We start from the raw sequence: 56,533 nt of genomic DNA on the forward strand, positions 1-56,533 counted from the left end.
CAGCTAATGCCCTTCTTTTCTTTCTGTAAATAGGAAAGATACATGGCCGTGCCTGCCATGGTCATGAAGGCCGGTTGTATCAAGTCCCAGAAGCGGAGGCCATTCCAGGGGTGGTGGAAAAACTGGATCATGACATAACTTCCAAAAAAACTCTCTGGGCTTAGTTCGTGGATGGAGTCCCACACCCGACAAGCCTCGCCTGCCAACAAAATCATGATCAGACCTCTCATGACATCAAGAGATACGAGTCGCTGGTTCGAAAGTGCTGGGGTAGTCATTGGCCTACTTTAACCTGTCCAGGATGTGATTGACAGCTTTTGGTGTCTCGCTGATGGCCTGCCCTACACTGTCGGCAAGCGATTGTTCGAGAGCTTGCTTTGCAGGAAGCGCATCCATTCCAAACTCTTCAAGCACGTTGGCTGCATACACCCGGGTAATCGCTCTGGGAGATTGCAGTTCGGAGACGCAGATATCAAGCGCTTCTTTCTTAATTCCCGATTTGTAAAGGGCTTCAGCGACAGCCAGCCGCACACTTGCCGAGGGATCTTTAGCCATTTTAAGCAGAACGGCTTTTGTTTCGGGTGATTTGTCCTCTAGTATCATGGTGCCGGTAACTGCCCAATACCTTACGGCTGCGTTGGGGTCATCAAGTCTCTTGATCAACTCCGGCAGTGCAGAAGGATCACGCATACTCGCCAGGTCGGCAGTTTCAATCACGTAATCCATCCGGAAGTCTTTGCCTCTCACATAGTCGAATACAGGCTGCACTTCCGATATTTCAGCTGTCATTGGCTCTGGCAGGAAGTTGGCATCCCTGATCTCTTTTACCCACCTAAGGTTCTCATTTCGAAGCTCCAGCAAGGTATTAGCGTATGCTGCGTCGGTCGCCAGGTTGTTGATATTGTCCGGGTCTTTCGCAACATCGTAGAGCTCTTCGGCAGGCCTTGGCAGCCAAAACCTTGATTGCACGTCATTCAACTCACCATTTTTAAAAGCCTTTTCCCAGGAAGGCATAGAGCGAGCCAGCCATAGGTAGTAAAGGTGCTGGCCATTGGGCTTGTGAGGCATGTAGTTCCTGATGTACCTGAACTGTTTGTCTCTTACACCTCTTACCAGATCAATTCTCTCATCCATTCGTCCCCGGTAGGCATGGGCATATTGCTTCGGCTCGGCCTGCTGGCTACCTAAAAACGGTTTGCCCTGCATATAGTCAGGCACTGTTACGCCTGCCAGACTTAGTACGGTTGGGCCGAAGTCGGCAAAGTTAACCAAACGATCACTTTTAGAGCCCGCTGCTGATGGTGCCAGGTGCTTGTACTTCTCCGGGAAGTTGATAATCAAAGGGATGTGAAGCCCTGATTCGTACATAAACCTCTTGCTTCTGCCCAGCACTCCGCCATGGTCGGAATAGTAAAAGACAATGGTATTTTCTGCCTCTCCGCTTTTTTTCAAATCGGCCAAAATACCAGCCACTTGAGAATCCATTTGCTGCACCCGGTCGTAGTACTGTGCCCAGTCGTGCTCCATGTCTTTGGTGCGGGGATGGTATGCAGGCATGGGTACTTTGGTCGGATCGTGTTTCAGGTCTCCCCAGGGAATTGAATCGTGAATCTGACTTTCATGAGTAATGAAAATATTCTGAACATGGAAGAACGGTTGACCAGGCTGCCGGTTCAGGTAAGTCGCTTTGTTGCTGGATTCGTCCCAACATTCAGGTTGATCAACCGTATTGTAATCTTTCTTGGAGTTGTTGGTAGTGTAGTAGCCAGCATCCCTGAGGTAATTGGGAAAGAAACGCATGTAGTCCGGGATGGGGTAGGGGCTGCGCATGGGCAGGGTGCCCAGCGAGGCGCTGTACATGCCTGTGATGAGTGTAGATCGGGAAGGGGCACACACTGGTGTGGTAGCAAAGGCGTTGGTGTAGAGAACACTGAGGGCGGCCAGGGAATCGAGAGTGGGGGTAGTAGCGAAATCGTCGCCATAAGCACCAAGAAAGGGGCTGTTGTCTTCGCTGACTATCCATAGTATGTTGGGTGGAGTTAGTTCTTCTTTTTGCTCGCAGGACCAAAAAAGACTAGTCAACAGGAGTGTGGCAATAAGGCTGCCTGGTTTTGCTTTATCAGCTAACATAGAGGTGCAGGTATGGTTACAACCCAAAAGATAGCAAAAAGAAATTACAGGGTTGTCCGAAGATTTAGCAGCGGCAAACAGGGATGGTGGCACGGGATCGCACCGGTAAAACAGAAAAAGCCGGGCAAACATGCCACGGCCTTTATCCCTACCAAACTTAAATTATTCCCTTGCGCCTGAATCTGGCTTAATTTCCTCTACCTCTTCTCGGTGCAGAAGCAGGAGCCGCAGCACCGCCTCCGTTGCTGTCACCACCGTCACCGCCATCTTTCAGGTCGTCATTTTGAATGGACTTTCTTCTGCGCTGAGGGCCATCCGTGCTTATCTTACCAATTCGATAGCTGAAGTTCAAAGAAAAGCTAAGGTTGTTTCTGATATCAATGCTGTTTTGTACGATAACAGGGGTAATGGTTTCACTCTTAACCTTCAGCTTTGGGTTGAGGAAGTTCTGAACCCCCAGACCAATGCTTCCACGCCTTTCGTTAAAGTCTTTCTTGATGCCAAGGTTGTACATGCCAAACCCACCTCTGTAGCCCTGCAGCTCGGTCCTTCTCAGGCGGAAAAAGCTGAACATTTGTAGGCCATATCCATTGCCCAGGTCATAGTTTCCAAAAAACCTACCACTGATAACAATGCCGGTATTGCTGGCATTGTAAATGGGATCAGGGTTGTTGTTTGAAAGCACAGCATAGTACACATCTGAACCACCATTGAGCATTAGCTTCCCAAAGTTGATGTTAGCCGAAAGGTTAATGCCGTAGGCATCTTCCTGGCCAATATTTTGGTAGGTGGTTCTGATTGTGTCGCCTCTTACATCACGCACGCTGCTGATGGCGCCAGTGGTATTGCGGACGAAAAGGGCTGTTTGTATAGAAGACCTTTTGAAGTAGGAGCTGTAGCCCAGCTCATAGTTGTTAGTGTATTCAGGGTCTAGTTCTGGGTTTCCAACTGAAATATTCAATGGATTAGAAGCTTGTATGTTAGGGTTCAGAAACCTGATGGATGGGCGTTGTATTCTTCTGTTATAACCCAGTTTTATCATGTTGCCGTTTTCCAGTTTCTTCGATAGGTTAACGCTTGGTACAATTACACCGTAGGATGGGATGTCAATATCGCTTTCTGTTTTTGTAAAAGCGTCAATCGTCGTATACTCGTATCTGGCACCTGCTTTTACGCTGTAGTCTTTTGGAAGGGAGGCAGTGTAGGATAAATATCCTGAAGTAATTCCCTGTCTGTAATCAAGATTGTTGTTGAGCGTCGTGCCTGTCAGCTGCACATAGCTACCATTGGCACCATCAGCCGTGAGGTAGGTAAACTCACTAATGGCGGTTCTCATAATTTGCTTGGCACCATATTCCACTAGCTGCTTATCACCGATGGGGCTGGTGTAGTCAATTTGTAAAGTAGTTTCTTCATCGTAGCTGTCGTTCAGGTTCTTCAACCTGTTCAATAACGTTTCGTCATCTACGTCGTAGTTGTAGTTGCTGAAATCATTGGTTCTATTGTTTTTGCTCCACATACCCATGATGGTCAACTCTTTCTGGGGCTTATCAAACACATGGGTGTAGGCCAGACTTACGTCAATGTTATTGGATAAATCTTTTGTTTCGACGTCCATTAATGTTTCGCTCACCAGAACATCATCTCGAAATGACCGACGTGTTAGATCATCCTGGGTACCCTTGCCATTTCTGGCTCCTAGCTGTACTGATCCAGTCAGGTAGTTTTTCTCGTTGAAGTCATAGTCAAGTCCAAAGGTGTAACGTCCAAATAGCCTGTTGGAAGTGGTACTTGCTTCTTGAGTGGTAAAGGTTTCTACCCCATTACTGATTGTAGTTTGCCTGTTTTCAAAGCTACCTGTGGTATTGTACTCAGACCTGCCGAAGCCGCCCAGCGACAGTCCCAGTTTCTTGGTTTGTAGGGCGCCATTTAGCCCAAGGTTCGATCCCCGGAGGCCTACACCTGTATTGACGTTCAGTGTAGCGCCCTGCAGGTTATTCTTCTTGGTGATAATGTTAATAATCCCTGATGTTCCTTCGGCGTCATATTTGGCCGATGGCGAGGTGATTACCTCTACAGACTTTATTTCGTCTGCAGGAATTTGCTTCAGGGCATCCGCAATATTGGCTGCCATGATCGCCGAAGGCTTGTTATTGATCAGCACCCTGATATTTTCGTTACCTCTTAAACTCACGTTTCCATCCATGTCAACCGAAAGCATCGGTACACGTCTAAGCACATCTGTAGCATTGCCGCCTCTGGTGGTAGCATCAAGCTCGGCATTGTAAATGGTTCTGTCTACTTTCTCTTCCACCATATCACGCTGACTGACAACTGACACTTCCTGAAGAACCTCAGTGGCAGACCCCAGCTTGATAACGCCAAGGTTTACTTTGTCTTTTTTATCTTCGACAGTAATCCCTTCGATCACTTGTCTTTCATAACCAATGAAAGAAATAGCCACGTTGTATGTGCCCGCCTCAACTTTTGAAATTTTGAATTGGCCTTTGTTGTCGCAAACGGCGCCGTCGATGGGCTTGTCTGTTGCAGGGTCGATAAGAGAAACCGTGGCAAACTCTACTGGCTGATTTGTTTCGGCGTCCAGTACAACTCCCTCAATTTCGCCGTTTCCGGCATCAGTGGTGGCTGTAGGCACGCTTCTGTAGCTGGCTTCGCCAGGAGCTTGCATCGGGGTGTTGCTTATCGCTGCCGACTGGGCTACGGCAAGTCCTACGCTGCCAATTGTAAACATGATGGTAAGAAGCTTTTTCATGCTAAGGATCCTATTTGACTTTATGTTGTATGTTAGTTTCATTACTTCACTGATTTTTTGTTCAGGTATGCCTGAAATGTTTCTTTGTATGCGTCTGCAATCGTGATGCCCACCTGTCCAATGACCACCTTGTTTCTTTCTATCAGGTCAATGCGGTCTAGTCTCACAATAAAAGACCGGTGTATTCTCATGAATTGTTGAGATGGAAGCTGCTCTTCTAATGATTTCAAGCTCATCAATGTCATGACGGGCCTTGTTTGATCCTGAAGGAATATTTTTGCGTAGTCCTTCAGCCCTTCGATGTAAAGCACCTTCTGCAAGTCGATTTTTACCAGTTTATATTCTGATTTGACAAAAAGGGCATTGGGATCGGTTTCCGAGCTACCGCCTGAAGTCACCGATATCCATTCTCTGGCCTTATTTGCTGATTTCAGAAACTCCTCGTAGTTAAATGGCTTAAGCAAGTAGTCTATTGCGTCGACTTTGAAGCCTTCCAGAGCGTATTCTTCGAACGCTGTTGTGAAAACGACCTTGGGGCCATTTTTCAAAGATCTCGAAAGTTCCATGCCAGTAAGCCCAGGCATTTGAATATCGAGAAACAGTAAATCTATTTTTTCAGCGGCTATTTTTTCCAAGGCCTCATACGCACTACTGCATTTTCCAGCCAGCTCGAGAAAAGGCGTTTTTTCCACGTAGCCCTCAATAAGGTTGAGTGCTAATGGCTCATCGTCGACAATCAGGCAGCGAATCTTTTTCATAGCTTAATTTTTAGCTCTGTTTTATAAATGTCATCCGCTATGTCATGGCTAATGCTGTATTTTCCAGCATACATCAAATCCAGCCTTTTTTCAAGATTGACCAACCCTATGCCAGAACCACTTTTGTCGTCCATAGTTTTTGGTAGGTTAGGGTTTGCTACTGTAAATGTCACTTCGCCATTTGCCATTACCAGCTCAAATTCAATGGTTCCCTTTGCCGATCCGCTGGCTCCGTGTTTGAAAGCGTTTTCCACGAGTGGAAGGAAAAGAAGTGGGGTGATTGTAATTCCCTCCTGCACTTTCCCAAAACTCTTTTTCACTTTGATGTTGGCTGGAAGCCTTATCTCCATCAGGTCGATAAACTTTTCCAGAAACTCCACTTCTTTTGCTAGTGATACTTTACCTTCCTTCGCTTCGTAAAGCATGTATCTCATCAGTTTTGCCAGGCTGTGGATAGTTTCCTTTGCCTTTTCTGGAGCGCTGTCTACCAGTGAGTAGATGTTGTTAAGCGAGTTGAAGAAAAAATGAGGCTGCAACTGGTATTGCAGGTAGGTGAGTTCGGAATGTAATTGTGCATTTTCGGAGTTTCTCCTTAAGTTTTCAGATTCAATCCACCGCTGTGTCATCCTCACTGCCAGGCTCAGTCCAATGGTAATAATGGCCGTGATTGACTCCCAGTAAACTGAAAATATTTTGAAGCTTGACGAGTGGGGCTTGTCGTGGCTTTCAAAAAAGATTTCTCTGATTTGACTGTGCAGAAAAATGCAGACTGCCACCAGCAGAATATTAGAAACAATAAAACGAAGCCCTTTTCTATCGAAAATGAATTTTTCAATAAAGATGAAGTAATTCACATAGAAAATGATGACGGAAAATCCCATTGGCGCCCAGGTTCTGCGTGCCACAATGCTAATGTCGAGTGTGTCGCCATAAAAAACGAAGACGGGAAAGAAAAACAGAATGAACCAAACTCCAAAATGGAGGAGTATTCTTAAGTTCTTTCCGTTGGTTTCTATAATTGCCATGCGATGAATTTTACACTGAAGACAGTGTCAACAGCCTATTAAACATACAAAGATGGCTTAGAGTTAACCCTCAGCAGTCACTAATGGACGTAAGGAGAGAATTTGAGGAAGAATGGCTGATTTTTGAGGATGGTTTTTAAGCAATTTCCCTAAAAAACAAAAGTGAAGCCCGTTTCCAGACTTCACTTATCAGATTTTTCAGGACGGGAAATGTGGGAATGTTAGTACACTCTGCCTATCATCTCATGTTCTACAATGGCTCTTTTTAGTTCCAGGAAGTCGACTTCACCCTGGTGCTCGTACACCACCTTGCCTCCCGGCTCTACCAGTGCTGTGTAAGGCAATGCGCCGTCCCAGCCGTCACCAAACGCCTCAACCATAGCATAGTTGTCGCCGCCCGTAAATATATAGTTGGGTACTCCCGATTCCTTTTTATCAAGAAACTCGAGCACTTTATCTCTCTTTTCCAGCTTATCAGCCGAGATGGATACAAATTCGAAATCACGGGCACCGTACATACGTTGGATGGCGATAAACTCGGGATACTCCAGCATGCATGGGCCGCACCAGGTAGCCCACACATTGATAAGTCTTAGTTTTTTCGAGTCGTCGTTTTTTAGCAAAGTTTTGATGCCTGCCAAATCGATGTCTTCAACCTTCACCTCTCTGCTGTTCCAGTCTTTGTCTACCCGGTCTCTCATGTCTGTTTTCCATCCCCACTTTGTGGAGCAGCCAAAGACTTTTGTTACCGGCTCAGCTATAGGTTTTCCTTCAAGGGTGGCGTCTATTGCAGCTCTCAAATCCTCTGAGTTGGTTGTGCCGGGTTTTTCCACTTTGTCAAGACGACCATTGTAGGTCAATGCTCTGTTGCTGTCGAAAACAAAAGCGTGAGGAGTAGCGACCGGGCCATATTGCAGAGAGGCTTCTTCAGTGTCGCCGTCGTACAGGTAAGGAAAATTGTAGTCCATATAGTCGGCTCTGAGTTGCATGGCCGTATAGTCGTCGTTCAGGTCGGTGTACCCTAGTTCTTCGTAGAGTAGTCCCATAGGGCTGTTGGGTGAAATGGCTATCAGCTTCACACTTTTGCCTTTGTAATCGTTCACAACAGCTTTGATGCGGTCTTCGTAGGCCTGGGCAGTAGGGCAGTGGTTGCATGTGAAAATGATCACAAGCACACTGGCATCGCTGAAGTCGTCAAGGGTGTAGAACTTTCCATCAACACCTGGTAGGTTGAAGTCTGGTGCTTTTGCTCCTATTTCAAGCGTAGTCACTTCTCTTTTGGCAATGAACTGCGGATTGGCAACAAAAGCGGGCTTCATTTCACCGGATGTTTCCGTTTCACTGGCTTCGGCACTTTGGCTTTCATTTTTATTGCTTTGGCACGCAGAGAATATTGTGGCAAATACAATAATGGCAGCAAATGAATTCTTTAGAATTTTCATAGTTTCAATAGTAACAATATTAGCACGGTTTCGTGTCTGTCGGTTTTTCGAACTTATCAATAACTTTCGCCAAAGGCAATGAAATGTATTGTTAGGAAGAGAAATTCATTGGGGAATGGGCGAAATACCCCCTAAACAGAAAGAGTGGACGTTTGTCCACTCTTCATTTTGATTATGTGCTAGTCTTCTGATTTATTAGCTCTCTTCTTTTTTGAACACGTCGTTGAACTCCTTTTTTACATTGTTGACAACTGTGGTTGCATCTTCTTTGATGCCATTCCAATTGTCTTTGGTAGCCTCTTTCACGTCTTCCAGTTTGGACTGAAGCTGCTCCTTTTGATCATTGAGTTTTTCTTTGAGCGTTTCGCTTTCCTCGTCCATTTTGTCCTTCAAACCTTCGAGCTTCTCATCCAACTCGTCAATCTGATTTTCAATTTTGGCGGTAAGCTTCGCCTTTTCAACTTTGATCTTATCAGTCGCATTTTCTACAGCTTCTGTTGCATTCTCTTTCATGTCCTCAGCCTCTTTTTTTGAGTCCTGGGTACAACTAAATAACAACATCGACAGCATAGCTGACATCAATACACCTCTTAGAATTTTCATAGTTTTTAATTTAAAATTTATAACTGGTTACAACTAGTTATAGCGTTTTTAAAACTATTTTGTTTCATTCGTAAGTGTAAGTGTCTGATTTTAAGAGGTTAACAAATGGCTGGTTTATAGCTTTTTCCAGCGTTCCACTGTGTTCGGTACGGGATCAATTGTTTGCAAATATTCGTAAATGGCTCCCAAGTCCTGCTCGGTCATGCCAGCGTACATGGTCCATGGCATCACAGTTTGGAATTCACCTTTTGCCATGTCCACATCAGGTAGTACGTAGGTGGAGTCGGTGTAAAGCTTGAACCGTTGGATAAAGGCTGCTTTTGTCCATTTGCCGATGCCCGTTTCGTGTGGGGTAATGTTCATGGACGATACCATATAGCCGTTGCCCATGTTGAATTCAAATCCGCCTGCAAACAGCTCGCCCACCACTTGCCCGTTTTCCTGCTTGGTGTGGCATTCGGCACAGCCTGCGGCATTTGCCACATAGGCGCCGTACTCGACTACATTTTTCGGGTCTGGTATTTTCTTCGGACTGGCCGCTGCTGGCATAGTATTGATGATGAAATTGACGGGAAAATCGGCGGCGGAAGACTCGGGATCAAATGCTAAGGGAGTGAGTGATCGGACATAAGCGATAATAGACTTAATATCCTCAGTGTCCATTTTGCCATAGTACTTGTAGGGCATTACGGGGAAGAAGGCTGTTCCCTGTTTGCTAACGCCTGTTGTAATGGCTCTGTAAATTTCTCCGTCCGTCCAGCTTTCCAGGTGATAAGGCGTGATATTTTTCGAAACAAACCGACCCGGGAAGCCAAAGCTCTGATCAAAAAGTTCACCGCCTCTGCCTTCAGTACCAGGTATAGGAGGTCCGGCAAACTTGCTCCAGTCACGTGTGGAGTGGCAATCGATGCAAACGCTTACGTGGTTAGCGAGGTAGCGGCCTCGTTCAATTTGCTGTTCGGTACCTTCAACTGATATCTCGGGGGCAGGCCCCACGTCAGGAAGTGCAAATTTCAGGTAGGACAAGCCTGACGCAATTATCAGGATTAACACACTGATGACGATAATCGTCACCTTTAGAATCTTATTCATATTAGATAGAGTTGGTTAGCTTACAAAAATGTCCAAGGCTGGAAAAAGCTTAAAAAAAACTGTCACCAAAATACAATATCAGAAATTAAAAACGAAAGGATTTCGAGCCGATTGCTAGCCGAGGAACATCTCCTGCATGGCTTTCCAAAGCTTTCCTTTTAGCGCAATGGCTTGTTCGAGGGCAGCCAGGCTGTCGGAGGCCAGGTACTGCTGTCCATCCCTTTTGATGACTAAGTATTTTGAGGTGGAGACTGGTAACTCCACGCCGAACGAGAGTACCTTGCTGAAGGAAACTGTTTGTGCTGGATTGGCTTTGTAATCCGATTCGCTGATGAGCACAGCACTGCTCAGGTCTATGCTAACTGCCCCTGTGATTTTGGTCAGTAGCTCTTTCTGCGACGCTTCGAGTGCCTGAAAGGGTTGTTTGAGAATGATTAGCGTGTTTTGTTTGGGGGCGGCTGGTTCAGCCATTGGGGGTTTTGTGGCCTCCGGTTTTGTAGCTTCAACAGGGGCCGGCTTTTCTGCTGGTGCCTGAGCACTTTGCTTTTCACCAATCAGGTAAAGCTCTTCAGTAAACAAAGCTTTCAACGAAGCCGGATGGAGATCAGCGCCCATAGTGATTTAGCTCAGGTCTTCGGGTTTTAACTTAAAAATAGACTTCAACTCTACGGCATCCTCAGGCTTCATCCTTTTTGCCAACACCAGCCTCAGCTGACGGCGGCGAAGTGCACCTTCGTAGAGCTCTTTTTCAAATTCTGTTTCAGGAGTTAGTTCCGGCACATCAATTGGTCGGCCGGTTTGGTCTACTGCCACAAAAGTAAAAAAGGCGGTGTTGCTGTCTATTTTTTTATTGCCTGGAATGTCTTCGGCTGTCACCTGAATATATACTTCCATGGAGGAACTGAATGCACGTGTCACCCGGGCCTTGAGTGTTACAACATTTCCCAGCCGTATGGGCTTCCCAAAAGAAACGTTGTCAACGGAGGCTGTTACCACGATGCGGTTTGAATGCTTCTGTGCAGCAATGGCGCTTACGATGTCCATCCAGTGCATCAGCCGACCTCCCATGAGGTTGTTGAGCGTGTTGGTGTCGTTGGGCAACACCAGCTCTGTCATGACTACTTCCGATTCCTTTGCACTTTTTGCTTTTTTTGCCATCTTCTTATTTTTTGCCCCAGCCATGCTCGCCCAGTAATGGCACAAAGCTAAAATTATCGAAAGTTTCTTTCACCAGTTTGTTGCCTTCTTTTTTGGTTATTCGGATCATTTTTTGGCTTTTGTCATCACCCACCGGTATCACCAGCCTGCCTCCTGGCTTTAGCTGCTCAACAAGTGCGGTGGGAATTGTGGGCGCTCCGGCAGTGACTAAAATAGCGTCGAATGGAGCAAAGTTAGGCATACCCTTCGATCCGTCTCCCTGAAAAAAATGGGCCTTGTACCCCATGGACGGTAGAAATTTACGGGTTCTTTCATAAAGCACTTTGTTGTACTCAATGGTGTAGACTTCAGCGCCAAGCTCCAATAAAATACAACACTGATAGCCAGATCCGGTGCCGATTTCCAGAATTTTACTCCCCGGTCCTGCGCCTGTTAGCTGTGTTTGAAACGCCACAGTGTAGGGCTGAGAAATGGTTTGATCTTCCCCAATGGGAAAGGCCTTGTCCTGATAGGCGTGTTCTACAAAGGCATTGTCGAAGAAAAAGTGACGAGGTACTTTGCCAATGGCATCGAGCACCATTTTGCTCTTGATCCCTTTTTCAATTAACGTATTTACAAGTCCTCTTCTTAGCCCTTTATGCCTGTAGCTGTCTTCCATTCTGACGGCAATTTAATTGAATTGACACTACTGGTCACAGAAGGAGATGGGTTTTGTTCATTACTTTTGAAAGATATTGGAAAAGGCTACCGTGGGGAGGTTCTGCCAATTAAATTCGCTGGATAATTACTAGAAAAGATGTTTACAGGGATTGTTGAAACTACGGGGAAAGTAGAGAAGATAGAAAAGTCAGGAACCAACTATACTTTCACAATCGAAAGTGAGATTAGCGCCGAGCTAAAGATAGATCAGAGTGTGTCTCATAATGGTGTTTGCCTGACGGTAGTTGGCGTAGACGGTGGAGCGCATCAGGTCACTGCCATCCACGAAACCTTGGAGAAGACCTCGCTGGGGTTGCTGGGCGAAGGCGATCTTGTTAACCTTGAAAGATGCATGCTGGCCAACGGTCGGTTCGATGGCCATATCGTACAAGGGCATGTTGATCAGGTTGGCGTTTGTATAAGCAGAACGGAAGAAGACGGCAGTTGGCTGTTCGACTTTAAGTATGATGACGCATTGGGCAATGTCACTGTCGAAAAAGGCTCCATTTGTGTCAATGGTGTAAGCCTGACTTGTTTTAACTCAAGAAAAGGGGAGTTTAGGGTGGCCATTATTCCCTATACTTTTGAGCATACAAATTTCAAAAATATCAGCAAGGGTACTAATGTTAATCTTGAATTTGATATTTTGGGGAAATATATTCAGAGAATAATAAAAGGATACTAATCGACCTGAACCTTCAACCTTAAGAATTTACTATGGAAGTTAAATGTATGGTAGTGGATGATGACCCGCTGGCAAGGAAGCTGGTTAAGCACTATATTGAAAAAACGGAGTTTCTAACGTTGAGCTATGAGCTTGCTAATCCCATTGAGGCCAAGAACATATTAGTAAAGGAGGATGCTGACGTCGATCTGCTGTTTCTGGATATCCAAATGCCAGAAATGTCGGGGCTTGAGTTAATGGAGTCGTTGGATAAATCTTATCAGATTGTATTCATCACTTCCGAAGAGCAATATGCAGTGCAGGCATTTGAAAATAGCGTGGTCGACTACCTGGTAAAGCCTTTCGAGTATCCACGGTTTTTGAAGGCTGCTACCAAAGGCAAAGAGAATATTGAGACACTTCGTAGGTTTGTAGAAAAACAAACCCATGTTTTTGTGAAGTGCGACGGAAGGCTTGTGAGGATTCAGCTAAGTGACCTGCTATTTGTGGAGGCGCTGGCTGATTACGTGATCTTCAACACCAAAAAAGGTAAGTACATTGTTCATTACACAATGAAAGGGATAGAAAAGCGACTCCCTACCACTTCCTTTGCCAGGGTGCACAGGTCGTACATTATTAATATCGACAATGTTGACCACCTCGAGGAATCGAATATCATGATTGGTGATAAGAGTGTGCCAGTAGGAGCTTCTTACAAAGAGAAATTTATCAAGAAGCTAAACATGCTTTAGTCTGCCTGTTTTTCTTCCAACCAGATAAATGGTATAGGCTGCGGCAATACCCACAAGGGCTCCCACAAGTAAATCGCCGGGATAGTGTACACCAACATAAATCCGGCTATAGGTTACTAAGGCAGCCCAGGCGAACCACACAAAGTGCCAGTAGGATTTGCCTTTGTGCAACAAACTGATGAATGCGGCCAACGCAAAAGTGTTGGCTGCATGTGAGGAGGCAAAACCAAATTTGCCGCCGCATCCGCCGACAAGGTGTACCAGCGAGGAAATGCCTGGGTCATGACATGGTCTCAGCCTTTCAAAAAATGGCTTCATTAAACCAGACGTGAGTTGATCTGCAATTGCAATGGTAAGTACGATGGCAAGTATTGACCAGATCGCTTCCTTTTTTTGCTTGTAGATAAGCCAGATAATGAGAACGAGGTAAAGCGGAATCCAGGTATTCCTTCCTGTTATCAGCAGCATGGGGCCGTCGAGCCAAATGGCGTGGTGTGCATTGAGCCACAGAAAAAATTGTTGATCTAATTCAACCAACCAGTTCATACGCTCAACCAGTTAATTCCTTTCTTGAGAAAGGACAGTGTGTCGTGTTCGGGAGTGCCTGCTTCAGGCTGGTGGTTGTACTCCCAGCCAGCCAAGGGGGGAAGACTCATCAGAATCGATTCAATGCGTCCATCTGTTTCCAATCCAAATTTTGTGCCCCGATCCAGCACCAGATTGAACTCCACATAGCGGCCTCTTCGCAGCATCTGCCAGTTTTTCTGCTGCTCGCCAAAAGGCAGGTCATGGTTCTTTTTCATCAGGTGCGTGTAGGTAGGTGCAAAAGTGTTGCCTACGTCCTGTACAAACTTCCAACGGTCGTCCATTGAAATTTCACCTTCCGCTTTCAGGTGGTCGAAGAATATTCCCCCAACGCCACGGGTTTCCTGACGATGCTGTACGTAGAAATAGTTGTCAGCCCATTCCTTGAATTTTGGGTAGTAGGCCGGATTGTGCTTGTCGCAAGTGTCTTTGAGTGCCTGGTGGAAATAGACGGCGTCGTCGGGATTTACGTAGTGTGGTGTAAGATCAATGCCGCCGCCAAACCAGCATACGCCATTGCTCATTTCAAAGTACCGCACGTTCATGTGAATGATAGGCACGAAGGGATTGGAGGGGTGGAGTACGATGGAAACGCCGGTAGCGTAGAAATCTGCCTTGTCGAGGCCAAAGGATTGAAGGACTTTTTCCGGTGTTGGGCCCCACACGGCAGAAAAGTTGACTCCTCCTTTTTCAATTACTTTTCCATTTCTTATTACACGTGAGCGGCCACCGCCGCCGCCGGGCCTGTCCCAGGCATCCTCTTCAAAGGAACCAATGCCGTCGGCCGCTTCCAATGACACACAGATATTGTCCTGTAAGCTCTTAAACCAATTTGTAATTTCTTCTTTTCCAGGCATAGCTTCAACGATGTCAATTCAAGAGCAAATATAGAAGAACCAGAAAACTAGAAAGGGTACCCGATTCCAATATTCAGAATAGTTTGTTCTTTTTCGCCAAAGGGAAAGTTGGTCAGCAGCTTATCGAAGACCCACCTTTGCCCGGGAGGCCTTGCAGGATCATGTATCTTGGCTCCTGCATCAAGTCTGAGGATGAGGAACGAAAAATCGAACCTCAGGCCAAAACCCGAGCCAACTGCGATTTCTTTAGCAAATGTGTCAACTTTGAACTGGCTTCCGGGCCTGGTGGCGTCATCTCTGAGCGTCCATACATTACCGGCATCGATAAAGAACGCCCAGGATACAAAGCTGAAAAGCCTCCTGCGATATTCTACACTTGTTTCGAATAGTATTTCACCAGGTTGTTCGAAGCTGTAGTCGTAAAGTCCGTCTTTTTCTGGATTATCGTTGAGTGGTGGCGTGTAAGAGCCCGGACCAAGCCGCCGGGGGCGCCAGGCTCTGATGCCATTGCTACCACCAGCAAAGAAGTACTTTTCATAAGGCAGTACCGTGTTTATGCCGTAGGGCACAGCCACCCCAACGTTAAAGCGGTAGGCTAGGTCGTGCTTCGAGGAAAGGTTGGTTACCTTTCTGAAGTCGAAATTAGCTTTGGAAAATTGGTAGTACTCCAGCCGGTCGTTCATCAGATTGTCCTCATTGAAAAACCAGAGAGTGTTTCCGCTGGTCTCGACAAAAACCCTGAAAAAGCTGGCGTTCCCTTTAGTGATGCCATAGCTGTTGTTGTTGACAGCCACTGAGAAGCTTGTGCTGCCAACATAAGATGGATTGAAAGAATTGATCAGTAGATTACCTCTGCTTGCATAGTCTTCCAGCAAATCCCGGAAGGCATCGTTTCTCAGTTCAGAGTCGATAAAGCTGACATCGGCAAGCGTCAGGTTGAACAGGTGCTTATTGTCCTTTTGCCAGATATATGCCCAGGTCGAGTTGAAGTTGGTTCGTTTGTATTCACGCCTGTCGGTAACGGTTGTACCTACCAGCCACCGTGTCCTTGGGTTGAGTCGACCCTGGTCTCTTCGCCTGCTCCAGGAGGCCGGAGTGATAAACTGTGGAAAGGTTAAAGCAAGATTTCCTCCATACTCCTTGCTGGAATAGACGTCCTTGACGTTAGTGGGCGAAGCGACGCCTTCGATGCCAAACCGGCCGGATAGTTCAAGTATTTCCAGCCCTTTGAATACATTCCTGTCCTTTATGTTGGCGTTGAGAAACGGGCCGGGAAGTCCCTGACTTACATTGACGCCAAACTCTGTTGAGGTTTGGAACTTCTGAAGAGGGCTGGTGTAGATGTTGGCGATGAAATGAGTGCCTATAGTGTCGTAGTTGATGTTGACAAACTTGAAGATATCAAGGTTAGCCAATTGCTTTTGTGTCTCGAACGTGTTGGCCCTGCTATACATACTATCCGGATAGATGAACACCCTCCAGTCAAGTATTTTTTTGTTGTATCGCTCCTCATAAAAGCTATAGTTGACATCATGATACATCTTGTTACTTCGCTTCTCACCAGGGATATTGATGTTGGCGTCAGTAATGAAGTTTACCGAGTCGATGACAAATCTTTTATGATCATTTTCCTTTACCAGTGATTTTACTCCAATTTCAATGAGAACCTTTTTGTCGCCCAGGCTTGCTGTGTCCACCTGAAAAGAAATGAGTTGCTTATTGAATCTGTAGTAACCCTTGTTCACAAGAGATTCGTAGACTCTCTCCCGTTCACTGGCCAGCTCCCGTTGGCGATATCTGTCGCCCTTGACTAACAGCGATTTATTCTCTGAGTTAACTACAATGTCCTTGATCTCGTCGTCGGGTATGCCGTAAAATATAGAATCAATAACATAGGGTTTCTTTCTGTCAAGCTCATATGTCACCGAAACAAGTTTCCCCTTTTCCTTCAGCGATGAGCTAACACCGGCATTGAAATACCCCTCCGACTGGAGGTAGGATACAAGTTGCTGTTCGGTTTGTTCTCGCAACTCCGGCTTGAAAACAGCGACCTCTTCACCCCACCGCATGAATAAATTGCCTTCTTTCAGGGTTTTGTCAATTTTAGCGACCTTCTTGAGCTTTCTTGATTTAAGAAGCTCTGCTTTTTTTGGCTTTTTTTTATCGATTGCTTTGGCAATCTTAGCGTCGTACCTGGCAATGGCGCTTTCTTTTTTACTTTGGTATTTTGCTGAATCGTATCTGTGTTGTCCCCAATAGTAGACATTTACATAAAGTGACCAGGGAAAAATCGGTGTACGCCGATTGGGCTTTTGCTGAAACTGAGCTTCGAGTTCATCTATATTCAGGCCCTTGGCATTTTCTATAGATTCTTTGTAAAGCAGCTTCTCATCCTCCTTCAGGTACCGCACTCCCAGACAGCCGGATAAAGTGCCCGAAAAAGCAGCAGCAATAATGGTTATTAATACTAATTTGCGGATTGAAGCCGTCACGGGAATGATTTCGAAAAACAGGGCAAAATTCATTAAATCACTGCAATTAAAAAAATTCAGAAAGCAGGAGGGGCTTTTTGTGGTAGAAGGTGGCAAAAGTGTGCTTGAAGTTTTACAGTCGGATTTCAATCTCATAGAACTGTATGTAACCGCTTCCTTTTACGCAGAAAACGAATTTATTCTAAAATCGGCACCCATTCAGGCAGAAATAGTTTCGGAGCGGGAGCTGGAAATGGCCAGTGGCTTGCAGTCCAACAATGCCGCATTGGCAGTTGTTCAAATGCCTACATATCAGTTTGAAACACCCGCTGTTTCGGAGTTTGCTCTTGCATTGGACGACGTGAGGGATCCTGGTAACCTTGGTACAATCATCAGAATAGCCGACTGGTACGGCATCGGCAAGGTGTATTGCTCTCCGGAAACAACTGACCTGTTCGCAGGGAAAGTGGTGCAGGCATGCATGGGCTCGCTGACGAGGGTGAAGGTATTTTATACGGAACTGTATGCGCTGTTGAAGGCGTATGACGGGCCTGTGTATGGTGCTCTTTTGAATGGGAAGAATATCTACGATGAGAGGTTTGATGAAGGTGGGCTTATAGTGATGGGCAATGAGTCAAATGGTATTTCTGCTGACTTGCTGCCGCTGGTGAGCCACCCGATAACCATTCCGGGTCATGGTGGCGCTGAGTCGCTTAACGTAGCTGTGGCCACAGCCATAGTTTGTGATAATGTGCGCAGGCCAAAGGGCTAGTTGGCTGTTTTTATTTTGATAGCAAAGGCCCGAGCCGGGTTGATCCGGAGCAGTTGGTCTATGTCTTTTTCTGAAAAATCGTTTTGCTTCAAAAGGGGAATGAGCTCATCAAAAATGGCTGTGAATGCCTTGAAGTCACCTCCGTTCAATTCACCTGGGCTGTACCAGCCGGCGTCGTGCGAAATAAGCACTTTGTTTAAAAGGCCATTTTTCTTGCAATAGGTGAGTCGCTTCAAGTGTTCTTCCACACCCCAAACTACCCCGTCAAGACTGATCCATGCACCTAAGTCATAAGCTTTGTTGTAGTAAGTGAAATCAGTCTCGATCTGGGCATGCACCCAAATGAACGCAGACGGATCAACACCTTCGGCCTCTAGCAGGGCAATTTCTTCCAGGGCAGGCAGTGCCGGGCCAGTATGGGAAGCAATGGTCAATCCCGTGGCGATATGGGTGAGAGCAGCTGCACGAACAAGCTTTTGATCTACAACGGAGAGTGGAACGTCACTATTTACGCTGATTTTTATAAGACCCGGCCTGACTCCGGATTCCTCAATGCCGTTTTGAAATTCGTCGATCCATCTTGCCGCTAGTTGCTCCGCTGTTTCTGTGAAAGCGTGTTCAGGTAAGTACTTGTTGTCGACCGCTCCATAGTAACCTGTGTTGGTTATGATCGTCAGCCCCGATAGCTCACTGAGCTCCTTTAGCAGCCAGGGATCCCGTCCCAGATAAGCTGGAGTGCAATCAATAAAGGTGTCGACGCCTCTTTCTTTGGCATCTACGAGAAAAGGCAGCACTCGGGCAATCACGCTGTCCCGGTTCCAGCGATGGTAGCCAACACTGTCGGCTCCGATAAAGTCGACCAGAATGTGTTCGTGGATGAGCGTGGTTCCCATTTCGCTGGTGGGCATTTTGCCGTTGACGGAAATGACTTCGTGTTGTTGAGTCGCCGGACTACAATATGATAAGGCACTTAATGCGGTGATCGATAAAAGGGAATAAATTCTCATCAGAAAAAACCTTTGCTTTTGGCAGCTGCATCGTCAATCAGCTCTTCTGACTCTTTTTTGCCCAGGTATCGGTCGATGAAATAGTGAGCAACATAGAGCAGCGGAGTGAGCAGGATGGCCACACTGAATTTGTAGATGTAATTGATAGTTCCTACAGCGGCAAGCTGAGAAAGACTCCAACGACCGCCTTCAGGGGCGAGGACATAGAAAGCTATGCCAAGCACTACGAAGCTGTCGATGAACTGACTGACCAGCGTTGACCCGGTGGCCCTGAGCCAAATCATTTTTGAGCCAGTTACTTTGCGAAGCTGATGAAACACATAGACATCGAGCAACTGGCCGATAAGGAACGCCACCAGTGACCCAATGATAATGCCAAGCCCCTGCCTGAAAATGACTTTGAAGGCATAGTTGATGTTGAATGGATGACCTTCGTTGTCGGTGCCGTTGACGTCGAGCCAGAAAGCGGCGGGGTCGAGCAACGTTACGAGGTAGATCACCAGAAAAACGTAGGCAATGAAGCCAGCCGTCATGTAGCTGATCCTTTTTACACCTTGCTTGCCGAAGTATTCATTGATAATGTCGGTGGTGATGAAAACGACAGGCCAGATGACGGCACCAGCCGTGAGGTTGAAATCGAGGACAAAGTCGCCAAAGAGATGAATTTGAGCAGGAGGCAGTCCAAAAGTGCCTTCTGCTGAGAAGATTTTGACCCCAATCATCTCTGCAACAACGGCATTGGTGAGGAAAATGCCGCTCAGAACGATGAATAGGTTGGTTCGTTTGTTGTTGAGTGTTGGCTCCATCTGTTTGTCAGGCGGGGGAAAAGTCAGTCCCCTCAATACCAAGATACGATTCTTTAAACACAGTCAATGCTTCTTCCAGCAAAGGATTTAGTTCTTTGTAGCGGGTGCTAAAGTGCCCCAGAATCAACTTGCCTACGCCTGCTTTCAGCGCCAGGGTAGCTGCCTGCCCTGCCGTGGAGTGAAAAGTCAGCTCAGCTCTCTCTTTCATGTCCTCCAGAAAGGTACCCTCGTGATAGAGCATGTCGACGCCGCCGATGTATTGGATGAGCGACTCATCGTATTTGGTGTCGGCACAGTAGGCGTACGAATAGGAGGGGCGGGGAGGAAGTGTTACTTCGCTATTCTTGTATTTGATGTTCCCCTTTTCATCCAGCAGGTCTTCTCCGTTTTTTAGCTTAATGATCAGGGTTGGTGTAACGTTAGGGGGCAGTAAGGATTTCTCAATCCGCCTGTTTTTTGGTTTCTCCCGAAAAAGAAACCCACTACAGGCGATTCGGTGATTGACTGGGAAACTGCTGACTATGATTTTCTGGTTTTCCAGAAGCACCTCACTGGTGCCTGGCATCCATTCTTTGAACTGTATAGGAAAGTTGAGTGTGGTGTTGGAGTATTTGAATTGCAGACTGAGAATTTCGGATAGCCCCGGCGGGCCATATAGAAAAAGCCTGGCCTTTCTGCCGTACAAATGCATGGTAGACAACAAGCCTATGAGGCCGTAGTAGTGGTCGCCATGCAGGTGGCTGATGAAAATATGATTGATTTTGGTGGCCTTTACTTTGTATTTCTTTAGCTGTAGCTGAGTAGCCTCTCCGCAATCGATGAGAAAATGCTCATCGTCAACCACCAGCACTTGCGAGGTTTGGTTTCTGTTGTGCGCCGGAGCGGCGGAGTTTGATCCCAGGATTTTTAATACAAAGCTCAATGGAGGCTATTCTTCTTCCTCTTCGAGTCCGCTCTCAATTTCATGTAGAAATACGGTATCGATGGCTTCTTCCTTGGTGGGTACAATGTTCAACACCTTGTCAAGCTGCGATATTTTAATCAGCTTCACTACGTGGTCGTTCATGCCTATCATAACAAAAATACCACCGGCTTCTGAAAAGCAGCGATTGCCAACAAGTAAAGCACTTAAGCCAGATGAATCGACATATTTTACGTCGGAAAGATCGAGGATCATGTTGGAGCTGCCTTCTGCTTGCAGCTTTACAAATTCAGATTTGTAGTCAGGGGCAGTAGAGGTATCCAGTTTTTCCTGCGTAATTTTTAAGATGCTGTATTTCTCGCTCTTGTCTAACGAATACTTCATGTGTGTGTATGATTTACTTCTACTTACTAATTTCTTTAAGGCTTTCTAAAACGTTCGACTCTATGGTTGATTCGATACCAGAGTAGCTACGTTTTTCAAATTTCTCGCCAGTTACTTTCTCAAAAAGCTCAATATAGCGATGTGAGATCGAGTTTACTACCTCATCTGACATTTCCGGTACATTTTGACCTTCTTTGCCCTGAAATCCATTTTCAATCAGCCATTGCCTGACAAACTCCTTCGAGAGTTGCTTTTGAGGTTCTCCCTTTGCCTGGATGGCTGCGTAGGTGTCGGCGTAAAAATACCGTGATGAGTCCGGTGTGTGTATTTCGTCAATTAAATATATGGTGCCGTCGTGCTTCCCAAACTCATATTTAGTGTCAACCAAGATGAGTCCCTGCGAAGCGGCATATTCTGAGCCCTTTTTATAAAGTGCCTGTGTATACTTTTCCAGTTGCACGTAGTCAGCTTCCGAAACGATCCCCTGTGCTATGATTTCCTCCCTGGAAATGTCCATATCGTGGCCCTGTGAAGCTTTGGTCGTAGGAGTGATAATCGGGGAGGGGAGCTTGTCATTTTCTTTCAGCCCTTCTGGAAGCGGCACTCCGCAAACCTGACGCTTCCCTGATTTATATTCTCGCCAGGCATGCCCTGCCAAGTACCCCCTGATAACCATTTCTACTTTGAAGGGTTCGCATTTTACACCAATCGTTACATTGGGGTCGGGTACTGCCGTTACCCAATTGGGAACCACATCTTTGGTCAGTGCCAGAAACTTGGCGGCAATTTGGTTGAGTATTTGGCCTTTGAACGGAATGGCCCTTGGAAGGATGACATCAAAAGCTGAAATACGATCGCTGGCCACCACTATCATCAGCTGGTCGAGGTAGTATACGTCCCGCACTTTGCCTTTGTATTTGCCAGTGACGCCGGGAAATTGAAATTGGGTTTCCTTGAGGGCTTTCATAAGGGTGACAAATTTATGGATGGGTGGCGTATTAAAAAATTTTCTTTTTTGAAATGTAGTGGAGAAGAGATGGCGAGCTATTGCTCCTTGATTACCTTGCCTAGTTTATAGGTAACCGACTTTTCCAGCCTTCCTTTGCGGTCGTAATGTTTCCACGTGCCATTTTTGAGGTTTCTCACATATGCTCCTTCTTCAACGAGATCTCCCGATTTGTCAAACGCTTTGTGTGAGCCATGCTTCCGGTCGTATTCATAGTAAGTTTCGTAAGCAGTTTTTTTATTGGGATAATAGCCAACAGTCAGACCGTGCTGTTTGCCATTCTTGAAGTCGGCCTCTTCCGTAACTACTTCTTTCGAACTATAGGTTGTCCTTTTTCCGTCAAGTTTGTCGTCGACGTAGTTTTCTTTGACGATTGAACCATCGGCAATATTGTAAAGTGTCCACTGCCCTGAGCGCATATCCTCCTTGTAGGTTTTGGTGGAGAGAAGCTGACCTGAGGCATTGAACTCTTCAATGGTGCGGTCTTTCTCGTTGTTGGAGTAGTCAGTTGCCGTTTTCACAGCGCCGTTGGGATGGTAGGTGTAATTTTTTCCAACCCTGGATCCTTCTTTATATACCAGCTTTTGGGAAGGCGTCCCATCTTCAAAAAAAGCGTCGGCGGCACCACTTAGCTTGCCCTGGACATAGGTGCCAACATACTCCAGCTGTTCATTGGCGTAGTAGGTTTTGTACGTGCCGTTTTGCAGCCCGGCCTCATTGTAGGCTTCAGTTTTTAGCGTGCCTGAGGGATAGTATGTTTTGAAATGTCCATCCAGTTTTCCTTTTTTATAGTAGGCCTCCGTTTCCTTGGTTCCGTTTTCGTAGAAGGTTTCGGTGGCACCGTCCTGCAGCCCGCTTTGATAGTGGATAACCTCTTTCTTCACGCCGCTGGGATAGTAATTTACTACTTCACCGTCTGGCTTCCCGCTTTTGAATTCAGTGGAAGACTTAACGACCTCGTCGTCGTAATATGAAATGATTTGCCCTGAAAGCGTGTCGTTTTTGAAAACTGCAATCTGAAGAAGGTTGCCGTTCGGGTGATATACTTTAGTTTCTCCCTGCCTTAAACCGTCGGTGTAGAGGGTTTCTCTTTGCAGCTTGCCGTTGTCGTAATAGTTGAAAAACGTGCCGTTTCGTTTTCCTTTTGTATAGTCGCCTTCGATAATGACAACGCCCTCCTGATTGTATTTGAGGTACTTGCCGTCAATTTGGCTGCTGTCGGCATTCAGCACAAAGTATTCCTCGTTTTTAATGCCTTTTATTCGGTCGTGATAAGTGGTGATTTTGGTTTGGCTGGCCACAACCAAAGGAAGGAGAAGCATGGTAAATAGAAGGCAATTTTTCATCATGCATCAGAAGAGGTTAAAATTGAGCGCCGGTTGATAACGCCCGAGCGCTCTTTTCATTTTTTGGTTGCTATATCTTTTCTATGACAATGGCCGACGCTCCGCCGCCACCGTTGCAAATACCTGCCACGCCAATGGTGCCACCTTCCTGATGTAGCACACTGTTAAGCGTGGTGATAATCCGAGCGCCGGAGCAGCCAAGTGGATGCCCCAGGGCCACAGCGCCACCAAATACATTTACTTTGGCTGGATCAAGCTCCAGTTTTCTATTGTTGGCAATCGCCACTGCAGCAAAGGCTTCATTAATTTCGTAGAAATCGACATCTTTTTTACTAACGCCAGCCATTTTCATCGCTTTAGGGATGGCCAGCGATGGAGAAGTGGTGAACCATATGGGGTCTTGCGCTGCGTCTCCAAAGCCTCTGACCTTTGCGATAGGAATGAGTCCCAGTTCTTTTGCTTTTGCTGCGCTCATAATGATCAGTGCAGAGGCACCGTCATTGATGGTGGATGCGTTGGCAGCGGTTACCGTGCCGTCTTTTTCAAACACAGGCCGCAGGCCAGGTATCTTGTCGAAGTTCACATTTTTAAACTCCTCATCTTCTTTCATCAAAATTGGATCTCCTTTTCGTTGTGGAATTTCAACGGGAATAATCTCATCTTTGAAATAGCCAGCCTCTGTGGCGGCAGCTACTCGTTTGTAACTATTGATGGCGTAGGCGTCCTGCTCTTCCCGGCTGATTTTCATTTCTTTGGCCGTGTTTTCAGCGCAGTTGCCCATCGGGAAGCCATTGTATATTTCCCATAGGCCGTCATGCATGAGGCCGTCAATGAGTTGGCCGTGGCCATATTTGTAGCCATAGCGTGCTTTTGGGATATAATAGGGCACGTTTGTCATGCTTTCCATGCCGCCTGCCACAACTACTTGGTTCTGCCCGGTCATAATAGACTGCGCACCTATCATCACTGCCTTCATGCCTGACGAGCACACTTTGTTGATGGTGGTGCAGGGCACATTTTGCCCGATGCCCGCACCCAATGATGCCTGGCGGGCAGGAGCCTGGCCCAGGTTGGCCGAAATCACATTGCCCATTAATACTTCATCAATCTCTTTTGCACCAACACCTGCCTTCTCCAGTGCGCCTTTAATGGCGATGGAGCCAAGCTGAGTGGCAGACAAGCCCGCCAAAGCGCCTCCAAAACTTCCGATGGGCGTTCGTACTGCTGAAACAATAACTACTTCCTGCATAATGATATAATTTTCGGGTTAATGAATTGGGGTGTATTGGTCGGCTTTTCTTATAACAATGTCAGCCTGGCTGTTGACTACAGCCTGGGCTTTACCAGTCAGGTTTTCCGCTTTCAGGCTTTTTAACGCCTTTCCGCTTGTTTTGCTGAATATACTGAATCTCACTGTTTCTCATCGCTTCAAGTATCATTTTGGCCTTTTCTTCTGAGATGTTCATCTCCTTCAGCTTATCAGGGTTGATCTGAGGAGGCTGCTTTTCACCGTCTTTGTTCTCTTTGTCCTGTTGTTCGGCGTCTTGTTGCTCTTTTTTCTTTTGCTCCTGATCCTTCTTTTCCTGTTCTTTCTTTTGCTCTTCGCTCTGCTGCTCCTGGTCTTTTTGCTCTTTGTTCTCGCTCTCCTGATCTTTCTTTTCCTGGTCTTGCTTCTTCTGCTCTTCGTTCTTTTGATCGTTGTTCTGATCTTTATCCTGTTGGTTCTGCTGGTCTTTCTTCTCGTCTTCTTTTTCTTCGTTCTTCTCCTTGTCCTGCTGCTGGTCGTCCTGGTTTTTTTCGTTGTCTTCGGCTATCTGGCGTTTCACCAGCTGGTAGTTGTACCTGGCTTCTTCATTGGTAGGGTCGGCCTTCAGCGCTTCCTTAAAGAAGCTTAGCGCAGTGTTTCTATCGCCTGGCTTGTTGCTGATAATGCCCATTTGGTTATAAGCCAGCGACTTCAGGTCTTTCTCCTTGGTGTTGATGAGGCGCTGGTACTGACTGAACGCCTGGGCTGAGTCGCCCTGCTGAAAAAGGGAATGACCGAGGTTAAGAAATAGCTTGTCTTCCAGCACTCCCAACGAATCGGTAAGCATGGTGTAGGCCTGAGTGGCCTTTGCATAGTCCCCTGCCAGATAGGCTTTCTCGGCGTCTTTCTTCAGTTTGTTAACAGTGGCGATGTCATTCACTCCTGGAATGATGGCCGCTATCACCAATAAAATGCCTGCTAATGCCTTCATATTTTCATGGTTTTCACTGAAATGAGGTAATCAAGAGCGAAAAGGGCCAATCCGATGGCAAGGAAGTAATAGTACCTGTTGGCCGTAACGTCGACTTGCCGGGCATCTCTCATTTCGCCTTCGATCTCATTGATTGTATTTATTAATCTCGAAACGTCGTTTTTAGTTTCATTGATCTCAAAGTACTTACCGCCAGTTTTTGTGGCCACGTCTTTTAATGAATTGCTGTTAAGCCGGGTCACTACGTCGTTTCCCTGATTGTCTTTTTTGAAGCCTCTTCGGCTGAGTATTTTGCTGCCCTTGTCGGTACCAACGCCCAAAGTGAACAGTTTAATGCCTGTTTGCTCTATTTCTTGTGCAATCTGGTCGGTCTCTTCTCCAAAATCTTCTCCATCGCTGATCAGGATAATGATCTTTGATTTCTGCTGCGTAAGCGGCGACTCGTCGTCGTTCAGCTTGCTCAACGCCATTCTCAGGGGAGGGCCAAAGTCCGTGCCGGTGTTGGGCACAAGGCTGGTGTTGAGCGTTTCGATGAAGATGTTGAGTGCCGACTGATCATAAGTGAGCGGGCACTGCATAAAAGCTTCGTTCGAAAACATGACGATGCCCATACGATCCGAGTTGAAGGCATCGGTGATGTTTTTTAGCTCAAACTTTATTTTCTCAAGCCTGGTGGGTTGTACGTCAAATGCATCCATGGATACAGAGAGGTCGACGCAGAAGAAGATGTCTTTGCCAACTGACTTGATTTCCTTTTTGCTGTCGCCGAAGGAAGGCCCCATGAGAGCGACGATGAAGAGCAGAAAGTAGCTTGACCGGAGGATGACTTTACTTAGCACTATTTTGGAGGAGCTTCCCACTGCCTTGGCGACATAAAGTACCCGGGCCAGGTAGGCCAGGTAGAGGATGCCAAAAACGAGGCAAAACGTTAATTCAAGTAATCCAAACGACTGATACCAACTCATACAACACTATTTGGGCAATGCCACAGCTTTTATAACACCGGAAGTGGGGACAAATATATAAAATGAACGCTGGCAGGCTAGCAATTCACATTTTTTAACAGGGTAAAAAGAATATCATTTTTTTAGGGCTGAGGTTTGCTTCCGTCAGAAAATGTCCGTTATCTTTGCAACTCTTTTTCAGAACAGACCTATGGAGAGATGGGTGAGTGGCTGAAACCAACAGTTTGCTAAACTGTCGTACTGGGTAACCGGTACCCCGGGTTCGAATCCCGGTCTCTCCGCATTGATTGAGGTCCCATAGCTCAGCTGGATAGAGCAACTGCCTTCTAAGCAGTAGGTCTCAGGTTCGAATCCTGATGGGATCACGAAGAAAATTCAGAGCCTTCAGTTGACACTGGAGGCTTTTTTTATGTCCGTACTTTATCTTTTCTAGAATAATCGTGAGAGCTTAGCTGGATAGAGCCACTGTCGGGGACGCCCAGTCTTCTAAGCAGTAGGTCTCAAGGCTGGGCGCCCCCGATCCAATCCTGACGGGATCACGAGTATAATTGGAAGCCTCTAGTTGACACTGGAGGCTTTTTTGTTTACATCGGCTTTAGTCCCTCAGCGTGCAAGTCCAGATAGGGCAATCTATGTGATTGACGATGTCCTCTGCCAGGCTGCCGGAAACCAGATGAGCCAGCCCCCGCCGACTGTGGGTGGCCATCGCCAGCATGTCTGCTTTTGTCTGTTCCACAAATCGGATAATACCTTCCTCTTCAAAAGGAGCATTTCGGATATTCAGCGTGTAATTCTCAAGTTTATAGTGCTTTACAAAATCTTCCAGTAAAAGTTGTGCTTCCTCCTCGGGCTTGAAGCGAGCAAGCGAGTTGATATAGAGTATGTGAAGTTTGGCTCCAAAAAATGCCTGAAGATCTTTTACTTTTTCCACAAACTTCCTCTGGTTAAGTTCAAGAGAGTTGGCCAATACAATGTTTTTTATGTCGGAAGCTTCGTGACCTTCTCTTAGAGAAAGCACTGGGACTGGCGAAAACCGAACTACTTTTTCGGTGTTGGAGCCAATCAAAACCTCGCTGAGTCCGCTGGCTCCTGTTGTGCCCATTACTACCAGATCAATGTTCTTCTCACGAATCTGGTCGAGAATTGAACCGGTAATGCTGCCATACAAGGCCTCGAAATGCTGGTTTTCTGCTGCTTTGCCTACAGCTTTTCTCATTTTATTGAAGTTTTCTTCTGCCTTGTCTTCTATAGATTTCAGAAGCTCCATGTCGAAAATATAGGGTTGTACTCCAAAGGTCGATTCGTAGGAAAACGGAAGCTCGAAGGCGTGCATGACAAACACCTCACCTTGTGCTTCTTTTGCCATTTGGCAAGCGAAACTATAAGCGTGAACTGCTGGTGTCGAAAAATCGCAGGGAACAAGTATCTTTTTCATGGCTTTGTCTTTAGTCCTCAAGATATCTATTGCCGACCGGGCATGAAATGACCAACGTCCGTCGGTCAGGTGATGTTGGTCATGAATCGGTATGGTTGGAAAATTAAGCCACCTTGGTTCAGGAAGTGACTGTGGGCAGAAGATGAATACTGAGCAATGTCTTTTTGGCAACTGATGGCTGTCATAAGCGATTTTGACAGATGATCGTTAATTGGTGATCGATACAAAGCCTGTGGATCAGGAGGCCTTTTTACTATTGAAATGATGCTGAGATCAATACAAGACATTGACTTGTCGCCTAAACCCAACAAAACGTATTGGGCCAATTGCGACCGTGAATGGAGAGAAGAATTCATCTACTTTCTGCTGATTGACAGGTTTCATGATGACCAGTTGCGAAAGCCTGAGCTCCAGGCTGGAAAGCGAAGTGGCTTTGGAAATGCCGATCAACTACAAACGTTTTGCGGAGGCACCATCAGGGGCATTACCAAACATCTCGACTATATACACGACCTGGGATGCACAGCGCTTTGGCTCAGCCCGCTTTTTGAAAACAACGAAGCTGCCTATCATGGGTATGCCATTCAAAATTACCTTGAGGTGGACAAGCGCTTTGGTACCAAAGAGGACCTGGCTGAATTGGTAGATAAGGCACATGCGATGAATATGAGGGTGTTTCTCGATATCGTGCTGCATCATTCCGGGGATAACTGGTCCTACAAGGATGATATAGAACCTGGCTATTACAACGGCAACGTTTATCCCTTTGGGGGCTGGCGGTTTGAAGATCGTCCTCTGCCTGTAGAGCTTAGGGACACAGAAGTTTATTGGAAAAAAGGGCGTATTAGGAACTTTGATACCTACCCCGAAACACGGGAGGGCGATTTTTTTGGATTAAAGTCGTTTAAAAATGACGAATCGCCTGAAGCAATGTATGTGCAGGACATCCTCACCAAGATACATTGTTACTGGATCAGAGAAACTGATATCGACGGCTTTCGGCTCGATGCAGTCAAACACATGGGAGAGAAAAACATCGGGCAGTTTTGCTCCCTCCTGCGTGAATATGCTTACAGGCTAGGCAAAAAGAACTTTTTTCTTTTCGGAGAGTTGGTAGGTTCAGAGGAGTTGTACAACAAGTATATTGGGCCCAAAACCTCCATAGAGGTCGAGGACAAGGCGATTTACTATGGACTCAATTCGGTGCTGGACTTTCCTCTGTATTATGTGTTGGCCAATGTTATCAAAGGGCATGCTACTCCTGAGAAGCTCATTGAGCGATATGAGTCGCTGAGACGAAATGCCATGGCACGTGGGGAGTTTGGGGAGTTTTTGGTTACGTTTCTTGACAACCATGATCAGGTGGGACAGGGGATTAAAAGGCGTTTTGGTAAAGATGCTACCGATGGTCAAATCATTGCAGGAGTGGGATTTCTACTTTGTGCGCTTGGCACACCGTGCATCTACTATGGTACCGAGCAGGGTTTCGACGGCGCTGGAGAAGGCGACTGGAATATCCGGGAAGCGATGTTTGACTTGAGCGGCAACACCACCAATGCGCTGAACAAGGAGAGCGGTATTTATCAGGAAATAGCTAAAATTGCTGCTATCCGAAAGAAAAGTTCGGTATTAAAGTTTGGACGGATGTATATAAGGAAGCTTTCCAAAGATGGAAAAGATTTCCATTTGCCGGTGTTTACTGACAGCCTGATTGCTTTTAGTAGAATGCTGTACGATGCAGAGTGCGTGGTGGCATACAATCACTCTCTTGAACATGAGGTGGAGCAATACGTAACAGTGGACAAATACTTCAATAAGGATGGTAGTTCATTTCACTATTTATATGGCGGCGAGGGAGAGGTTCATATGCTGAAAAGCAAAGACAACGACCGCTATTTTATAAAGCTTAAGCTACAGCCTGCTCAGTTTGTGGTTTTGACCAACCGCTGATAAAGTGCTTAAGACCAGATTAAGCTTTTAAGCACACTTCAACTCGATTGAGCAAGTGCTTTTTTGCGTGTTTGAAAAGCTCTACACCCCAAAGAACTGTTGATGACAAGGCCGCCAGGATAAAAAAGCTTGTAGCTTCCAATGCGCCGAAGCCAAAGACTTCCTGAAAATAGGGTACGAAAATGATTGCCATGGTGATTAAAGAGGAAGAAATCACGGTGATGGTGATGTAGACATTAGAGAAAAAGCCAATTTCAATGATAGATTTTTCAAGCGAACGCATATTGTAGAGGTTGAAAAGCTGAGTGAAAGACATTGTTACAAAAGCAGCACTCCTGGCGGTGGCGGTTCCCTGTGGGCTAAAATATATATATGCCGCCAGCGTAAGCCCTGTCATGATGATCACATTCATGATCAGGAAGGGGATAATGCTTTTATTCAAGATTCTCTCGTCCTTTTTTAATGGCTGCTGATTGAGTACGTCGTCGTGCCCTTTTTCAAGGGCAAGTGCCATGTCGCCAATGCCATCGGTTACCAAATTAAGCCACAGAATCTGGATGGCGGTCAGTGGAATTGGCAAACTGAGTGCGACAGCCATGATCAGCGTGGCTATCTCAGCAAAGTTGGTTGTGATAAGGAAAAAGCTGGCCTGCCGGGCGTTGGCGAAGACGATGCGCCCCTCTTCAATGGCATTGACAATGGACGCAAAGTTGTCATCTGCCAATACTACTTTGGCCGCATCACGAGCCACATCGGTACCCATAATCCCCATAGCAATGCCCACATCGGCTCTTTTTAGTGCAGGGGCGTCGTTCACCCCATCCCCTGTCATGGCGACCAGCTCACCCATTTCCTGAAGTCTCCCCACAAGTTTGAGTTTGGTTTTAGGTGTTAATCTGGCAAACACATTCACAGTGCGAATGGCCTCATCAAACGCTGACGGAGACAAGCTAAGCAGTTGCTCTTCGGTCAAAGCCAGCCGTTCGTCATTGTCATGTACTCCAATGATGCCCACTGACCTGGCGATGGCTAGTGCTGTGCTAATATGGTCGCCAGTTGCCATAATTACCCGTATCCCGGCTCTTTTGCAGTTTTGAATAGCCTTTGGTACTTCTACCCGGGGTGGATCTATCATGCCCACCAGCCCCACGAAGGTGAGGTCGGCTATGTCGCCCTCTTCCAATTTTTGTTTCCGCAGCGGCTTATAAGCAAGCCCGATCACTCTCATCGTCTGAGCACTCCACTCGTCGATTTTATGCACTACTTTCGCCGCCGTTTGCACATCTATGGCTCTTGCAGCCGCCGACCCAAGAACTTTTGAGGAAAGTGTCAAAATTTTTTCAGGCGCACCTACAACCAGCAGGCTATAGGTGCCATCGTTCTCGCTGACGATTGTGGCTCTCAGCTTTAAGTCCGAATTGAATGGTTGGTCGTCTGTTTTCTTTTTACTAACAGGTGTTATTCCACCTTTTTGGGCAAGCACAGCTAACGCTCCTTCAGTGGGGTCGCCGGTCAGCTCGTAACGGTTGCTCTCTTCTACTTTTCGGATGGATGCGTTGTTGGAGTAGGCAGCAATTTGCAGCAGACGTTGTAGTGCAGACACACTCGAGAGGTCTTCTACCATAGGGTCGCCAATGATTTCACCGTCCGACGACCAGCCTTCTCCAGTCACATCAAAATTGAGGCCCGTTGCGGGTTCATCAGGTATGAACAGTTTGCGAGCCGTAAGGGCATTTTGGGTGAGTGTACCTGTTTTGTCGGTGATAATGGTCGACACTGCCCCGAGCGTTTCAGTGGACGTGAACTCTCTTACGATAGCATTTTTTTTGGCCATTCTTCTGGTTCCTATGGCCAGCACAATTGCGATGATGGATGGCAGGCCCTCTGGTATTACCGACACCATGGCGGCCACTGAGATCAACAGGAGCTCACGGACAGGCACGTTCAACGTGAAATAGCTAATTATGAAAAGTACCAGGGCGAAGAAAATGCTCGCTGCACCCATCTGAGAGGCTAGCTTGTTTATTTTCTTTTGAAAATGTGATATAGAGGGTTTTATCTCATAAAGAGCTTCTGCTACTTTTCCAATTTCCGTTCTCACTCCTGTGTGCACTACCAATGCAGTGCCATAGCCTCCTACTATGAAAGTGCCTTTCCATAGCATGTTTTTTTGATCCGCCATTACGGTGGGGCCGGACAAAACGTCTGCTGTTTTGGACTCGGGCAACGACTCTCCCGTGAGCGATGACTCCTGTGTTCGAACGTTTTTTCCTTCAAGGAGGCGGCTGTCCGCTGGAATGCTATCGCCTTCCTCCACAATAATAATGTCGCCAGGTACCAGCTCCCGGGCGGCAATAGTCATTGTTTGGTTGGCTCTGACCACCTTCGCCAGTGGATTTAGGATTTTTTTAAGGGAGGATACGGCGCTCTCCGCTTTCAGTTCCATAAAAAAACCGATACAGGCATCTACAATCACTACGATGATGATGATGTAGACGTCAGCAATGTTTCCTGTTATGTATGACAGGATAGCTGCCATAAACAAGACAGCTATCAGAAGGCTTTTAAACTGCTTGAGAAAAAGGAACAGCAGCGGCTGCCTCTTTTTCTCCTGAATTTCGTTTGGCCCAAATGCAATCAGGCGTTTGGCAACCTCATCCTGATCCAACCCCTTTCTGGTAGCACCCAGTGCAGCAAGAGATTCTTCTGCAGTGAGTTGCGAAAAATCAGTGTGTCCGGCACTGGCGTCTGTTGTTGTGGCCGAAGCACTATCGTTCGTGGTTGTGGTTTGGCTGTTCATGTTGGTTTACATGTGCTGTCGTTGCCGGTAATGTTAGGGCTTTTCCTGAACGTGAAATATGACGTGGGTCAAGACAGGTTGAGATAGAAATCACTCAAAGAGTGCCAGGGGAGGAAATTATATGATCGGGACACAAACATTTTTGGTGCCGACGATGGTGTAAGCAGGTTATGCTTTTGGGCGGGCAGCAACAATGAAACTTAATGTGGAGTCAGGATTTTTGTAAGAAATGCGACCGAGTGGATTGGGAGGGCCAGCCAGAAATTACCACTCCAGGCAATCCGGTGAGGAGGAAAAACCAGTTGAGTAACGGCTGGTTGCACAAGGTGCTACTGAAGCTGTCCGCATTATAGAAAAAGGTTACAAGTATTCCATTTTTATCATGCGGTCGCCCGACTGATTTTTGTCGCCCGGTGCCGCTCGCTTGGAGAGCAACTCTCGCCCTCTTGCCATTAGCTTCCTTTCTTCATAACGAATCCTGCCTTTTATTTCATGGAAGAAGCGTGCGGCGTCGGCAATTGGGGTAAGTGTATTCTTGCTATAATTCATGGCTGGCAATGCTTTTAGAGTTGTACTTATTCGAAGCTAATATGTCCAATGAAATGACAAAAACCACTGACGCTGGTCATTGTGCCCTCAGGATTTTTATCATCATTTTCAATCATGCCGGTTGGGTAGCTATTTTTTCGCCACTGACAAACTCGTGACCATTGTCAGGCCGGGGGTTGATGCCTGTCATGGCAGCGGCGGTTTTTCTGAGGTAGGTTTAGCTGATCAATACTGTTAAAATCAGCCTATGAAAAACTTCATTCTTCCGTTTCAAAGCATCTCCATGGCTGACCTGGCCAAAGTGGGTGGTAAAAATGCGTCACTTGGCGAAATGATTAGCCAATTGGCGGGGCAAGGCATCAACGTGCCCGATGGGTTTGCTATTACTGTTGCTGGCTGGGACGAGTTTCTTCGGGCTAATCAACTGACCAGCAAATTGCAGGCACTTTGTGAATCCGTTGATGTGAAAACGCTCGACAACCTGCCCGACGTAGGGAGCAAATGCAGGTCGCTCGTAGCCGGGGCTGCATTGCCGGGAGAATTGCAAGCTTCCATATCAAAAGCCTATCAGGCACTGGCGGCCACTCACGGTGGTAATCTTTCGGTTGCGGTACGTAGCAGTGCAACTGCCGAGGATTCTCCAACGGCCAGTTTTGCCGGACAGCATGAGTCGTTTCTTAACGTGCATTCCGAAGGCGACCTTTTGGAGGCTGTGAAAAAGTGTTACCGCTCTCTTTTCAACGACAGGGCTATCAAATACAGGATTGACAACGGATTTGATCACATGCAGGTGGGCCTGTCGGTGGGGGTGCAGGTAATGGTGCGATCCGACAAGAGCAGTGCCGGCGTGGCTTTTACCATAGAACCTGAGAGCGGAAATAAAAACCTCATATACGTGACGGGCGCCTGGGGACTGGGCGAGAGCGTGGTGCAGGGAGCGGTAAATACCGATGAGTTTTATCTGTTTAAACCAGCCATAGAAAAAGGAATGGACAGTATTGTGTTCAGGCGAATGGGGGGTAAACAGCAAATGATGGTGTATGGAACAAAAGGCGACAACACGATTTGGAAGGAAACGCCTCAGCGGCTGAGGGATCAGTACGTGCTGTCGGATGAGGAGGTGGCGCAGTTGGGTAAGTGGTGCCACGCCATTGAAAAGCACTACAAGCTACCTATGGACATTGAATGGGCAAAAGACGGAATGAACGACCAGTTGTATATCATACAGGCCAGGCCGGAGACAGTGCATGGCCAAAACAAGCAAATTGAACTAAAGGAATATTCAATAAAAGCAGCGGAAGAGCCGGTTCTAATGGGCAAAGCGGTTGGGCATTCCGTTGTCAGTGGCAGAGCTTGTATAGTTCGTTCTCTGGCTGATGCCGGCAAAGTTCAGGAGGGAGATATTCTTGTGGCAGATATTACCAACCCCGACTGGAATGCGCTTCTACGCAAAGCTGTGTGCATTGTTACTAATAAAGGAGGCCGGACTAGCCATGCCAGCATCATCGCCAGGGAGCTTGGTATTCCTGCCGTAGTAGGCACTCTGCTAGCGACGGAAGAGCTATCCGACGGGCAGGTGATCACTGTGTCGTGTGCCGGGGGAGATGTCGGGAAAGTGTACGATGGCAAGCTTGACTGGCAGGAGAAGGTGATTCCGATGGAAAAGATCAAGGAGACAAAAACCAAGCGAATGCTCATTCTGGCGGATCCTGAGAAAGCCCTGCTTTACGCCTCTTACCCTAACGACGGCGTCGGCTTGCTACGAATGGAGTTTATCATCAGCAATACACTGCAGGTTCACCCTATGGCGTTGGTGAAGTTTGATGAGCTACCATCGTCTGCCGAAAAGAAACAGATTGAAGCTGTCACGAGGCACTACACTGACAAGAAGAAGTTTTTTGTGGAGCAACTGGCCGAATCCATTGGCATGGTGGCAGCGGCGTTTTACCCCAGAGAGGTAATCGTGCGGATGAGTGACTTCAAGACCAATGAATACGCCAAACTGCTTGGAGGTCGACAGTTTGAACCCGACGAAGAAAACCCAATGCTTGGATTCAGAGGGGCAAGCCGATACTACAACGAGCGTTATCGGGAAGGTTTTGGATTGGAGTGTCAAGCCATCAAAAAAGTGCGTGATCATATGGGGCTAACCAATGTGAAGGTAATGATCCCATTTTGCCGAACCGTGGAGGAAGGTAAGCAGGTGCTGGGAGTAATGAGAGACTTTGGGCTGGAAAGCAGCAAAAATGGCCTGGAGGTTTATGTAATGGCCGAGATCCCTAGCAACATCCTTCTGGCCGATCAATTTGCAGACCTGTTTGATGGTTTTTCGATTGGTTCGAACGATCTCACCCAACTCACACTGGGTATCGACCGTGACTCAGCCATTATCAGTGATCTGTTCAATGAAAGAAATGAAGCAGTCACTTTTTTGATCAGGCAGCTGATCGTTGCAGCTCACAGAAAGGGCGTGAAAGTTGGCTTGTGCGGACAGGCACCGAGCGACTACCCTGACTTTGCCAGGTTCCTGGTTTCCTCTGGCATTGACTCAATTTCCTTCAATCCGGATGCGCTGATCAAAGGAATAGAGAATATTATGGTGGCAGAAAGGGAAATACCTCTGGTGCAGGCTGATCTTTGATTAGGGTGGTGTGGTAGGCGCCAATCCCGGTGCAATAGCCTTCGGGGTGCTAATATTTCAAGTGGGGGATGCCAGCGTGAGCAATCGTAGCACATCTGCCGCACTAATGACCAATGTCACTTGAATGACCGTTGCGGGTCATTCATTCTTGTTTGTATGGGGAGTATCTTAATGAAAGCAATTTGAGAGAGGGACTATTAAAACTAAAAAAGACAAGCCATGGAAACCAGCAAAAAAGACCTCGACAGCCTCTGGCGCAAGCTGATTCCGCTGCGCAACTATGAGGAGGACAGCCATCTCGCTTTTACCGGGTTCGATGGCTTTGTGGACAAAATACAACGAGTAGTCGCTAAAAAGAAGGGCAATAATGCTACCTATTTTGACACCGTGGGTGAGTTTACTGACCACTTGGGATCAATGCGAGTCGGTGGGGGGGATATAGAAACCTCCACTACTAAGATTCGAATTGGCGGCGATGCACCCATTTTATCCAATACGCTCGGAAGCCTCGGCATTCAAACACATTGCCTCGGAGCCATGGGACATCCGGCTCTGCATCCTGTGTTTATGAAAATGCACAAGTTGTGCGAGATAACATCAGTGATGGATCCTGGAGAGAACCAGATTCTGGAGTTCAATGATGCAAAGATAGTTTTGTCTGACCAGGCCATGTTCAACAACTACGACTGGGAGTATATAAAAACTCATACTGAAGTATTCGACCAGTTGAAAAGAGTGGTGAAAATGGCAGAGCTTTTTGCGCTGGTGGACTGGGTCAGGCTACCTTTTGCTTCCTCTATCTGGAAAGGATTTTTGGAGGATATGATCAAGGCGACTGGTAAAAAAGATGCGCTATTTTTCTTTCATATCGGAGATCCTTACAAGATACCCCGCAAGAAGATAGGGCAGATGGTTGAGTTGATTGATGAGTTTGCCGCCTTTGGCAAAGTTACGGTAAGCTTGAATCAACAGGAGGCATCTAAGCTGTGGCTGGTACTCAATGGCTATGAGCCTTCACAAGATCAGACAGAGGTGAAAATACCAGCTATGAGTGAGATGGCGAGGTTCATTTTCAGGGTTTTTGATATTGATACTGTAATTGTTCGCAACCGGGAGAGCACGTTTGTGGCTTCAGAAAAGGAAATGATCGAGGTAAGTGGAAGCAAGGTGGAAAACCCCAGGGTTCTGATGGGCGGCGGCGATAATTTTGATGCGGGTTATTGTCTGGGGCTGCTAGAGGGTATGAGCCGACGCCAATGCGCATTGCTGGGTACTGCCGCTTCCGGTGCCTTCATACAGAATGGTTACAGCCCTTGTATTGAAGACGTGATTGAATACCTGAAGACTTGGGCCGACAAAATGAAACCTAATCACAAGCAGTCAGTAAAACTAAAGCATTAACACAATGAGAAAGCCTAAGATAACTGATCTGAAGGATGCACTGTCATATCAGGTCAATCAGCTCTATGTAGCTGAGAAGCAGCTAAAAAAGGAATTGACGGACTGTGTCAGTAAAGTGGCTTCAAAGGAAATGAAAGCTGAGCTGACAAAATACACCAGTCTGGCAGAAGACAAGGTGCTGAAGCTGGAAAGAGTGTTTAACTATCTTATGGAAGAACCGTCGGCAAACAGCAATAAGGTGATAGATAAAATGGTGGATGAAACTCACCAATTGATAAGCAGGGCGCTAAGCGACAACATAAGGGACGTGGTGATTATGGCCTGTCTTCGTAGCATAATTCATTATAAAATTGCCCGTTATCAAATAGCTTCTACGTTTGCTTTGGAGTTAGAAATGGAAGTAGTGGCCGATTTGATTGACGAGATAGTAGACTGGGAGAAGCAAGCTGAGTTGAGGCTGGAGAGTATGTCAGTCGGGCATTTGAACGTAAAGGCAAAATAGCTGGTGTGATTTCTTGTCTGCAAGAAGGCAGAAGTTGTCAAGCCATGCTTACTGCTTTTTGCCTTCTATCTCTTGCTGCTTTTCTTTTTCAAGCTTTTTGAAATACCTTCGAAAAAGGAAATTTGATTTCAGGGCTTCCATATTCTCATTAAATCTGTCGGTTCCCTGTTCAAGGCTGAGTGCGCTGTTCATCAACTTCTCCCTGAACGCTGAGTCGGCCAGTATCAGGCCAGCCGCCCCTTCTCCTTCCTTCATCTGAGCCGTTAGCTGCCTGATGTTTTCCATCGTCAGGAGGGTTTCGTTGCTGACATTTTCAATATTCAGAAGCGAACTGTTGAGATCCTTCACCATTGAGGTATCGGTAAAAAGTGTTGAAACAAGGCCGTCTCCCTGCTGAAATGAAAAAGCTAGTTCTTTGCCAATTCTGGTTATTTCAACTGCGTTGCCCGTTGCTTTTTCGAGTGCCCCAACAGACCTTTTGAAGTCCATGGCAATAAGCGTGTCGGAAAGCAAAGTCCATAGGCTGTTGCTTCGGTTAAGCCGTTCGCTTATTTCGTATAGGTTTTGAGTGATCTTTTCGATGTTTTGATTGGTAGTGTTCAGGGTACGCAGCATGGCGTTGGTTTCCACAGGTGCCTCTGACGAAATAATGTCACCCTCTGCCACTGCCTCAGCATAGGCCGACTGGGAGGTGATGTTGATGAGCTTGTTTCCCATGAGTCCATCGGTGCCAACAGAAGCAACTGCGTTCTTTTTAATATACGGTTTTACCTCGTTGTCAATCACCATAGTTACGTATATAGCTGTGTCGTTGGCGATAGTGACCGACTTTACCGTGCCCACGTCGATGCCCATGAAACGAACATTGTTGCCTGGCAACAAGCCGCTGACATTGCTAACGACGGCCACTACTGAAAAAGTGGAACCGAACAGGTTGCGGTTACGGCCGATCATGTACAACATTATGACGAGAAAGGCCATACCTGCAATGACAAAGAGACCGACCTTGGCGTTATGGATTGTGTTGTTTTTCATAGTTAGTGAAAATATTCCCGAATCACCGGATCGTCCGATTTCAGGAGGTTAGCATAAGTATCTTTGGCGTAACATGTGCCGTTTATTAGCATAATCACTTTGTTGGAGGTGGTGCTTATGCAATTCATGTCGTGAGAGATGATCACAGCCGACGTGTTGTATTTTTTCTGTACTTTCAGGATCAGCTCGTTGATCTCCCTGGCTGTAATAGGATCGAGGCCGGTGGTGGGTTCGTCGTATAAAATAATGGAAGGGTGGAGGATCAACGTCCTGGCAAGCGCCACCCTTTTTCTCATGCCGCCCGATAGCTCTGCCGGCATCATATCCACCGTGTGAGCCAGCCCTACATCAGCCAAGGCATCCATTACGGCTACATCTGCGCCCTTTTCCCGCTGTCTTTTATCCCAATGCCGGCGCAGTGGAAACTCGAGATTTTCCCTCACTGTCATAGAATCGTACAAAGCATTGCTTTGAAACAGGAAGCCAATCCGGGCCCTCAGCCTATCCAGTGCTTCCGGGCTAAGGGTGTCAATTTCTTCCCCTAAGACCTTTATTTTACCACTATCTGCCTGAATCAGGCTGATAATACATTTTATCAATACTGACTTGCCCGAGCCTGACTTGCCAAGAATCACCAGGTTTTCTCCCTCATTCAATTCCATAGAAAAATTCTGCAACACATGATTGTTGCCGAACGACTTACAAAGATTTTCAACTTCTATGACTGGCTTAGCGCTCATGATGATTTAGGTCAGACCCAGTAAATCGGTGATTTGCACGGCGATCAGGTCAAGAATAAATACCAGCAGGGAGGCAACTACCACCGCCGAGTTGGCGGATCTTCCCACGCCCTCCGTTCCCTTTTTTGAGTTGTAGCCCATGTAGCATCCTATGATGCCAATGGCAAATCCGAAAAAGAAGGTTTTGATGATGGCAGGGACGACATCTCCAAAGCTGAGAGCATCGAACACCTGTGTCCAGTAAAGGTGCCAGCTTACCTGCCCACGGATATTCACTCCCAAATAGCCACCATAAAGCGACACGGCATTGGACAGACTGGAGAGCACGGGAAGCATGAGTGTGGTGGCCAGCACCCGGGTCACAATCAGGTATTTGAATGGGTTGGTACCCGAGACGTCCATGGCATCGATCTGCTCTGTTACTTTCATAGAACCCAGCTCAGCACCCATGCCAGAGCCAATCTTGCCAGCACATATCAGCGCAGTAATTACCGGGGATATTTCCCGAATCAAAGAAACGGATACCATTGCGGGCAGCAAGGCTTCCGCTCCAAACTCAACGAGCGTTGGGCGTGATTGAATAGTCATTACCAGTCCCATGATGAAAGCAGTAATAGCTACCAGGGGCAACGATTTGTAACCCACCCAGTAACATTGCCGCAGGAACTCCTCCCATTCCTGTCGCCGCTTGAATAGCTCTCTGAAAAACCGAGCCGTAAAGCGACTAATGCTACCAGTTTCGGTTAAAAACTTATTGTTAAAGACATTGGGTACTTTCATAGGGACTTACTTTCTGTCCAATATGATCACTATATCTTCAGCAAAGAGTGACTTGCATCAAGGGAATTGATAATTGATGTCAGGTTTTGTAGGGCCCCAAATCTGATTTTGATAACCAGCTTACATAGCGTAACCTGGCTGGAACCAATTCAAGACCCGCAGGGCCCGGAGCGTATTCCAACGGCTTGGGCTGCCTGTTTTTTCCATGTCAAAGTGTACGTTGCCTTTGTGTTTCTCCTGAAGCCGCCAGGCTCCGTCTTTTTTTCTCTTGCTTTTCAAAACGTCCAAAGCGCTCTTCATTCTTGGCTCATAGGGCACGGCAGCATTTCGGAGATGATCCAGTGCCCTGAGTATATCGTACCGCCAGCGACCTGGGAATGATAACCGCAGCATTCGCTGGTCGATTATCTCACCTGTTCTGTGCGATTGGTAAAGGTGGTGGCGAAGCAGGAATTCGACTGCCTTTTGTTCGGCTTGTATAATCTCAGGAGTCCTGTAACCTTCCGGCGGCTTTCTGAACTCCAACAAGCCTTCGAGTACACTGAGGGTGGAATGCAAGGAGCTGTGTGTGGTGTCTTTGTGCAGATAGCGACAATTCCAGCCTCCGTCAGTCATTTGCACTTTAAGAAGATAGTCAACCACCTCTTTCAACCGCTGATGGCCTGGAAGAAAATAGGAGCCGTAGTTCAGGATCATTCCATTTACACAAACATCGGTCACTTTTGACGTGTGAGAGCATCGCAGCCCTCCGTTCTCCCCTGAGGGCATTGCCAAAGCCAATTTGCAACCCCTCTGCGCCTGCGCATTCGGGGGCCGCAACCCGATGGTTTTCAAATCTAGCAGCGTGTAGTGAGTGGAGGCCCATTTTGGCTGGTAAAAGGCTTGCCCCCAATGGCCATTGGCAAGCTGGTTTTGGAGAAACTGAGCACCCCAACCTTCCGATTCAATGCGTTTTTGAAGAGCATCAGCTGCCTTTTTGTCCGCACCCAGCAGATCACGACTCACCTGGTATTGAATGGCTACGTCTCCCTCCATCAGCCATTGGATAACTGGGCTTTTGTTCATTGTGAATCGGTTAGTTCAAGAAATCCAAGATAAGCAGGAAAACCCGTCGTAATAATGTCTTTTAGCAGGAGTTCGCAATGAGAAATGTCATTGTAACAAGAATCATCAGAAGGTGGTGACGACCGTCATGGTAGCTTTTCCAGAAAAGTAATTCCTTGGGCGGAAATCAGAAAAGCTATGAAAAAGTCAAATTCAATTCTTGCAATGGCAACGATTATTGCGCTAATGCTGGGAGGATGTGCTTCTACCGGAGTTACCACCTCAGGCCACCTCACCAATGTAGAGTTAAGCAGCCCCAACTTCCGAATAGTGGCCACAAATGTTTCTGGTGAGGCATCCAATAAAGGGGTGTTTGGCGTGAGTTACGGGTTTGGAATGGCTGCTAGTCAGCTTGCCCTGATACCCTTGGGCAACGACCGACTGCTATACAAAAATGCCATGAAGCAGCTCTGGGACAACTTCGAAGCTGCTAACGGCCCGGTAACAAACAGAAAACTGGCCCTTGTCAATGTCAGGTATGACTCGGAATCGTTGAATGTATTCTTTTACACAAAAGTGACCGCTGTGGTGGTGGCCGATGTGGTTGAGTTTCAGTAGGCGGCCTATCGGAGGGCAGCCGTAGAAGAAGACGACAATTGCTCCGGGGAAAATCGCCAAAAGCTTTCTCCGGAGTTAGTCGTACATGGAGAAATGAAAGCAGGTTTTAGGGCTGTGTTCTTTTGTAAGTCCCCATGAGTTCGCCATAGGCTATAATATGGTCTCGCATAGCTTCTTCCACCTGAATTTTGGATGGGCTGTGAACAAGGTCAGGCAGGATGTCCAATGCATAAACCTTAAAAAAATACCGATGCGTTCCGGAAGGCGGACAGGGCCCACCATAAGCTGTGCTTTTTTTGAAGTCGTTGGTTCCCTCCATGCCAGGCACTGAGTTTTCCTCAATTTGATGCGTAATGGGTATGTTCCATACCAGCCAGTGGAGCCACGTTTTGCCTGGTGCATCCGGGTCTTCTACCATCAGCACCAGGCTTTTAGCCTCCCAGGGTATCTCCTGTATGTGGAGAGGTGGGTTAATGTTCTCACCATCGCAGGTGAACCGTGCGGGGATGACCCCGCCCGAATCAAACGCACTGCTCGTAACAAGCAGAGCTTTGAAGTCTGTTGGCTTTTCAGATAAAAGCATAAGCCTGCATTAGTTTGCAGCTTCAGCCTTTGACATATCGTTCACCAACTTTCCCTTCATTATTTTGCCGGTAAACGAGCCCATCAGCTCATTGAATTTTTTCTCAACAGTTTCGTTGAGGGCCTCGGCCAGGTCTTCACCCTTTTCAACAATATCCCTCCTTGTTCTTGCTCCTTTTTGGGGGGCAAAAAGTACTCCCAATAAGGCACCAGCGGCCATCCCGGCCACCACGCCCAAAAGTGCTTTTCCAGTTGTCATAATTTTGTTGATTTATTAATCACACCTAAGGTAAACCTGAGACTTATCCCAGTCGATGACCAATGTCATCGACAGAATATGAGATTTATCTCATTGAATTGCTGACCTTATTAGGGGCACGAAGACCCCGCAGCCATGTAGTGGTTCATCAGCTTGAAGTATTTTTCTGCTTCGGCAAGGTGATGTGCCAGCTCCTGATCATCGTCGGCCTGCGTCGCACTCATCAGGTTCACCTTGGCCCTGACGTTCGCTCTCAGGCACTTGAAGTAGTTGAAAATATGCTCGTCCTCCTTGACCTCAATGCAGGGGAAAAGGCGATTGTATTCAGCGAGAAAGCTGTCTGCAAGGCGCTTTTCTCCGAAGGACTCAAGGTCCATGCATAGAAACGCTATTTCATACAGCAGATCAATTTGCCTGAACGCATCGTTGAATTCTATGCAGTCGAACAGCACTGGCTTTTTGTAGAGAAAAATGTTGCCGCTGTGCAGGTCACCGTGCACATCCCGTTTAAAACCATGGGCGATACGTCGCTGCATTCTCTTTTTGTGTGCCTCAAGAAAGTCATTGCTCCATTCAATTGACTTTGTGAGTGTGTTGGTATGCTCCTGTCCCAGTTTCTGCACGACGAACGGTTTTGCCTTGACAATGTCGTTGAACAACCCGATAGCCACAGGGAGGCTGAAAGGGCTGCGTATTTTTCTGGCTTTTTGATGGAAAGAGGCAATTACTTTTGCTAGTGCCCTGATGTTGTTCTCCGTCGCACCTGATCCCAGCAGTACCTTGTCCATCCGTTTGGTACTGGCCATGCGCTTCATGAGCACGGCGTAATCGACAAGCTTTCCCTTCTCTCCACCTATGTACCAGGAGTTTTTTTGAAACCGGATGGGTAGGGTCGATAAATAGATGTCGGTGTACTGCTCGTTTAATTTGATTTCTCTTTCGCAGAAGTGTTTTCTTTTTGTCAGGGTAGAGAAATCAAGGAAAGAGAGCTTCAGAGGCTTTTTAATTTTGAATACATGCTTCCTGCTAAGGATGACCCACGAGATGTGAGTTTCTTCAATTTTGCCCTTTACAGGCTCACCCTGGTAGGTGCCATGGGTGGCTAGCTCAAGTATTTCAGCCTGTTTCATTCACGCTGTTTATGTATTCTATTGACTTACTGAGCATTGAATCAATATTAGTGTCTAACGATTCGAGCCGGAGGTGGGGTTGTGTTATTTCATCAAATGCGGCCTTTATCCTTTCATAAGTTTCAACACCGGCCTCGCTGTCCTCACGGTGCTTGCTCACTCGTTGCCTAGCCAGTTTTTCGTTGGCCCACACCTCTATAACAGCCACCGGAGTAGCAAGTTCAGTCGCTAGTTTTGCGAACGAATCCCGCATCTTCTGCTGATAAAAAGTTGCGTCTACCAATACCGTTTCCCCATTGCGGAGCGCTTTTTCTGTCAGCTTGATCATTTCACTGTAAACGTTGAGTTTCTCTTTGGGAGAATATTTCCCCAATGCCCCCATAGTTTTTCTTACCCGATCACTGCTAATGTGCACTGCACCCAGCCTGGCTGCAAGCCGTGTTGCCAGGTAAGTTTTGCCCGAGCCGGGTAAGCCTGCTATAATCACCATCATGTTTTGCGGGTAGTTGAAGTTTAGCCGGCCGACTCAAGAAGTCGCCTGGCTTTGTTAGAATCCATTACATGTTCTGCCAGCCGAAAGATTTCCTTTTTCACAGCCCGTAACTCAATCTGTAGGTCTGCCAAAGCCTTTTTAAGCGTGTTATGCTCGTTTTCACAGGCCGATACATTAGGAAGCGAAGGGTTTTCGATAAGCGCTGCCAAATGATGCATGTGCCTAGCTACTTTCGATTCCGTTGCTAGTATATTTTTCTCAAAATGGGAGAGCCTGTTAGCCACTTGTTGTGTGGTTTCTAGGTGCTTTTCGTCAATCAGCCACAAGAAATATTTGTCAATTAGTTTCTTAAGGAACCGCAATTCATCCTTGTCGAACTTCAGGTCGGATTGCCAGCGCTCAGCCATTACATATTGCTCACTCCAAAAATCTTTACCGGTATTTTGTGTGGAGCCCTTTGCTGATTCTTTTACTGTAGTGCTCATAATATTGGTTTTTTAGTCATTGAATTTGCTTGACTAAAGGTTCTCATTCTCTTTCACAATTGATATGACCTAGGTCTTATGGGAGGCAAATTTTTGTCACTTTTGCCTTTGTGATGGCAATGTGGTGACGAGGTAGTTTAATGAGCAATCGTTGGTCGGGGTTGGGGGTAGAAGAGGTGTTGTGTTTCCGTGGATTTGGGGTTGTCCAGGAGTAGTTTACCAGGTGCTGAGGGATGAGCAATGGGAGGCAATACGCTTCCTCAAAAAGATAGCTATCTTTTACCCTAAACATAGCTATAATTCATTCCAAACATAGCCATCTTTGGGTCGAAACATAGCTATGTTTGAGATGAATTATAGTTACAATTGAAGTGGATTATAGCTATGATTTTGAAAGAGGTGGTTTTGGGTGTTTTCTGACTAGCAAATGGCCAAAATAGCTGAGAGGATTTCCTCGCAATTCAAGAGATATCAGGGTGGAGGTGAACGAAAAATTTGAGAGGCCCAATCCTTCGTTTATATGTTCTTTTTACATTTTCCTTTTTTTGCCAATACCACTTCGAGAAATTAACACATCCATAAGCTCAGAGCCTTAAGGTTGCACTAGTCCGATAACGCCCTTTAATTAGATTTCTTTTATTGCCGCTCCTATAATTGTGTCCGCACACAAGATCATTTTAGAATGTTTTTTACTATATTGAACAAACACTCTACCTGAACTAGTATGGCAAAACTGTGCTTGTCGCCTCAACCTGGATGGTTTCATCCATTAATCACTTTTATCAGCCGATCGGCCTGGGCTGTTACAGTCATTGTCTCGATGTCGTGCGACAGTCGCCCGCAGCTGCCGCCCGGCGACCCCGGCAATGGAGGGCTTGTTCTCCCCGGCGGCTTTGAGGCAGTGGTGGTGGTCGACAGTTTGAAGGGCAGAACCCGCCACATGGCCGTGAACGACAATGGCGATATCTACGTGAAGCTCCGCTTTCCACAAGAGGAGGGAGGCAATATGGCGCTTCGGGATAACGACGGCGATGGCAAGGCAGACGAGCTGCAGGTATTTGGAAACTATAAAAACGACGGTAGCTACGGAGCAGCCATGAGAATCTATAATGGCTATTTGTACTATGGCGCTCAGCTCGCAGTGTACCGCCAGAAGTTGGTGCCCGGTAAACTCGTTCCGGATACTGAGCTTGAAACGATTTTAATCGACGATCACGAGCATGGCAGCCATGAGCACATCGCCAAAGTGGTCTCATTTGATGATAAGGGAAATATGTATGTCCCATTTGGCACGCCTTCGAATGCCTGCATGCCTGTAAAACGGACGCCCAATATGCCAGGGATGGATCCGTGCCCGCAACTGGAGGATCATGGGGGCATCTGGAAGTTTGATGCTAACAAGCAAAACCAGACTCAGAAAGATGGCAGCATGTTCGCCACAGGTATCCGAAGCGTTGTAGCCATGGACTGGAATACTGAGGACAATCATCTTTACGTGGTGATGCATGGCAGGGACGATTTGCTCCGACTTTGGGCGCAGAAATACAGTCCATGGGAAAGCGCCATGCTGCCCGCCGAAGAGTTTTTACGGGTGACAGAAGGCACGAATGCCGGTTGGCCTTATTGCTACTACGATCAAATCAAGGCTAAAAAAGTCCTGGGCCCCGAATATGGTGGCGACGGCGATAGCATTGGTCGCTGTGCTGACTTTGAAATGCCTTTGATGGGCTTTCCAGGTCACTGGGCGCCCAACGATCTGTTTTTCTACACAGGCGATCAATTCCCAGAACATTACAAAAATGGGGCATTTATCGCTTTTCATGGTTCTACCAACCGGGCACCTTATCCGCAGGCGGGCTACTTCATTGGCTTTGTGCCTTTTAAAAACGGCCAGCCCTCCGGCGATTGGGAAGTGTTTGCCGATGGCTTCGCCGGTGTCGATCCTGTTGTCAATGTGAGCGATGCGCACTACAGACCTATGGGCATCGCCATGGGGCCTGACGGCTCACTCTATTTCTCTGACACAGAAAAAGGGAAAATCTGGCGGGTGATGTATAAAGGAGACAAAGGTGGGTTTGGTACAGAGCAGCTAGCCAAAATGGAGGAGCGGAAGAATGCATCGAATATCAGAACGCCCGATGAAATAGAAGACAACCTGGAAAAAGGAGTGAAAGTGGCAGGGGAGAAGACTTACCTGACCTACTGCGGCTCTTGCCATCAGAATAATGGCAAGGGTGCTTCGGGCCGGTTTCCTCCATTGGCTGGGGCGCCCTGGGTGGTTGGCGACAAGGGCTTGCTGATCAGCATTGTGCTCAACGGCATGGAGGGCAGCATTACTGTGAATGGAGAAGAATACAATAATGTGATGCCACAACACAGCTTTTTGAGTGATGAGGAGGTGGCCGGGGTGCTCACCTATATCCGGCAAAGCTTTGGAAATACTGCCAGCGAGGTGTCGGCAGAAGATGTAGAGAAAATAAGACGTTCATTATAACAATCAGATCATGTTAAGCAGAAGAAAACTTGTTAAACGCTTGGCCAGCCTCCCTTTTATAGGAGGCATTGTGGGAAGCGGTATTTCTATCCAATCCGCTGCTGCTTCACCGGCTGCGCCAACAGCCGCTCAAAATTTATTCAAAGAGCTGGGAATACGCCCCCTGATCAATGCCCGTGGTACCATGACCTTTCTGTCCGGTTCTTTGATGGAGCCAGAGGTGGTGGCTGCCATTAATGCAACGGCAACAGATTTTGCGAACATGCATGAGCTGACTGACAAGGTGGGGGAGCGCATTGCAGAGATGCTGGAATGTGAAGCGGCTATGGTTACTTCCGGCGCTGCTTGTGCCCTAACGATAGGAACCGCTGCTGCCATTACTGGAATGGATATGGATAAAATCAAACAAATCCCTAACCTGCCTGGCCCTAAACCGGAAGTGATTATTCAGAAAAAGCATCGTTATGTGTTTGATCAGGCCGTACGTACTGCCGGAGTGAAGTTGATAGAAGTAGAAAATGCTGCGGAAATGGAGGCGGCCTTCAATGAGCGCACAGTCATGACACTTTTCTTCAACGGCGCCGTCGATTGGTATGGCATTGAAGATAGTATCAATCACGAGGATTTTGTAGCCATCTCCAAACGTCATAATATTCCTTCTTTTATAGATGCAGCAGCGGATGTGCCACCTGTGGAGAATCTTTTCAAGTATCAAAAAATGGGATTTGACATGGTCACCTTCTCCGGAGGAAAAATGATTCGTGGCCCTCAAAGTGCCGGGCTGCTGTTCGGACGCAAAGACCTGATTGAGGCGGCTAAGCTCAACTTCTCACCACATGAAAGCCCTATTGGTCGTTCGATGAAAGTCAACAAGGAAGAAATTTTTGGTATGTACGCCGCTTTGAAACTCTATCTTGAAAAGGATCATGAAAAAGAATGGAAGGAGTGGGAGGGACGTGTAGCCGATATCACCAAAACAGTAGAAACCGTGCCCGGCGTGAAAGGAGAGATGCACATGCCTAAAGGCCGGGCCAATGTATTCCCTGGTCTGCTGGTGAAGTGGGATCAGAACAAGGTAAAGATTAAGCCAAAGGACGTGGTAGAAGAGCTGCGAGCTGGTGAGCCCAGGATTGAGACGTCTGCCGGAGATGATGCACTTCGCATTACCGTGGTTACTTTGTTGCCCGAGCAGGTGGCGATTGTAGGAAGGCGAATCAAAGAAGTGCTTCAGGCAGCAGTGTGATGTTACCTGAAACTACAGTAGTTTTTAGTTGAGACCTATTTAAAAGACAAACCTATGCTAAGTAGAAGAAAACTCATTAAACGCTTGTCGGCTGTCCCTTTCGTTGGAGGAATAATAGGTGCTGGTGTACCGCTATCAGCCATTGCCGCTGCACCTGTAGCTCCCTATCGGGACTACTTTGCTGAGTTAGGCGTGCGTACCTTCATCAACGCTGCGGGTACTTATACAGCAATGACTGGCTCTTTGCTAAGAGATGAAATGAAAGACGCTTACAACTACGCCTCGGAGCATTATGTAATGCTCGACGAGTTGCAGGATAAAGTAGGCGAAAGAATTGCTCAGATGCTCAAATGCGAGGCCGCAACGGTCACCTCGGGTGCCTTTTCAGCGATGACGTTGGGGATGGCTGGAGTGCTCACCGGTATGGATTCCAAAAAAGCGGAGCAGGTTCCTCACCTGGAAGGAACAGGGATGAAAACGGAAGTGATCATTCAGAAATCTCATAATATAGGTTATGCCCACGCTGTGCGCAATTGCGGAGTGAAAGTGATTGAGGTGGAGACCAAAGAACAGTTGAAAAAGGCCATCAATAAAAACACGGCTTTGATGCTTTTTATCAATGCCTATGAGCCTAATGGACAGATCAATGCAGAAGAATGGCTGAAGACGGGCAAGGAGAATAATATCCCCTGCATGAACGACTGTGCGGCTGATGTGCCACCGGTGGAGAATCTGTGGAAGTTCACCCAAATGGGCTATGACCTGGTTTGTTTTTCAGGAGGCAAAGGACTGAGAGGCCCCCAGAGCGCAGGTTTGCTACTCGGTAAAAAAGAACTGATAGCGGCAGCCCGGTTGAGCGCTCCGCCAAGAGGAAATACTGTCGGCAGGGGAATGAAAGTGAATAAGGAAGAGGTGCTCGGTATGTGGGCAGCATTGGAGGCCTTTGTAAATGGAGACCATGAAAAAGAATGGAGGTTGTGGGAAGGCCAGATCAACCTGATTGCTGACGCCGTAAAGGGTATTGATGGACTCACCATCAAAATTCACGTGCCTCCCATTGCCAATCATATCCCTACCCTGGATCTTTCATGGGATACAAAAAAGGTAAAAATATCAGGCAACGGCCTTAAAGATGTGCTTCGAAGCGGTCACCCGTCGATAGAGGTTGCGGGTGGTGGCGAAAACTCCGTCAGTATTACCACCTGGATGATGCGCCCCGGACAGGAAAGAATTGTTGCGGGCCGAATCCGTGAGGGCCTTGAGAAGGCAGCAGCGGGTTAAGGCTTTGTTTGTAGGTGTCGGCACGGCAAATTGCCCCTGAGCAAGAGCCGTCAGACACCGGATTCTATTCAGAAATGATGTCGGGCGGGTGTGAAGACACACCCTACGATATGGTATGTCCACACCCGCCTTACATGTAGTTATCTCGGCAGCACCACCGGATTAGCAATGCCATTTAAGTCGTAGACGATTCTTCCTCCCTTGATCGTCATTTCGCATTCAAACTTTTGTGTGCCCGTTTCTTTATGCCCCCGATAGTCGAAGAAGCCAAAGTTGCCCTTGCGCATATTCAGAATAGCCACGTCGGCAATCGCTCCCTCGGTGAGGTGTCCCAGTTCTGGACGCTGGATAACCTGCGCCGGCTTCCAGGTAGAGGCATTGATGACCAGTTCCAAATCCATTCCCATCTGTAGGAATTTCGACATCACACTGAGCTGATCTTTCATGGCATTGTTGAAGCTGCCCGCATGGATGTCGGTGCTGATGGTGGTAGGATAGAAACCTGCTTTGATAGCCGGAATGGCCTGGGAATAGGAAAAGCTGATGCCGCCATACCCCACATCAAACACGATTCCTCTTTTTTGCGCATCCCAAACAAACGGTTTCAATTTTTTGGTCGCCGGATCGACAATAGGCTCCCGAGTGTCGAGTTCTCCAAAAGTGTGGGTGAAAATGTCGCCAGGTCTTAGGTGCTTCATGAAAAGGTCTTCGATCGAAAGAGGAGGGTTGTTCCCGCCAAAATCAACTATCACAGGCATTTTTGCCAAATTACCTGCTTCTACGGCATTGTCTACCGGCGTCCATTCGGGGCCATTGAAATGAGCCACTTTAAAGCCTACTACATGTTCCTTGTTTGACCTTGCCACAGCGGCAGCCATGCGGGCATCCATGTCATTCAGGTTCTGCTCGTACACGCCGCCTCTCATGCCCTCACCAACAATGTTGAGAAACGACAGTACCCTGGTTTGAGAGTTATCAATGATGTTCTCTTTGAATGTAGGGAACGACTTCCAACCCGCACCCCCAGCATCTACAATCGTAGTAACACCCACCCGAAAAGTGAACCCGTCCGGCATAATGGCAACCAATCCATCGCTCAGGTAATGGTCAGGCTGCGTGCCGAAGAAGACGTGGCCATGCATGTCGATCAGCCCGGGGGTGATGTACATGCCTTTCGCATCTACCACCTGTTTGGCTCCGGTAGCATCGATGGTTTTGGCTACCCTGGCAATCTTTCCGTCCTGGATGGCGACGTCCATCGGTTCATTGATATTGTTTTTCGGGTCGATGACATGCCCCCCTTTAATGACAATTTGGTAGGGCTGTGCTACGACGCTGGCAGTGACAAAGAAAAAGGCAATAATAGATAAGAAACGTTTCATTGTAGTGGATTCAGGGTGTGAAGTGGAAGCCCGGCGCCCTAAGGCGCCGGGCCTTCATAGATAGTATTTTAAACGTAAGCGATGCAATCAATCTCCACCAGGGAGTCGCCGGGTACGCCACCATAGGTTGCCACAGTGGTTCTCACTGGAGGCTTCGCACCAAACCTGCCTTTGTACACCTCATTCATGGCTTTATAGTCGTTCAAGTCCGCAAGGAACACGCTCACCTTCAATACTTTTTCCATGGAGGATCCGGCTTTGATGAGTTCTTTTTCCAATTCCTTTAGCACATGATCGGTGTGTGCTTTGATGTCGCCTTCGAAATGAGCTCCCTTGCCGGCAATAAATACCAGGTTGCCCATTTGCGTGGAGCCGGAGAACAGCGGCATGTCCTGAAAGGTGGTGATGTTATTGGCTTTCTTTTCAAGTGTTGCCGGTGCAGCGTTGGCTGATGAAACGGCTCCAAAACCTGCGAAGCCAGCTATACCGGCAAAAAGCTTTTTCAGGGTAGATCTGCGTTCTAGTTTTTCCATGACAAAAGTAAGTTAAGCGTTGAATGTTTGAGAATGGTAGCAATGTGCTCTGCACTTTCAATTTGAGAAAAAATAATGAGAGTTGAAACTCTTTTTATTTGATAAATAGGAGATGTGTGCGCAAACATCTCTGATTTTTATCTTGTGTATTTGGTATACCTTGGGTGATCGCTGTCAATGATAAGGCTGGCTCATTACTTCGACAAAGAGATTAAAATTGATTGCATCGTGTCATTCCACAGTTTAAAACAGGTTGAATGAAATTGTGCTATAATCTTAGCTCGGTATCGGCATACAAAATGAAGGGTGCTTGGTAATAGTTTCAAATGAAATGCCCGTTTGAAGGTGAACCTAAAAATTATATAGAAATATTAACCGGTTAACACCCAATTGCCTTATCATTATGTATTTTGAAAATTAAAAGAACCCTTGGTCATACTTTTAAAAAGATGAATCAACTTAAACAGCTTTTTTCTGAAATTTTTCAAATAGGCGTAGGCATTCTTTTAGCAAGTGTTGGTTTGAAAGGATTTCTTCTTCCAAATAGTTTTCTGGACGGCGGAGCGACTGGCATAGCTATTTTGCTCAGCAAACTCTACGACATTGATATTTCTTTGATTTTGGTGGTAGTGAGTTTGCCATTCCTGGTGTTGGCCTGGTTCATTTTATCCCGAAGGAAACTAATTAAATCAATTGTATCAATCATCGTTTTGGCAATCGTTATTCACTTTGAAAATTTTGACTCTGTTACAGAGGATAAACTCCTGATCGCAATATTCGGAGGTTTGTTTTTGGGCGCTGGCATAGGTTTGACGATTAGAAATGGTGCAGTGCTCGACGGGTCAGAAATTTTGGGAATTTTTGTTAATGAGCGCCTGGGGGTAAGTATTGGAAAGACCATTTTGTTTTTTAATATCGTTCTTTTTGCAATTACCTCCTTGCTGATTTCTACTGAAGTAGCGATGTATTCGATTCTAACTTTCCTTGTAACCGGAAAGGTAATTGACCTAACGATTGAGGGATTTGAAGATTATGTTGGCTTGATGATAGTGTCTGAACGAATCAGTGATATCGAGGAAGCACTCATTAATAAGGTGGGAGTTGGCTTGACAGCCTATAAAGGATCGAAGGGCATTGGAAAGAGGGGAATGCAAGTCCAGGGCGATATCATTCATACGGTTATCAACAGAATTGATATCAGAAGCACTTACTTCTTGATAGACAATATTGACAAAAATGCTTTCATTATTGAATTTGATGTCAATAACGTAAGTGGTGGCATTCTCAGAAAGTACCTCACCAGGGATGGCGTCAAAAAGACATGGGCCAATCTTACTTAACGAATATTAATCTTTTTTCAAACCGATTGGTCGAAATCTAAAGATTTACGACCGGAAGCTCTCACTCCTCTGTTTCTGTCCGCCGGTTTTAGTTTTTGGGAAAGCCACCGAGTGACCTTCCCAATGAAATATTCTAGTTGTTTTTGCACCGAATTTCTGTTTCAGTAATATGGAGCGACTCATTGCCTCTTCTCCAGTGAAGAACACCGAATATGCCTTTTCTTCGATATTTAATTGATCCACCTCGTTGGCCACCATAATGGCTATGTAATCGTCAGGCTTTGGATTTTCTTCAATTACGATCCATTTCATGCCTTTTTATTATTCTTTGTCACCATTGATCAACATTGGGGCTTCACCATTTGTCATGATGATTTTTGAATTTGGCGACTTGGCCAATTCCCTGAAAGCCTCAATGCTTTGCCATTTTATGATTTGATCGTTCAAACCCTCAGAGATTATTTTTTGAGCATCCCTAATGCCCTGCGCCTCAATCATTTTACGCTGAGCCTCCTGCTGTTCACGATCAAGCACGAATTCCATTCTTTGGGCATTTTGCTCAGCCTCGAGTTTTTCTTCAACAGCACGGGCTAACCCCTGAGGCAGCTGTATATTTTTCATAAGAACAGCTTGCACATCGAAGCCTCGAGGCTCAAGTATTTTAGCCATTTGGATTGTGATTTCACGTTCAATAGCCGCTCGTTGAGCCGAGTGCATATCTTTCGCAAAAAAGCGAGAACATACGTCGGCCGCTGCCGACCGGAAAACACTACCTATTAGCACATCTTCATAGTTGATACCAATGTTCTCAAGTATTTCGGGTGTTTTTTCTGGTTCGACTCTATATAGAATTGAGATAACTGCCGCCACATTTAAGCCCTCCTTTGAGGGTAGATTGGACATGATTTCTATATTGACCGTGCGTATCGGCAGTTTTATCACCCGAGATACAAACGGATTGTACAACACAGGACCCGGTTGAATAATCTCCTGGTTTAGTCGACCAAGCTTTCGTTTTACACCTACTTCACCCTGCTTTACAATTGCGCAACCAGAAGAAAATAATATTACGATGACAATGATAAACGTTGATATCGATTTCATGATAAAGATGTTTAAAATGTTTCTACAGCATTTAACTATGATTGCCGGGCCAATATAAGCCCGTTGTTTTTCGCCCAGTCTTTGAGCTCTTTAGCCTCACCTTTACTTAGTCTGGCCAGGGATTTCCTGTACTCTTTTCTCAGAAGTTTACGATCGAAACTTACCTTGCCTAGTATGATCTTAAAATATTCAAGCATCGATGTTTTCATTGCAGTAAAGTTTTTGTGTTAAAAATTGATGCTGACGTTCGGCGACAGTACGTATTCATGCGTGAAATAGTCATTAGGCAATGCATGGCTTTGCCGATTGTCCGTCAATCGCAGCTTTTTCGTGGAACCTTGCCAGTCATTTTCGAACAGCGAGAGCTCACTTTGCTTCTCAAATGCCGCAAACTGTCTCATTTCAGCCGAGCTTGGTAAAGACTCAGTGAAGTGACTGTCTGAAAAGTGTAGGGTTTTAAGGTTTGGTAACCGACTCAAAACCGCCATATTTTTCTCTAATGTGAATGTTTCAGCCCCGGTTACTGAAAGTATGTGTAGGTTTTTCAGGCCGGAGAATTCCCCCGGAAGTCGCTCAATTGGATTGTTTGACAATTCCAGGAAACGTAGGTTACTCAGCTTGCCGATTGTGGACGGCAGGTGTTGAATCCGGTTACCAGTCAAATCAAGCACCCGGAGGTTGGGAAGTTTGGATAGTACCTCAAGCCCTTGCGAAAGGTCGAAGGGCCAATTGTGGCCCAGATATACATTACTCAGCTGCGCTAATTCGGAAAACCCATGGGGCAATGCTTCGATTCGGTTGCCCGAGAGGTCAATGAACCTCAAATCCTGAAGCGAACCAATCTCGTCGGGAATTGACGAAATGTTGTTAAGGCTCAAGTCGATGTATTTGAGATGTGGCATAGAAAGGATTTGCGGTGGGAACTCGACGAGGCCCTGATCCCTCAGCGTAAGCCACTCAACTGTCGTGGAGTTTTCAAGTGCCTCGTTGAGGCTCATTACATTTTTTGGGTGGATTTGACCAGCTACAGTCGATATCTGTAGGGACAAAAAGGTACTGAAAGCCATTATTACAGTTTTCATAGTATTTTGCTTTAGAAATAATCGATATGATGACAGAAACGTATAGGATTACAGGGATGACGCTTTACAGCTCATGTGAAATCATATTTTAAGGTTTTATCCTGTGACCGGCTGCAAGCTTTTGACCCGATGTCGATCCTGAAAACTAGCGTACTAATTGCCTTTGGGTAATTGGCTATCAGTAGAGCGCTCAGGCTGATGTTGGTTATATAGTTTTTCTCTGAAATGGCCAACGTTAACAGCCATCAAGGTAAGCCCTGCAAATAGGGATGCAATAATTGACCACACAATGAGATTGTGCTTCAAGGTGTTTTTGGGTTTCATAACTCTTTGATTTAAAGTACTATTTGAATATGTCACTTCCAGTGACTACCGGATTGGGAAAAACGGCGAGATTAAATCAGAAGTACCTTCAATCTTATATGAAGGGGAGTTATTTTTTGATGGGGATGGATACTTGAATAGCGGGGTAGATATACCTTTTTTGTGTCGAAACAGTGTTTTTTCTGACTAGGTTCGCTAGATTTTCTTTTGGCTGTTATTGCCTGGGAAGACTCATGCCTGGCTTCAATTTGTTCGTATTTTTCACCAGTCACCTCTTCTGAGTAGCCACTAAAGCTTTGTGCTGAAAGCAGAACGGAGAGCAATATGATGAAAAACCTAGGTAACATGACAGCAATACTTTTTTATTTGAGAGTATTACTCTTAAAAACGCAATCGTACAAAAATTGTTTCAGCAGAAATAATTTTATTCTTTGTTCAAAAGCGAGGACATGATCAGGTGGCGCAAGAAGTCAATAATTTTTTGCTCTTTTCTTGTGTCACCAAAGTCGGTAAGCCTAGGTAGGTGGTGCATGAAGAAATATTGGTGATGGGCCATTTCCAGGACGGTGCTGGTAAGTGATCGGCTAAACGGGTAATTAGGATTGACCTCAAGAAAAATCTCTGCAATTAGTGCACATAAGTCTTTGTAGGGTTTAAATAGCTGCTGCTCATTGTCTTTTGTAACGTGGTGGGTGAGGTATGATTTAGAACCTTCATTGATAACAAGATGGTGAAGGTTGTGCAAATCGATTTTGGTATCGGCCATTTTTTCCTGTTCAATTCTATGCATAAGCACTTGAAGGACGATATCAATCTTTTTGATAGGGTCATTTATGTTAGTAGTATTCACGA

At 46.6% G+C, this 56,533-nt stretch carries 54 protein-coding genes and 2 tRNA genes (2 of these 56 cut by a window edge); 14 read left to right on the forward strand and 42 right to left on the reverse strand.

The features are described from left to right. The 11 genes from RIG68_RS20690 to RIG68_RS20740 all read right to left on the reverse strand — a co-directional run. Positions 1–278: the 5' end (the start) of an acyltransferase family protein gene (locus RIG68_RS20690; RefSeq protein WP_350126663.1), read on the reverse strand. 835 nt of this gene lie to the left of the window's left edge; 278 of the gene's 1,113 nt are visible here — the first part of the coding sequence; the start codon lies at positions 276–278; its stop codon lies beyond the left edge, outside the window. A 4-nt stretch (positions 279–282) separates the two neighbouring features. Continuing rightward, complete coding sequence (locus RIG68_RS20695) at positions 283–2,130, reverse strand: sulfatase-like hydrolase/transferase (protein WP_350126666.1); 1,848 nt, start codon at positions 2,128–2,130, stop codon at positions 283–285. A 187-nt stretch (positions 2,131–2,317) separates the two neighbouring features. Beyond that, the gene (locus tag RIG68_RS20700) at positions 2,318–4,903 is read right to left on the reverse strand and encodes a TonB-dependent receptor (protein WP_350126669.1); all 2,586 of its coding nucleotides are present in this window, start codon (positions 4,901–4,903) and stop codon (positions 2,318–2,320) included. Positions 4,904–4,944: 41 nt separating this feature from the next. Beyond that, positions 4,945–5,661, reverse strand: a complete 717-nt coding sequence (locus RIG68_RS20705; RefSeq protein WP_151999841.1) for a LytR/AlgR family response regulator transcription factor — start codon at positions 5,659–5,661, stop codon at positions 4,945–4,947. Continuing rightward, complete coding sequence (locus tag RIG68_RS20710; RefSeq protein WP_350126672.1) at positions 5,658–6,686, reverse strand: sensor histidine kinase; 1,029 nt, start codon at positions 6,684–6,686, stop codon at positions 5,658–5,660. Before RIG68_RS20710 ends, RIG68_RS20705 begins: the two co-directional genes overlap by 4 nt. 221 nt (positions 6,687–6,907) lie before the next feature. Beyond that, complete coding sequence (locus tag RIG68_RS20715) at positions 6,908–8,128, reverse strand: redoxin family protein (RefSeq protein WP_350126675.1); 1,221 nt, start codon at positions 8,126–8,128, stop codon at positions 6,908–6,910. A 195-nt stretch (positions 8,129–8,323) separates the two neighbouring features. Then, positions 8,324–8,731, reverse strand: a complete 408-nt coding sequence (locus tag RIG68_RS20720) for a sll1863 family stress response protein (RefSeq protein WP_350126678.1) — start codon at positions 8,729–8,731, stop codon at positions 8,324–8,326. 114 nt (positions 8,732–8,845) lie between these two features. Continuing rightward, positions 8,846–9,823: a c-type cytochrome gene (locus RIG68_RS20725; protein ID WP_151999837.1), complete on the reverse strand. Its 978-nt coding sequence runs from the start codon at positions 9,821–9,823 to the stop codon at positions 8,846–8,848. A gap of 114 nt (positions 9,824–9,937) precedes the next feature. Beyond that, a complete protein-coding gene (locus RIG68_RS20730) occupies positions 9,938–10,438 on the reverse strand; it encodes a hypothetical protein (protein ID WP_350126681.1) in 501 nt (166 codons plus the stop codon). A gap of 6 nt (positions 10,439–10,444) precedes the next feature. Continuing rightward, positions 10,445–10,981 carry an acyl-CoA thioesterase gene (locus RIG68_RS20735; RefSeq protein ID WP_151999835.1) on the reverse strand — a complete coding sequence of 179 codons (537 nt, stop codon included), beginning with the start codon at positions 10,979–10,981 and terminating at the stop codon, positions 10,445–10,447. A gap of 4 nt (positions 10,982–10,985) precedes the next feature. After that, on the reverse strand, positions 10,986–11,639 hold the full coding sequence (locus RIG68_RS20740; protein WP_350126684.1) for a protein-L-isoaspartate(D-aspartate) O-methyltransferase: 654 nt from the start codon (positions 11,637–11,639) through the stop codon (positions 10,986–10,988). A 138-nt stretch (positions 11,640–11,777) separates the two neighbouring features. Between RIG68_RS20740 and RIG68_RS20745 the strand changes: the two genes are divergently transcribed. Then, the gene (locus RIG68_RS20745; protein ID WP_350126687.1) at positions 11,778–12,365 is read left to right on the forward strand and encodes a riboflavin synthase; all 588 of its coding nucleotides are present in this window, start codon (positions 11,778–11,780) and stop codon (positions 12,363–12,365) included. Positions 12,366–12,397: 32 nt separating this feature from the next. Next, complete coding sequence (locus tag RIG68_RS20750) at positions 12,398–13,096, forward strand: LytR/AlgR family response regulator transcription factor (RefSeq protein WP_151999832.1); 699 nt, start codon at positions 12,398–12,400, stop codon at positions 13,094–13,096. On the opposite strand, the gene RIG68_RS20755 is transcribed toward RIG68_RS20750, so the two are convergent. Genes RIG68_RS20755 through tamL form a run of 3 tightly spaced genes read right to left on the reverse strand, consistent with a single transcriptional unit; the run spans position 13,082 to position 17,063 of the window. Further along, positions 13,082–13,642: a phosphatase PAP2 family protein gene (locus tag RIG68_RS20755; RefSeq protein WP_350126690.1), complete on the reverse strand. Its 561-nt coding sequence runs from the start codon at positions 13,640–13,642 to the stop codon at positions 13,082–13,084. The genes RIG68_RS20750 and RIG68_RS20755 overlap by 15 nt on opposite strands. Beyond that, positions 13,639–14,538 carry an oxygen-dependent coproporphyrinogen oxidase gene (gene hemF / locus RIG68_RS20760; RefSeq protein WP_350126693.1) on the reverse strand — a complete coding sequence of 300 codons (900 nt, stop codon included), beginning with the start codon at positions 14,536–14,538 and terminating at the stop codon, positions 13,639–13,641. Before hemF ends, RIG68_RS20755 begins: the two co-directional genes overlap by 4 nt. Positions 14,539–14,585: 47 nt before the next feature. Then, complete coding sequence (gene tamL, locus RIG68_RS20765) at positions 14,586–17,063, reverse strand: translocation and assembly module lipoprotein TamL (protein WP_350126696.1); 2,478 nt, start codon at positions 17,061–17,063, stop codon at positions 14,586–14,588. On the opposite strand from tamL, the gene RIG68_RS20770 reads away from it, so the two are divergent. Further along, positions 17,035–17,781: a TrmH family RNA methyltransferase gene (locus RIG68_RS20770; RefSeq protein ID WP_350126699.1), complete on the forward strand. Its 747-nt coding sequence runs from the start codon at positions 17,035–17,037 to the stop codon at positions 17,779–17,781. The genes tamL and RIG68_RS20770 overlap by 29 nt on opposite strands. On the opposite strand, the gene RIG68_RS20775 is transcribed toward RIG68_RS20770, so the two are convergent. From RIG68_RS20775 to RIG68_RS20815, 9 genes are all read right to left on the reverse strand, one after another. Continuing rightward, a complete protein-coding gene (locus RIG68_RS20775; protein WP_350126702.1) occupies positions 17,778–18,788 on the reverse strand; it encodes a phosphotriesterase family protein in 1,011 nt (336 codons plus the stop codon). The two genes, RIG68_RS20770 and RIG68_RS20775, sit on opposite strands and share 4 nt — an antisense overlap. Beyond that, entirely contained in the window at positions 18,788–19,594 is an 807-nt protein-coding gene (locus RIG68_RS20780) for a queuosine precursor transporter (protein ID WP_350126705.1), read from the reverse strand. The genes RIG68_RS20775 and RIG68_RS20780 overlap by 1 nt, the downstream gene beginning before the upstream one ends. Positions 19,595–19,601: 7 nt before the next feature. Beyond that, positions 19,602–20,516 (reverse strand): ribonuclease Z, encoded by a 915-nt coding sequence (locus tag RIG68_RS20785; protein ID WP_350126708.1) that lies wholly within the window; start codon positions 20,514–20,516, stop codon positions 19,602–19,604. A gap of 6 nt (positions 20,517–20,522) precedes the next feature. After that, positions 20,523–20,900 carry an STAS domain-containing protein gene (locus RIG68_RS20790; RefSeq protein ID WP_151999824.1) on the reverse strand — a complete coding sequence of 126 codons (378 nt, stop codon included), beginning with the start codon at positions 20,898–20,900 and terminating at the stop codon, positions 20,523–20,525. 19 nt (positions 20,901–20,919) lie between these two features. After that, positions 20,920–21,867 (reverse strand): phosphoribosylaminoimidazolesuccinocarboxamide synthase, encoded by a 948-nt coding sequence (locus RIG68_RS20795; RefSeq protein WP_350126711.1) that lies wholly within the window; start codon positions 21,865–21,867, stop codon positions 20,920–20,922. Positions 21,868–21,944: 77 nt separating this feature from the next. Beyond that, positions 21,945–23,255, reverse strand: coding sequence for a toxin-antitoxin system YwqK family antitoxin (locus RIG68_RS20800; RefSeq protein WP_350126714.1), 1,311 nt, complete (start codon positions 23,253–23,255; stop codon positions 21,945–21,947). A 67-nt stretch (positions 23,256–23,322) separates the two neighbouring features. Then, positions 23,323–24,501 (reverse strand): acetyl-CoA C-acyltransferase, encoded by a 1,179-nt coding sequence (locus RIG68_RS20805; RefSeq protein ID WP_350126717.1) that lies wholly within the window; start codon positions 24,499–24,501, stop codon positions 23,323–23,325. A gap of 91 nt (positions 24,502–24,592) precedes the next feature. After that, complete coding sequence (locus tag RIG68_RS20810; protein WP_350126720.1) at positions 24,593–25,489, reverse strand: hypothetical protein; 897 nt, start codon at positions 25,487–25,489, stop codon at positions 24,593–24,595. Then, a complete protein-coding gene (locus RIG68_RS20815; protein ID WP_350126723.1) occupies positions 25,486–26,454 on the reverse strand; it encodes a vWA domain-containing protein in 969 nt (322 codons plus the stop codon). Before RIG68_RS20815 ends, RIG68_RS20810 begins: the two co-directional genes overlap by 4 nt. Before the next feature lie 192 nt (positions 26,455–26,646). Here RIG68_RS20815 and RIG68_RS20820 point away from each other — a divergent pair. Both RIG68_RS20820 and RIG68_RS20825 read left to right on the forward strand, forming a co-directional pair. Further along, positions 26,647–26,735 (forward strand) — tRNA-Ser (locus RIG68_RS20820). 10 nt (positions 26,736–26,745) lie between these two features. Further along, positions 26,746–26,819, forward strand: a tRNA-Arg gene (locus RIG68_RS20825). 230 nt (positions 26,820–27,049) lie between these two features. On the opposite strand, the gene RIG68_RS20830 is transcribed toward RIG68_RS20825, so the two are convergent. Continuing rightward, the gene (locus tag RIG68_RS20830; RefSeq protein ID WP_350126726.1) at positions 27,050–27,889 is read right to left on the reverse strand and encodes a universal stress protein; all 840 of its coding nucleotides are present in this window, start codon (positions 27,887–27,889) and stop codon (positions 27,050–27,052) included. A 264-nt stretch (positions 27,890–28,153) separates the two neighbouring features. Here RIG68_RS20830 and RIG68_RS20835 point away from each other — a divergent pair, with 264 nt between their 5' ends. Beyond that, positions 28,154–29,839 (forward strand): alpha-amylase family glycosyl hydrolase, encoded by a 1,686-nt coding sequence (locus RIG68_RS20835; protein ID WP_350126729.1) that lies wholly within the window; start codon positions 28,154–28,156, stop codon positions 29,837–29,839. Positions 29,840–29,858: 19 nt separating this feature from the next. On the opposite strand, the gene RIG68_RS20840 is transcribed toward RIG68_RS20835, so the two are convergent. Continuing rightward, on the reverse strand, positions 29,859–32,639 hold the full coding sequence (locus tag RIG68_RS20840) for a cation-translocating P-type ATPase (RefSeq protein WP_350126732.1): 2,781 nt from the start codon (positions 32,637–32,639) through the stop codon (positions 29,859–29,861). A gap of 360 nt (positions 32,640–32,999) precedes the next feature. After that, positions 33,000–33,188, reverse strand: coding sequence for a hypothetical protein (locus RIG68_RS20845; protein ID WP_350126735.1), 189 nt, complete (start codon positions 33,186–33,188; stop codon positions 33,000–33,002). A 247-nt stretch (positions 33,189–33,435) separates the two neighbouring features. Here RIG68_RS20845 and ppsA point away from each other — a divergent pair, with 247 nt between their 5' ends. The 3 genes from ppsA to RIG68_RS20860 all read left to right on the forward strand — a co-directional run bounded on the left by ppsA (position 33,436) and on the right by RIG68_RS20860 (position 37,732). Then, positions 33,436–35,829 (forward strand): phosphoenolpyruvate synthase, encoded by a 2,394-nt coding sequence (ppsA, locus tag RIG68_RS20850; RefSeq protein ID WP_350126738.1) that lies wholly within the window; start codon positions 33,436–33,438, stop codon positions 35,827–35,829. A gap of 219 nt (positions 35,830–36,048) precedes the next feature. Continuing rightward, positions 36,049–37,230 (forward strand): carbohydrate kinase family protein, encoded by a 1,182-nt coding sequence (locus RIG68_RS20855; protein ID WP_350126741.1) that lies wholly within the window; start codon positions 36,049–36,051, stop codon positions 37,228–37,230. Positions 37,231–37,234: 4 nt separating this feature from the next. Then, on the forward strand, positions 37,235–37,732 hold the full coding sequence (locus tag RIG68_RS20860) for a YciE/YciF ferroxidase family protein (protein WP_350126744.1): 498 nt from the start codon (positions 37,235–37,237) through the stop codon (positions 37,730–37,732). A 48-nt stretch (positions 37,733–37,780) separates the two neighbouring features. Here the strand turns inward: RIG68_RS20860 and RIG68_RS20865 are convergent, their stop codons facing one another. From RIG68_RS20865 to RIG68_RS20880, 4 genes are all read right to left on the reverse strand, one after another. After that, complete coding sequence (locus RIG68_RS20865) at positions 37,781–38,767, reverse strand: MlaD family protein (RefSeq protein ID WP_350126747.1); 987 nt, start codon at positions 38,765–38,767, stop codon at positions 37,781–37,783. Positions 38,768–38,769: 2 nt separating this feature from the next. Then, positions 38,770–39,507, reverse strand: a complete 738-nt coding sequence (locus RIG68_RS20870) for an ABC transporter ATP-binding protein (protein WP_350126750.1) — start codon at positions 39,505–39,507, stop codon at positions 38,770–38,772. A 6-nt stretch (positions 39,508–39,513) separates the two neighbouring features. After that, a complete protein-coding gene (locus tag RIG68_RS20875) occupies positions 39,514–40,287 on the reverse strand; it encodes an MlaE family ABC transporter permease (protein ID WP_350126753.1) in 774 nt (257 codons plus the stop codon). Between the two features lie 120 nt (positions 40,288–40,407). Further along, on the reverse strand, positions 40,408–41,352 hold the full coding sequence (locus RIG68_RS20880; RefSeq protein WP_350126756.1) for a prenyltransferase/squalene oxidase repeat-containing protein: 945 nt from the start codon (positions 41,350–41,352) through the stop codon (positions 40,408–40,410). A 177-nt stretch (positions 41,353–41,529) separates the two neighbouring features. Between RIG68_RS20880 and RIG68_RS20885 the strand changes: the two genes are divergently transcribed. Beyond that, a complete protein-coding gene (locus tag RIG68_RS20885) occupies positions 41,530–41,949 on the forward strand; it encodes a DUF6567 family protein (protein WP_350126759.1) in 420 nt (139 codons plus the stop codon). 106 nt (positions 41,950–42,055) lie between these two features. On the opposite strand, the gene RIG68_RS20890 is transcribed toward RIG68_RS20885, so the two are convergent. The 5 genes from RIG68_RS20890 to RIG68_RS20910 form a co-directional block, all read right to left on the reverse strand. Continuing rightward, positions 42,056–42,532 carry a YbhB/YbcL family Raf kinase inhibitor-like protein gene (locus RIG68_RS20890; protein ID WP_350126762.1) on the reverse strand — a complete coding sequence of 159 codons (477 nt, stop codon included), beginning with the start codon at positions 42,530–42,532 and terminating at the stop codon, positions 42,056–42,058. A gap of 9 nt (positions 42,533–42,541) precedes the next feature. Next, positions 42,542–42,790, reverse strand: a complete 249-nt coding sequence (locus RIG68_RS20895) for a YtxH domain-containing protein (protein ID WP_350126765.1) — start codon at positions 42,788–42,790, stop codon at positions 42,542–42,544. Between the two features lie 110 nt (positions 42,791–42,900). After that, a complete protein-coding gene (locus tag RIG68_RS20900; RefSeq protein ID WP_350126768.1) occupies positions 42,901–43,920 on the reverse strand; it encodes a phosphotransferase in 1,020 nt (339 codons plus the stop codon). Beyond that, the gene (locus tag RIG68_RS20905; protein WP_350126771.1) at positions 43,907–44,413 is read right to left on the reverse strand and encodes a P-loop nucleotide/nucleoside kinase family protein; all 507 of its coding nucleotides are present in this window, start codon (positions 44,411–44,413) and stop codon (positions 43,907–43,909) included. Before RIG68_RS20905 ends, RIG68_RS20900 begins: the two co-directional genes overlap by 14 nt. Positions 44,414–44,433: 20 nt before the next feature. After that, the gene (locus tag RIG68_RS20910) at positions 44,434–44,898 is read right to left on the reverse strand and encodes a hypothetical protein (protein ID WP_350126774.1); all 465 of its coding nucleotides are present in this window, start codon (positions 44,896–44,898) and stop codon (positions 44,434–44,436) included. Between the two features lie 724 nt (positions 44,899–45,622). Here RIG68_RS20910 and RIG68_RS20915 point away from each other — a divergent pair. The 3 genes from RIG68_RS20915 to RIG68_RS20925 are packed head-to-tail and all read left to right on the forward strand — an operon-like array spanning position 45,623 to position 49,916. Continuing rightward, positions 45,623–47,392, forward strand: a complete 1,770-nt coding sequence (locus tag RIG68_RS20915; RefSeq protein ID WP_502880673.1) for a PQQ-dependent sugar dehydrogenase — start codon at positions 45,623–45,625, stop codon at positions 47,390–47,392. Positions 47,393–47,402: 10 nt separating this feature from the next. Beyond that, entirely contained in the window at positions 47,403–48,635 is a 1,233-nt protein-coding gene (locus tag RIG68_RS20920) for an aminotransferase class V-fold PLP-dependent enzyme (RefSeq protein ID WP_350126777.1), read from the forward strand. Between the two features lie 54 nt (positions 48,636–48,689). Beyond that, a complete protein-coding gene (locus RIG68_RS20925; protein ID WP_350126780.1) occupies positions 48,690–49,916 on the forward strand; it encodes a selenocysteine synthase in 1,227 nt (408 codons plus the stop codon). Between the two features lie 140 nt (positions 49,917–50,056). Here RIG68_RS20925 and RIG68_RS20930 read toward each other — a convergent pair whose 3' ends face one another. Together RIG68_RS20930 and RIG68_RS20935 are read right to left on the reverse strand one after the other, a co-directional pair. Beyond that, positions 50,057–51,298: an amidohydrolase/deacetylase family metallohydrolase gene (locus tag RIG68_RS20930; RefSeq protein ID WP_350126783.1), complete on the reverse strand. Its 1,242-nt coding sequence runs from the start codon at positions 51,296–51,298 to the stop codon at positions 50,057–50,059. 68 nt (positions 51,299–51,366) lie between these two features. Continuing rightward, entirely contained in the window at positions 51,367–51,831 is a 465-nt protein-coding gene (locus tag RIG68_RS20935) for a RidA family protein (RefSeq protein ID WP_317491135.1), read from the reverse strand. Positions 51,832–52,280: 449 nt separating this feature from the next. On the opposite strand from RIG68_RS20935, the gene RIG68_RS20940 reads away from it, so the two are divergent. Then, complete coding sequence (locus RIG68_RS20940) at positions 52,281–53,171, forward strand: YitT family protein (RefSeq protein WP_350126786.1); 891 nt, start codon at positions 52,281–52,283, stop codon at positions 53,169–53,171. Positions 53,172–53,216: 45 nt separating this feature from the next. On the opposite strand, the gene RIG68_RS20945 is transcribed toward RIG68_RS20940, so the two are convergent. The 5 genes from RIG68_RS20945 to RIG68_RS20965 form a co-directional block, all read right to left on the reverse strand. Further along, positions 53,217–53,483, reverse strand: a complete 267-nt coding sequence (locus tag RIG68_RS20945; protein WP_350126789.1) for a hypothetical protein — start codon at positions 53,481–53,483, stop codon at positions 53,217–53,219. A 9-nt stretch (positions 53,484–53,492) separates the two neighbouring features. Next, positions 53,493–54,275: a prohibitin family protein gene (locus RIG68_RS20950; RefSeq protein ID WP_350126792.1), complete on the reverse strand. Its 783-nt coding sequence runs from the start codon at positions 54,273–54,275 to the stop codon at positions 53,493–53,495. 35 nt (positions 54,276–54,310) lie between these two features. Further along, positions 54,311–54,484 (reverse strand): hypothetical protein, encoded by a 174-nt coding sequence (locus tag RIG68_RS20955; protein WP_350126795.1) that lies wholly within the window; start codon positions 54,482–54,484, stop codon positions 54,311–54,313. A gap of 18 nt (positions 54,485–54,502) precedes the next feature. Beyond that, positions 54,503–55,357: a leucine-rich repeat domain-containing protein gene (locus RIG68_RS20960; RefSeq protein ID WP_350126798.1), complete on the reverse strand. Its 855-nt coding sequence runs from the start codon at positions 55,355–55,357 to the stop codon at positions 54,503–54,505. 748 nt (positions 55,358–56,105) lie between these two features. Then, positions 56,106–56,533: the 3' portion of a TetR/AcrR family transcriptional regulator gene (locus RIG68_RS20965; protein WP_350126801.1), read on the reverse strand. The gene runs 157 nt beyond the window's last position; only the last 428 of its 585 coding nucleotides appear in the window; the start codon falls outside the window, past its right edge — the gene reads right to left on this strand; it ends in the stop codon at positions 56,106–56,108.

The organism is Imperialibacter sp., assembly GCF_040222385.1.
Taxonomy (GTDB): Bacteria; Bacteroidota; Bacteroidia; order Cytophagales; family Cyclobacteriaceae; genus Imperialibacter.

Excerpts from the sequence above, each read along its gene's own strand:
- RIG68_RS20695 (WP_350126666.1), bottom strand. The coding sequence starts at position 2,130 with ATGTTAGCTGATAAAGCAAAACCAGGCAGCCTTATTGCCACACTCCTG.
- RIG68_RS20700 (WP_350126669.1), bottom strand. The coding sequence starts at position 4,903 with ATGAAAAAGCTTCTTACCATCATGTTTACAATTGGCAGCGTAGGACTT.
- RIG68_RS20705 (WP_151999841.1), bottom strand. The coding sequence starts at position 5,661 with ATGAAAAAGATTCGCTGCCTGATTGTCGACGATGAGCCATTAGCACTC.
- RIG68_RS20710 (WP_350126672.1), bottom strand. The coding sequence starts at position 6,686 with ATGGCAATTATAGAAACCAACGGAAAGAACTTAAGAATACTCCTCCAT.
- RIG68_RS20715 (WP_350126675.1), bottom strand. The coding sequence starts at position 8,128 with ATGAAAATTCTAAAGAATTCATTTGCTGCCATTATTGTATTTGCCACA.
- RIG68_RS20720 (WP_350126678.1), bottom strand. The coding sequence starts at position 8,731 with ATGAAAATTCTAAGAGGTGTATTGATGTCAGCTATGCTGTCGATGTTG.
- RIG68_RS20725 (WP_151999837.1), bottom strand. The coding sequence starts at position 9,823 with ATGAATAAGATTCTAAAGGTGACGATTATCGTCATCAGTGTGTTAATC.
- RIG68_RS20730 (WP_350126681.1), bottom strand. The coding sequence starts at position 10,438 with ATGGGCGCTGATCTCCATCCGGCTTCGTTGAAAGCTTTGTTTACTGAA.
- RIG68_RS20735 (WP_151999835.1), bottom strand. The coding sequence starts at position 10,981 with ATGGCAAAAAAAGCAAAAAGTGCAAAGGAATCGGAAGTAGTCATGACA.
- RIG68_RS20740 (WP_350126684.1), bottom strand. The coding sequence starts at position 11,639 with ATGGAAGACAGCTACAGGCATAAAGGGCTAAGAAGAGGACTTGTAAAT.
- RIG68_RS20745 (WP_350126687.1), top strand. The coding sequence starts at position 11,778 with ATGTTTACAGGGATTGTTGAAACTACGGGGAAAGTAGAGAAGATAGAA.
- RIG68_RS20750 (WP_151999832.1), top strand. The coding sequence starts at position 12,398 with ATGGAAGTTAAATGTATGGTAGTGGATGATGACCCGCTGGCAAGGAAG.
- RIG68_RS20755 (WP_350126690.1), bottom strand. The coding sequence starts at position 13,642 with ATGAACTGGTTGGTTGAATTAGATCAACAATTTTTTCTGTGGCTCAAT.
- hemF (WP_350126693.1), bottom strand. The coding sequence starts at position 14,538 with ATGCCTGGAAAAGAAGAAATTACAAATTGGTTTAAGAGCTTACAGGAC.
- RIG68_RS20770 (WP_350126699.1), top strand. The coding sequence starts at position 17,035 with ATGATTTCGAAAAACAGGGCAAAATTCATTAAATCACTGCAATTAAAA.
- tamL (WP_350126696.1), bottom strand. The coding sequence starts at position 17,063 with ATGAATTTTGCCCTGTTTTTCGAAATCATTCCCGTGACGGCTTCAATC.
- RIG68_RS20775 (WP_350126702.1), bottom strand. The coding sequence starts at position 18,788 with ATGAGAATTTATTCCCTTTTATCGATCACCGCATTAAGTGCCTTATCA.
- RIG68_RS20780 (WP_350126705.1), bottom strand. The coding sequence starts at position 19,594 with ATGGAGCCAACACTCAACAACAAACGAACCAACCTATTCATCGTTCTG.
- RIG68_RS20790 (WP_151999824.1), bottom strand. The coding sequence starts at position 20,900 with ATGAAGTATTCGTTAGACAAGAGCGAGAAATACAGCATCTTAAAAATT.
- RIG68_RS20795 (WP_350126711.1), bottom strand. The coding sequence starts at position 21,867 with ATGAAAGCCCTCAAGGAAACCCAATTTCAATTTCCCGGCGTCACTGGC.
- RIG68_RS20800 (WP_350126714.1), bottom strand. The coding sequence starts at position 23,255 with ATGATGAAAAATTGCCTTCTATTTACCATGCTTCTCCTTCCTTTGGTT.
- RIG68_RS20805 (WP_350126717.1), bottom strand. The coding sequence starts at position 24,501 with ATGCAGGAAGTAGTTATTGTTTCAGCAGTACGAACGCCCATCGGAAGT.
- RIG68_RS20810 (WP_350126720.1), bottom strand. The coding sequence starts at position 25,489 with ATGAAGGCATTAGCAGGCATTTTATTGGTGATAGCGGCCATCATTCCA.
- RIG68_RS20815 (WP_350126723.1), bottom strand. The coding sequence starts at position 26,454 with ATGAGTTGGTATCAGTCGTTTGGATTACTTGAATTAACGTTTTGCCTC.
- RIG68_RS20830 (WP_350126726.1), bottom strand. The coding sequence starts at position 27,889 with ATGAAAAAGATACTTGTTCCCTGCGATTTTTCGACACCAGCAGTTCAC.
- RIG68_RS20835 (WP_350126729.1), top strand. The coding sequence starts at position 28,154 with ATGCTGAGATCAATACAAGACATTGACTTGTCGCCTAAACCCAACAAA.
- RIG68_RS20840 (WP_350126732.1), bottom strand. The coding sequence starts at position 32,639 with ATGAACAGCCAAACCACAACCACGAACGATAGTGCTTCGGCCACAACA.
- RIG68_RS20845 (WP_350126735.1), bottom strand. The coding sequence starts at position 33,188 with ATGAATTATAGCAAGAATACACTTACCCCAATTGCCGACGCCGCACGC.
- ppsA (WP_350126738.1), top strand. The coding sequence starts at position 33,436 with ATGAAAAACTTCATTCTTCCGTTTCAAAGCATCTCCATGGCTGACCTG.
- RIG68_RS20855 (WP_350126741.1), top strand. The coding sequence starts at position 36,049 with ATGGAAACCAGCAAAAAAGACCTCGACAGCCTCTGGCGCAAGCTGATT.
- RIG68_RS20860 (WP_350126744.1), top strand. The coding sequence starts at position 37,235 with ATGAGAAAGCCTAAGATAACTGATCTGAAGGATGCACTGTCATATCAG.
- RIG68_RS20865 (WP_350126747.1), bottom strand. The coding sequence starts at position 38,767 with ATGAAAAACAACACAATCCATAACGCCAAGGTCGGTCTCTTTGTCATT.
- RIG68_RS20870 (WP_350126750.1), bottom strand. The coding sequence starts at position 39,507 with ATGAGCGCTAAGCCAGTCATAGAAGTTGAAAATCTTTGTAAGTCGTTC.
- RIG68_RS20875 (WP_350126753.1), bottom strand. The coding sequence starts at position 40,287 with ATGAAAGTACCCAATGTCTTTAACAATAAGTTTTTAACCGAAACTGGT.
- RIG68_RS20880 (WP_350126756.1), bottom strand. The coding sequence starts at position 41,352 with ATGAACAAAAGCCCAGTTATCCAATGGCTGATGGAGGGAGACGTAGCC.
- RIG68_RS20885 (WP_350126759.1), top strand. The coding sequence starts at position 41,530 with ATGAAAAAGTCAAATTCAATTCTTGCAATGGCAACGATTATTGCGCTA.
- RIG68_RS20890 (WP_350126762.1), bottom strand. The coding sequence starts at position 42,532 with ATGCTTTTATCTGAAAAGCCAACAGACTTCAAAGCTCTGCTTGTTACG.
- RIG68_RS20895 (WP_350126765.1), bottom strand. The coding sequence starts at position 42,790 with ATGACAACTGGAAAAGCACTTTTGGGCGTGGTGGCCGGGATGGCCGCT.
- RIG68_RS20900 (WP_350126768.1), bottom strand. The coding sequence starts at position 43,920 with ATGAAACAGGCTGAAATACTTGAGCTAGCCACCCATGGCACCTACCAG.
- RIG68_RS20905 (WP_350126771.1), bottom strand. The coding sequence starts at position 44,413 with ATGATGGTGATTATAGCAGGCTTACCCGGCTCGGGCAAAACTTACCTG.
- RIG68_RS20910 (WP_350126774.1), bottom strand. The coding sequence starts at position 44,898 with ATGAGCACTACAGTAAAAGAATCAGCAAAGGGCTCCACACAAAATACC.
- RIG68_RS20915 (WP_502880673.1), top strand. The coding sequence starts at position 45,623 with ATGGCAAAACTGTGCTTGTCGCCTCAACCTGGATGGTTTCATCCATTA.
- RIG68_RS20920 (WP_350126777.1), top strand. The coding sequence starts at position 47,403 with ATGTTAAGCAGAAGAAAACTTGTTAAACGCTTGGCCAGCCTCCCTTTT.
- RIG68_RS20925 (WP_350126780.1), top strand. The coding sequence starts at position 48,690 with ATGCTAAGTAGAAGAAAACTCATTAAACGCTTGTCGGCTGTCCCTTTC.
- RIG68_RS20930 (WP_350126783.1), bottom strand. The coding sequence starts at position 51,298 with ATGAAACGTTTCTTATCTATTATTGCCTTTTTCTTTGTCACTGCCAGC.
- RIG68_RS20935 (WP_317491135.1), bottom strand. The coding sequence starts at position 51,831 with ATGGAAAAACTAGAACGCAGATCTACCCTGAAAAAGCTTTTTGCCGGT.
- RIG68_RS20940 (WP_350126786.1), top strand. The coding sequence starts at position 52,281 with ATGAATCAACTTAAACAGCTTTTTTCTGAAATTTTTCAAATAGGCGTA.
- RIG68_RS20945 (WP_350126789.1), bottom strand. The coding sequence starts at position 53,483 with ATGAAATGGATCGTAATTGAAGAAAATCCAAAGCCTGACGATTACATA.
- RIG68_RS20950 (WP_350126792.1), bottom strand. The coding sequence starts at position 54,275 with ATGAAATCGATATCAACGTTTATCATTGTCATCGTAATATTATTTTCT.
- RIG68_RS20955 (WP_350126795.1), bottom strand. The coding sequence starts at position 54,484 with ATGAAAACATCGATGCTTGAATATTTTAAGATCATACTAGGCAAGGTA.
- RIG68_RS20960 (WP_350126798.1), bottom strand. The coding sequence starts at position 55,357 with ATGAAAACTGTAATAATGGCTTTCAGTACCTTTTTGTCCCTACAGATA.